Consider the following 57,671-nt stretch of genomic DNA (forward strand, 5'->3'; position numbering starts at 1 on the left):
GTGAAATTTATTTCGCGTTAAAACAAATTGCACAAAGAGAAAAGAATGAGAAGGTAATGAGGGAAAACACTGGATTACTTGCTGTTTTCCTCTAAAGCGCAGCGCCTCTTATCCTCTTTGTGAAAATAAATGTCTTTGACGTAGGCGTGAAATTTATTTCGCGTTAAAACAAATTGCACAAAGAGAAAAGAATGAGAAGGTAATGAGGGAAAACACTGGATTACTTGTTGTTTTCTCTAAAGCGCAGCGTCTTTAATCCTCTTTGTGAAAAAATGTCTTTGCCGTAGACGTGAAATTTATTTCGCGTTAAAACAAATTGCACAAAGAGAAACTAATGAGAAGAAAATGAGGAAGTAATATTAAAACTTTTTTTGTTTTTCTCTAAAGCGAAGCGTCTCTTATCCTCTTTGTGAATCATAGAAGTGTTGCGCGATATAAAATCGCGCCTACAATTTTACCCCTGACCGCTAGGTATTTTAATTTTCCTGCTCAGCTTCTTGCTGTGCTAATTTTTCGCGTTCTGCCTTTGAGATGTAGGCCGGTTTATTGCTCTTATGCAATTTTGCATTGGCGCGCTTATCTTTTTGCTTAAGTTTAGTGAAGATCTTTTTTCTGCGGTTCATGAGTCTAACAAACGAATTAATAGGGTGAGTGGTTATTGTACCTTGTTGGTATTTTTAAGCGATCTATTTTGCTTTAATTAGAGATGTTATGTCGGCGTTATAAGCGTTACAATCAAGGCGACTTTCTAAAAACCTTCTTAAACTCTGGAGCTTATCTTGAAACATTCATTACTTGCTGCATTTTTATTAAGTGCTTTCTCTAGTCAGGCAACTGTGTCTGAGCAAAGTGAAAAGCTGGCTAGCTACGCGGTAGAGCAATATCAACAAGCGCAAATTCATACCTTAGAGAATTTAGTTTCGTATCCAACGGTAAATAAAGAAGGTCTAGCGACTCCTGATAACCCAGATTTTATTGGCTTTAAGTCGTTCTTAAAAATGAAAGCGGCGCAGTTTGGTTTTGATTATCAAGATTTAGGCTACACAGTGTTAATTGGCATGGGTAACCAAGCTGACAAAGTAACCATAGTAACCCATGGTGATGTGCAACCTGCAGATGCCAGTAAATGGCAGCAAAGTCCTTTTAAAATGGATAAAACCTCTGAGCCAGGAAAGCTAATAGCTCGTGGTACAGAAGATGATAAAGGCGCAATTGCGACTGCACTGCATGCAATGAAGGCGATTAAAGACAAGGGTATTACTTTAAATAACCGTATTGAATTAATGGTTTACCTTGCAGAAGAGTCTGACTGGGCACCACTCGAAGAGTTCATGAAAACCTATCAGCAACCAAAATATGCTGTCACTATTGATGCTTCATACCCTGTGGTTGTTGCAGAAAAAGGCTGGAGCTTAATTGCGCCGACTTTCTCTGCGACCTCAGCACAAACAGGCTTATATGTCAGTGATTTAAAAGGCGGCGCCTTTGTTAGCCAAATCCCTGAAGATGCCAGCGTGTTAGTGCATAACGCTGATGCGGCGACAGTGGCTAAATTACACGACAATGTCGCTAAGCTTAAAAACGTCAAAGTGGCGATGACAGAGCAAGACAATGGCTTGTTAGTCCAAGTGAAGGGGATTTCAGCGCATTCATCTGAGCCAGAAGCGGGTGAAAATGCCATTGCGCACCTTGCAGAAATCTTTAAAGGTATTGATGTTGAGAACAATAGTGATGGTCAAGCCATTGAGTTTATCAATCAACTAATTGGCCTTGATTTATACGGCGCGCAATTCGGTGAAATTGGTTACAAGCATGACTTTATGGGCCCGATGACTGTTTCGCCTACCTTATTAAGCCGCGACGGTAACGACATTAAACTGTCGATTAATATGCGTCGTCCGGTAGGTAAACAAGAAGCGGTGCTTAAGCAGCAAATTAATGAAGCACTTAGTGCTTGGCAAACCACTAATGGTGCTACGTTAAAAGACACTAAAGTTATTATTGGTACGCCAATGCTGTTAGATGGTGCGCCTCATGCAGAAGCATTACTCGATATCTTTAAGCACTTTACCGGCGATAAGGACGCGGGCTTTGTGTCAATTGGTGGTGGCACAAATGCTAAGTTATTTGATAATGCGGTGTCATTTGGTCCATCAATGCCAGGTAAAAAGTACACAGGTCACTCAGAGCATGAGTTTATTACTGAAGAGCAGTTAGCACTGAACTTAAAAATGTATACTGCAATGATGATGAAGCTAGGTAATATGTAATTCTATAAACTGAAAACGCCGCTTTATAGCGGCGTTTTGTTTAAAACTGGTGACTCATTCCTATTTAGAATTGGGCAACAAACTTAAGGTTATAAAGTTCAGCAGAGCCGCTTTCAGTGTAATTCGCGGTTAAATAGTATTTATCATTAATAAAGTACTTACCTTGTAAAACGAGTTCAGAATCATCCAACCCTGCACCTATGGCATAGTGATCGCCGAAGTAGTAGCTGATCATGGCATTGCTTGCTGAATCATAAAGGCTGTCTTGATGGCCAACATCGACGGTAATGTAATGGCTACCACTTAAATGATTAAAGTATCTGGCAGAGACATTCCAAACGTCGAGTTCATCATCTGTTTCTGCGCTAAAACCAAGGTAATCTTTATCGTTGATTTGGAGGTTATACTGCGCTTTTAAGCGGAAATAATCATCACCATATTCACGCACATCCCTATTTACAGAGACCTTTAAGGCATCGGCAAATAAATAGCCTATTCCTAAGGTATAGTCATCAGCATCATCAACATCGTAAATTTCACCTGTAACAAACCAGTTTTTATAAAATCCTTCACCAAACAAGCCAAGATAATCAGTGTAATCGCTATTAAAGTAATTCACTCGGATGTTGGAATCTGTATCTAGGTAGCCATAATCATCAAGTACCCCAGAGCTCTGCTGCTCCTCAAAGTAGTAATGACTCACTAATTGGTAAGCATTAAAACTATATCTGTGGTTCTCTATGTGCGTGTAGTCGATACTGTTGAACCATTGTTTACTTACTTGTTGTTCTGTGGCGATTGAGCAGTTTGAATAAGCAAGTGTTGCAAGAGCGATCGGGGCTAATTTTTTAATCATACATATCCTTGTTGTATTTGGTTTTGCTTCATAAAGATAATACAACGAGGCGGTAAAAAGAATGTAATAAAGTGTTGTGGGTCTGTTAGTTTGTGAAAAGGCCAAGCACTGCTTGGCCTACAGAGATTAATTAAGCGTTGTGGTGAGTGATATTTCGGCATTCATCAGTTTAGAAATAGGGCAGCCTTGCTTGGTTTGCTCACAAAGTTGCTCAAACTTTTCGAGTGAGATTTCTTTTATCTTTGCGCTGACATCAAGTGCAATGTGGCTCACTTCGAAGCCGTCATCAACCTCATCAAGGCTCACTGTTGCTTTGGTCGTTATGTCGTCAGCGACAAAGCCTGCTTCAGTTAGAGCCAGCGATAGCGCCATGCTAAAACAGCTACTGTGTGCCGCTGCAACCAGTTCTTCAGGGTTAGTACCTGGCTTATCTTCAAAGCGAGTGTTAAAGCCAAATGGCTGTTTCTCAAGCGCGCCACTTTGACTAGAAATATAGCCTTTGCCAGATTTAATATCACCAGACCAACTCGTATGTGCAGATTTTTTAATTGTCATCGTCATCTCCTTTGTAAATTTTTTCGACGACCGTGAAAGGCTTTCAGGGTTTTGTGCCGAAAACGGTGAGTTCACGATATAAGTGCAACTTAAACGCCAATATTTCTTTTTGCCTCACGCTTGCAACGTTCTGAGCAGTATTTAACATGCTCCCAGTCACGTTGCCATTTTTTACGCCACATAAATGACCTGTCGCAAACGGGGCAGGTTTTGCTGGGTAAATTCAGCTTTTTATGAGCCATGGCGTTGTCTTTTAAGGCTTATCACATGCTTATGCAGTACGGCTTTTGTGCCACGTTTTACGTCATCACGTTCTCGAAATGACCATAACCGCTCACGTGCTTGTTTGGCTGCGTGTTCAATATCGACCATGGGCTCTGGGTAGTCTTCGCCGAGTTTAAAATTATTAAACAAGGCTTCCATTGGCGGTTGTTGCCATGGCTGGTGGAGATCTTCTTTGGGTAAGTTTTTAAGCTCAGGGCACCATGTTTTTATAAATATACCATCTGGGTCTTTGTCTTCAGATTGCTTTATTGGGTTATACAAACGAATGGTGTTAGTTCCTGTGACCGATGCTTGCATTTGGATTTGTGGGTAGTGAATACCCGGCTCAAAATCTAAAAAATAACGCGATAAAATTAAACTAACAGATTGCCAATGAATGTTCATATGATGAGTCATAAAGCTGACTAACATAGCGCGCATTCGAAAGTTAATGTAACCTGTTGCTGCGAGGCAGCGCATGCACGCATCAATAATAGGAATACCTGTTTGACCTTGTTCAAAGCGTTTTATGTGCTCAGCAACATGTTCATCATCGCGATAAGGGTAGTGCTTGTAGCCCGCATTTTGCGGTGCAAACTCCATGCTGCATTGAGTTTCGAACTTTTGCATAAAATGGCAATGCCAGTGAAGCCTTGACTCGAAAGCATGTAATGAGCGACGCCAGCTTAAAGGCTGCTTTGCTAAATAGTATTTTAGAGTTTGATAAACTTGTCTGAGGCTCAAGTTGCCAAAGGCTAAGTAAGGCGAAAGCCTAGAGCATGAATCTCTACTTTTGGAAGGACTCGAGATGCCACTTTGGTAGTTCTTTGCACGCTCTTCTACAAAGCTCTGTAGGCAAGCTCTAGCTGCATGAGGGCCACCATATTGAAACTGCGGGTCGTGCTTTAGAAAATCATCAACACAGGTCGCTGCTTGGTAATTATTGGGCAGTACAGCATTAAATACTTGCCAATTTGGCGTTACAAGACGTTGGTTCATCACGCCATGCCAATGTGCTTGCCAATCAAACTGTTTTGGCCTCGCTCGTTTTACACCTCCAAGTGGCGTTTCGTGCCATGGAATTGCTTTACTGTTTAGCCAGCGTTTGACCTGTTTATCTCGCTCAAATGTATTGTTTAGGCCTATTTCTTGATGACTATAAACCCCTGCAATATCAAAATCTTCACTGAGGGTTTCTAACAAGGTAATCATTTCTTGATTATAAATGGCGATTTCAGCGTTGTATTTTTCAAGTTGTTGGTTGATGTCTTTAAGTGACTGAGCAACAAAACGCCAGTGCCTTAAGCTGTAATGGGGGTCGTCGAGTAATAGAGGCTCAAAATTATAAATGAGTAAGCAAGGCAGATCTGATGCAATCGCACTGGCAAGTGGTTGATGATCAGACAATCTTAGGTCACGTTTGAACCAAACAAGATTTACTTTTTGTTTTTTTGAGTCTGCCATAAACGTGGAGTTGAAAAAGTGTTTTGCTCTTAATACGTAACAAGTTACAACTTCGATTAATTGCTACAACGATCCACAAAGTTTCCACATTTGTAGCATATTGCCCACACACTTTTGAATGATATTCAGATTATGCTTATGGTCAATTGAATGACATAAGAGGTTCGCTATGAAGCATTTATCTGCACTTTCTGTTTTAGCTATTTCGTTGTTAGTCACAGCGCCCGCTTGCTTTGCTCGCGACCATCAAGGCGGTCCACCCCAGCGACCTGACTTTACGACGATTGATATTGATGGCAATGGGGTGATTGATTTTACTGAGTTTAGTGAGCAGCCTATGCCAGAAGATATGCTGCAAACCATTTTTAATGACATGGATGCTGATCAAAATGGTGAAGTAACTGAAGACGAGTTCAACAACCATAAACCACCAAAACGTAAGGAAAATCAACGATGATCAACAGTGTCTCATCGGATGCGAATTTTCAGCCCATGCAACGACCGCAAGCAGAGCCGTTAACCAGTGAACAAACAGAGTTGATGAATGATACCTTAGCTCAGTTTGATCCTGAAAACTTAACTGCAGAAGATGCACAATCTATTATGCAAACATTTATGGATGCGGGTATTCAACCGGGTCAAGAAATGGAAGCAATTATGGCTGAAGCTGGCTTTGATGCCGCTGAAGTCGGTGAATTAGGTCGCCCTGAAGGTGAGCGTCCTCCTGGTCCGCCACCACCTCCGCCTAGTGGTAACTCACTTGAGCAGGTTGATACTGAAGAAGTTGTCAGTTATTTAGATGAGTTGTTAGCGCAATATTCTGATCAACTGGGAGAAGAAGATAAAGAAGCGATTCTAGCCTCTGTGCAAGAAAAGTTTGGTTTATCTGAAGGTGATTCGCTGTTATCGGTCACAGCGTAAATCACAAAGCGGTCATGATGACCGCTTTTTTATGCTCTGCTAATTACAGTGCTGCAGCAAAAGTCTTTATTTCGTTTTGTGCTGCTTCTAAGCTTTGCTCTGCACCCGGCATCGCAAGACCTTCGGCATAAATAAAATCAACGTCAGTCATACCCACAAAACCAAGTACATCTTTTAAGTATTTAGTTTGTGTATCCATGTCAGTGCCTTGATACAAACCACCACGTGCTGCAAGTACCACCACTTTCTTGTCTGCAATTAAACCTACAGGGCCTTGCTCAGTGTATTTAAACGTAATACCAGCACGGGCAATACGATCAATCCAAGCTTTGAATGTTGATGGAATTCCAAAGTTGTACATTGGCATACCAATAACAATCAGTTCGTTATCGTTAAGTTCAGCAATTAAATCGTCAGAAATTGCAGCAAGTGCTTTTTGCTCATCGCTACGCTCGTTTGCATCAGTCATCCAAGCAGCCATTTCTGTCTGCGTTAAGTGAGCAATCGCATTGTCGCTTAAATCGCGCGTTGTTACTGAAATTTGTTGGTTGTTAGCAAGTTGCTCAACAAATTGTTGGCTAAGTTTGGTTGAATTACCTTGTTCACCATTTAAAGATGAATTTAACACAAGTACTTTTTTCATCATGTCACCTAAGAAAACTGAAGTAGTGCAGCCATTATAATTATCAAAAAATAAATTAATAATGCTATTAATCGAGTGTTATGTTCGTTTTAAGCGAATGAAAGATGTGCCTAAGTTTTTTTGAGTTAGTCTTTTTTTGTAATTTAATGTTAATATTGTCGGAACAATAAAAAAATGGACTTTACTATGAAGTACTTACTGCTTACATTTTTTGCAGTGCTGAGCTTAATGCCCCGTGCTGCTGAAAACACGCAACTCCCTGTAGAATCATTCGCCTCTTTACGCGCTTTTAGCCAAGTAAAATTTTCGCCTAGTGGTGAACACATATCGTTTATTCGAAATGTGAATGGTGAGTTGGTTTTAATGGTTTATAACCGCAAAACTAAAGAAGCAGATGCTGTTATTCGTTCAGATAATCACACTATCTTCTTCGATTGGTATGAATGGGCAAATGATGAGGTACTGCTTTTAGGTGCACGCTATATTCAACGTCAATTTGGCGGCCCTAAATATACATCTACGCGTTTATATGCGTATAACATTGGTGGTGATGGAAAAGCGAAACTGGCTATAAAGCCTAACTTTAATCGTAATGAACGCCAACCGCAATTTGGTGATCAGGTCATCAGCTTTTTACCCGATCAAAAAGATAAAATTTTAGTTCAAGGTGACTTTGATGTTGCCAATACCCCTGGCGTGTATGAACTTAATTTAAGTACACTTCGTAAGAAAAAAATTCAGCGCTCACGCAGTAAAGTGATTGATTGGACAGCAGACCGCCAAGGTAATGTGCGTATTGCCCTTAAAATGGATGAAGACGAATTCGAATATATTCTTTACGATGAAGATAGAGATAACCGTAAAACGTTATTTAAATATAAAGCATTTACCCCTGATGTAGTGACTGTTTTGGGCTTCGATAAAGACCCTAATATTCTTTATTTCAAAGCTCTTAAAGATGGCTATGATGCGCTTTATAAAATGGACCTAACGACCATGAAAAAAGAGTTAGTGTTCAGCGATGATAACTATGACTTCGACGGTCATATTTTCTACTCACCACTTACAGGTGAAGTAGCAGGCTTTACACACTCTCAATTAGATGAAGGGATCCGTTACTGGAATGAAGATTTAAATAAGCTCTATACAGGTTTACGCGCTGTTTTACCAAAAGATAAATTTGACATAGATATCATTGATACCAGTAAAGATCAGCGCCAATATGTGCTTTATTTAACAAGTGATGATAGTGCTGGAACTTACATGATTGGGAATCGCGATACAAGTGAGCTAACGGTATTTGCAAGCGCATTCCCAGATGTAAATGAAACAGTTTACAGCGGTAAAAAGAAAATCAGTTTTAAAGCCCGTGATGGTTTAACTATTGAAGGGTATTTAACTTTACCTGTGGGTTACAAAGAAGGCGATAAACTACCCACTATTGTGTTCCCGCATGGTGGTCCTATGGCTCGTGATTACGCTGGTTTTGACTATTGGACTGCATTACTTGCTTATAATGGTTATGCAGTACTGCAACCAAACTTCCGTGGTTCTAGTGGCTATGGCCATGAATTTGAGATGGCTGCAGTTCAAGGTTTTGGTAAAGAAATGCAAGATGACTTGCAAGATGCGGCGAATTGGCTTGTTGAGGAAGGTATCGCTAATAAAGATAAAATCTGTATTGGCGGGGCAAGTTATGGTGGTTATGCTGCATTAATGGCGGTGGTTAAACACCCAGAAACATTCAAATGTGCAGCAAGCTTTGCAGGCGTTACTGATCTTGAGCGTATTGTTAGTAAAGCGCGTTATTTCACTAATAAAGAAATTGTGCGTAAGCAATTTGGAACTGATGGCGATAAACTTGAAAAGGTTTCACCAGTTAATTTTGCAAAGCAAATTAATCGTCCGGTGCTATTGGTTCATGGCTCTGATGATAATGTAGTGCCTGTTTATCATAGCCGTGAAATGGATGATGAACTTAAAGACGAAGGTAAAGATGTTACTTACATTGAGCTTGAAGATGGCGATCATTACTTATCGCACCAGCCATACAGAATTAAAACGTTGAAAGCGTTTTTAGAGTTCTTCGATAAGAACTTGAAAAACTAGAATTAGCAAAGAAAAGGCGACCTAGGTCGCCTTTTTTAATACCTGATTCTGCGTCAATTTTATTTATAGGCTAATTCAGCATCAATATTGCGCATTAAGTTGGTAACCCAATTGATATATTGGCGGTGGATTTTTTTGCCATTGTAATCAAGGTTGATCGAATCTTTGTAATCAATAGAGTATTCTTGCTCGTTAAACGTTATATCAACGCGTAATTGGTGTTTACGAATATCAAGTTTACCTAAGATTTGGCCTTCGGCATTTGAACGACACGTCCAGCCTAGTTTCATACATGCTTTTAAAATATTGGTTTTGATACTTTCAAGGTCATGTTGGCCAGACGCCATTTGCGGTACAGGGTTTGCGTCAAAGTTACGAATAGGCACACTGGTGCTACAAGCAGAAAGTGTAAGTAGGGTAAAAAGTGCAAGCGCTGCCTTTTTCATAGTAAGTCCTTTTTGGAAATAAAATCAGCGCGATTATGCGCTTTTTTTACCCGAGGGTCTAGGCATCGGGTAAAAACCATGCACTAATTGCACCAAGTAAGCCTAAGATACTGTAGAAAAAAATTAACTCAGCAGTCGTTAAGTAGGTATTTAGTAAGCCGACGCTACCTAGCAGTAATAATATAACTCCGATCACCGTATTACTAACAGAGACATAGTCAGTGCGCTTGTTTCCTTCAGCCATATCAACAAGGTAGGTTTTACGACCAAGGCGAACCCCTTGATGAGCTACGGTGAGTAAAAAATAACAGAGCGGTAATAGCCAAAACTCATTGAGCGTTTGTGGGCTCAGATAAGCAACTAAATAAACGGCGAAACCGTTGAGGGTGACGAGCATTGCAGCAAATACTAATACTTTGCGACTCGATAAATCACTTAATCGACCCCAAATTGGCGCAGAGACTAAGCTGGCAAGCCCAGAAAGCGCCATAAACGTAGCAAGTAGTGAAAAGTCGAAAGCCTGTTCACTAGCAAGAACGATATAAAACGGGGCGCTCAAAGCAGAACATAGCAACAACGCACGAGTGATAATAAAGTGGGCAAATTGTTTATCTTGGTAAAGCAGTTTTAATTTTGACAAAGCATGCAAAAAGCCGTTTTCAGCGCCCTCGGTTGCGCCCTTGTATTCTTGAATGCGACTATAGCTGAGCGCTGCAAACAGCCACATTAAAGCGGCCAGCATTAAAGCAACATACACCCCATTTTCATAGCCAAGACTTTGTAGATACCATAAACCAAGACCAAAGGTGAGCGTTGCAAATCCGGCAAAACTCGCAGCAAGACCGCTAATACTGCCTCGTTGTTGTTTAGGTATGACCTTGCCTAATACATCTTTTGCAGCAATGGAATTAAAGCCACGAGCAAGGCTAAAGATAATCAAAATAGCGATGATAGCAAAACCTGCTGTTGCACCTTGAAGTGTTAAAGCACAAATAAGCATGCCTACAATACACAAAGCTTGCACTATGGCGCCAATCACCCAAACCCACTTTCTAACAGGCAGCCTACGAATAGCACTGGCGATGGCCAGTTGTGGCAACATTGAGCCTGACTCACGAATAGGCACAAGCCAAGCAATAAAACTACTTGGTACATTAATGCTTTGCAGTAGCCAAGGCAGAGTCACTTTAGGGTTTAGCAGGGCATCTGCAAACTTACTAAATAGTTGGCTCACTAATAAAGTAATAAAATTGCCGGGTACCACTTTACAAGCAGCTTCATCAATCGCTTTACAGGCACGGGCATCTTCGGTATTGCTAAGACGTTGATAGATATCTTCTTTACTGAGCTTTTTCATACTGTTTATTTTTATGAAAAAGGGCCGTTAAGCCCTTAAAAATCTTCCTTAGAGTGGCGCTCTGCTAATTGCTCAGCTTCATCACCCCAAGTTCTATTGACTCTACGACCTCGTTTTACAGCAGGGCGGCGCTCAATTTGTTTTGCCCAGCGCATCACATGGCTGTATGACTCAACATCTAAGAACTCTGCCGCATCATATAAATTGCCAAGTACCAAGCTGCCATACCAAGGCCAAATAGCGATATCGGCAATTGAATATTCGCTACCAGCCATGTAGTCATGGTCGCTTAAATGACGGTTTAATACGTCTAACTGGCGTTTTACTTCCATGGTGAAGCGATCAATTGGGTACTGCATTTTAAATGGTGCATAACTATAAAAGTGACCGAAACCTCCGCCTAAGTAGGGGGCAGAGCCCATTTGCCAAAACAGCCAATTACGACATTCTGTTTTACTGGCGTGATCGCTTGGGATCAGCGCATCAAACTTTTCTGCCAAGTATTGTAAAATTGCACCTGACTCAAACACGCGAGTAACGGGTGTGGTACTGTGATCCATTAAGGCTGGGATTTTTGAATTAGGGTTAACACTTACAAACCCTGAAGAGAACTGGTCACCATCGCCAATTTTAATTAAAAATGCATCGTAGTCGGCTTCATCAATACCAAGCTCTAATAGCTCTTCGAGCATGATAGTGACTTTTTGGCCGTTTGGTGTCGCAAGCGAGTAGAGTTGTAGGTCATGTTTACCAACGGGCAAGTCTTGCTCGTGGGTTGCACCTGAGACCGGACGATTCGTCTTCGCCCATTCACCACCGTTTTCTGCATCCCATTGCCACACTTTAGGTGGCGTATAACTGTCGGTATTACTCATTGAAACTCCTAAATTGTGCTTTAATGAATGTCATTACGAGACTACCATCCTAGTTGATCAGATAGAGCAAGGGAAGTACAGTTATTAATTATGAATAACAAGGAGGATGGCATGAAAAAGCATGGTTTAGCCATTGGCCTTGAGCGAAGTGAAATACTTTGAAGACCCGATCATTGCCACTGAGTGGTTACACGAATAAGGAGTTAAGTGATAAAAAACAGTCAATTAAAGGTAGCAACGTTTAATTTATATAATTATTTAGCGCCACCTGACGCATTTTATGATTTTCAGCGCATTTATAGCGCTGAGCAGTGGGCCAAAAAGCAGCGCTGGTTGGCCGATTACCTTAAAAATCAGCAGCCAGATATTATTGGCTTTCAAGAAGTGTTCAGTATCAATGAACTAAAACAACAAGTTAACGCAGAGGGTTACCCTTATTTTGCAGTGGTTGATGAGCCAACGGTGATTGATGACTTTATTTATCGCGATCCGGTTGTGGCCATTGCCTCACGCTATAAAATTATTGCTGTCAGTCAGGTTGAGGCAGAGCAAGATGATATTTTAGCGATGGGCTTGAGCGATAATTTTAACTTTAGCCGCAGTATTATTCGCGCAACACTTGAAGTACCTCACTTAGGACATGTCGATTGCTATGTAGTGCACTTTAAATCTAAGCGCAGCATGCTCCATCACCAAGATGATGAAAGCCACAGCGAACAGCAAAACTTAGTTATGCAGTTAAAATCGCAAGCCCTTGGGCGCTGGGCATCAAGTATGCAGCGTGGCAGTGAAGCAGCGCTGTTACTCGTTGAAATTATTAAGCGCAGAGCGCACACCAATAACCCTGTGATTGTGATGGGGGACTTTAATAATGAGTTACACGATGGTGTGCTTAATCATTTAATCGCTGACCACCTTCGTTTTAGCGGTCATAGCCAAAATAGCCCATCTCGTTCAGAGTTTAAACTACAAGATAGTTGGCAACTCTATCAGCGCCATGTTGTCACCGAGAACGACAGAGAAGCGACCCACTATTTTGGCAGTAGCAGCTCAGTATTTGATTATATTTTGTTATCCCGTGAGTTTGATGCCGGGTTTCAGAGCAGCTTTTTCGAGGTAGTTGATTATCACACTTATGATCAGCACTTAATCAACCCCCAGTTTGCCTATGATGATCAAAGTACCGACCATGGCGTTGTGATGGTGACAATGAAGTTAAGAGACTAACTTATAGCTTTAAGCTGCAAGTCTTAAGTTCCAAGTTGAAAAACAGTTAATTTTTTACCCAGCCGATACTTAAAAGATATCGGCTGCCAGACGTTACCCGCGTTACCTGATGTTCGCAGATATCAGGACGGAACAATTTGATTCGTGAGCTTTCGTAGAGTGGGGCAGAGCAGATAAACTCCCCACCCGAATGCGCTTTTTTGAGTACAATATTAAGCCTGAAATGTTTACCTCTAGCGACTTTATCGGTGTGAGCCGCTATTTCACTGCCCTCAGGAAAACGCAAAATATACATATCAAATTTAATTGGCCAGCGAGCTGTGCAAATTAGCATTTTATCGTAGCCTGAAAGCTGCCGGCCTTTTTCAAAACGAAAGAGCTTTTTAAATAGCGAAGGTGTGGTCATTGTTATTTCAAAGCTTTCAGTTTAAAGCTTAGGGCTCTTTTGTTTATCACGTTTTGCCATAATATAACCGATAAATGCGCCGCTGATTGCGCCGAATAAATGGCTTTCGAATGAAATATGAACGCGCTGCGGAAAAACACCCCAAATCAGGCCGCTGTATAACACAACAACCGCAATACTGATTAAAATGGCTTTGAATGAGCGGTGCATAATGCCGTAGCTAATTAAATAGCCCCATAAACCGTAGATAACACCACTTAGTCCTACATGAATATTGCTGCGGCCAAATAGCCATACTAGTAATCCACCAATGAGCGCAGTACCGGCAAACACCAGCCAAAAGCGTTTAACGCTAAATTGGCAAACTAGCCAGCCGAGAATAGCAAATGGCACTAGGTTACTAAAAAGGTGTGCCCAGCCACCATGTAAAAATGGCGCAAAAAATACCCCTGATAAACCAGACATCTGCCTTGGTAATATACCTAAACCGTTTAAATTTATGCCGGGTAGGGAATTAACTATTTGCAGTACCAAGCACACCAGCATAATGCCGAAAATTGCGAATCGCTTACTACTGATAGGAGGAATTTTGACAGTTTTTTTTTCAGTCATGATGGGCAGCTCTTAAATCAATGTGACCGAATGAGTATAACTTATTAAAAGTGAAGGTAAACACCTTGATATGCAAGGTGTTTACTAAAGGTCTAGGGCATGTTGACCTAGTCTAACCTAATTTGGTCAGTAGTTTTTTAGCAGTCAGCTCTGAGCTTGCAGGGTTTTGCCCAGTGATTAGTAGGCCATCTTCAATTGCAAGCTCGCCCCAATCATCAGTTTTTTGATACTGACCACCTTGTTTGATTAACTCATCTTCAACAAGTAATGGCACAACATTGGTAAGCTGTACGGCATCTTCTTCTGAATTACTAAAGCCTGTTACTTTTTTATCAAATACCACAGATTTACCAGCGGCATTTTTCGCATTCAGTAATACGGCACTGGCGTGACATACTGCACCGACTGGCTTATCTGAGTTAAGAAATTGCTCAATTAAGCTAATCGAATCTTGGTTATCAACTAAGTCCCATAACGGACCATGGCCACCTGGGTAAAATACCGCATCAAAATCATCGGCTTTAACTTCAGCAAGAGGTTTAGTATTAGCCATTAAAGTTTTTGCTGCGCTGTCTTGCTCAAAACGTTTTGTGGCATCGGTTGCCGCATCAGGGGCTGCACTGTTTGGATCAACCGGAGGTTGGCCACCTTTAACAGAGGCTAAAGTTACCTCTACACCAGCATCAATAAAGGCGTAGTAGGGTGCTGCAAATTCTTCGACCCAAAAACCCGTTTTATGGCCTGTATCGCCAAGCTGATCGTGTGAAGTAAGTACCATTAAAATTTTCTTAGCTGACATAGTGAATCCCTTTTTGTGAATTAAACATCGTTGATAACACTATAGGGGTGAGAATTGAATTAAACAACGCAGATAAATTTGACTTCATTGGTTTAATAATTGATACAATGATTCAGGTTAGATTAGGAGTTTGTATGAAAGTATCGTTTGAGCAGCTAAAAAGTATGGTGGTGTTTGCCCACATTGTGCAGCAGGGCAGCTTAACTAAAGCGGCTCAACAACTTGGTTTATCAAGGGCTGTTGTTAGTTATCATTTAAAGAAATTAGAACAGCAATTAAAGCTGACGTTACTTAATCGCTCAACGCGCACCATGACCCTTACCGAAGCGGGTATGGCTTATTATGAACGTTGTCAGGCTATCACCGAGCAGGCTGAGGCTGCTAACCTACACCTTGAGAACTTAAAGAGTGAACCGGTTGGGGTTATTAAATTGAGTTGTCCGGTGAATGTTGGTTTGCAACTTGTGGTACCGGCACTGGCTCAGTTTAAGCGTTTGTATCCTAAAATTGATATTGATTTACAGCTTAGCGATGATGTGGTTGATATCATCAAAGAGGGCTTTGACTTAGCGATTAGAGGGGTGGCCCTTGAAAGCTCAAACTTACAAGCCACTAAACTTGCAAGTATGGCGACTTGCTTATGTGGCTCAGTCGATTACTTTACAAAATACCCTATACCAAAGAGCATTGCTGATTTAGCAGAGCATACATGGGTGGTGTATCAACCAAGTAGTGCTGTTGTCACGCTCGAAAAAGAGAAACGCCGCTTTGAGGTGGCAGTTAGTGGTGGCATAAGTACCAATAACGCTGCTGCACGAACTGCCTTTGTAGAAGCTGGGCATGGCTTAGCGAAAATCCCAGTTTATGATGCATTGCCAAGGATCAAAGCAGGATTGTTACGCACAATCTTAGATGATTACAAAACTGCTGATATTGAACTTTATGGCGTATTCCCGCCAGGGGCGGCGGGAAGTAAAAAGCTGCGGGTTTTACTCGATTACTTGAAGGATTATTTTACTAATCAAGTAGCCACTATGACGATTTAAACAAGTGTGCGATTAAATAAAGCGACTGCTTGTTGATACATGCTGATGGCAAGGGCTGGATCGTATCGGTCGCCTTCGTCGCGCATAAACGCATGTTGGGCGTTCACTTCTTGCCACTGGTAATTAATGCCTGTTGCCACCGCTTGTTGGTAAATTTTAATGCGGCCTTCTTTTGGTACATGAGGGTCTTGTTTACCCCAAACAAAATGAATTTCACCTTTAATATCTGCCATGCGCTCAAATGAGTTATTACCTGCTTGTGCTGGTAAAGTATCGCTGTGTATATCTGTCGCGTATAAACAAAAAGCGGCTTTGATACTTGGGTTTAATGCAGCACGGTATGCAAGGTGACCACCAATACATACGCCCATCGCACCGACATTTCCTGTGCAGTAATCTTGCTGACGTGCAAATGCAATTAAGGCGTCAGTATCTGAGTCATGGCTCTCAAGCGGTTTTGCCCATTTGTCGGCATTGCCTTTGTCTTTACCTGCATCATCATAGGCAAGTACTGTCCCAATAGGATTTAACTCATGAAAAACTTCTGGCACTAACACGACAAAGCCATGACCAGCAAGTATTGCCGCAGAGCGTGCAATTGGTGCTGTTTCTTGGAAAATCTCAGAGTAGAAGATAATACACGGGTATTTACCTTCTTCTACAGGGCGATAAATACTGGTGCGCATTTCACCTGTGTTGGTCGCTATGTCGTGGCTATGGTGCTGAATAATCATGTTTATCCTTGTAAAAAACGGTTTAGCTAATAATACCTCAGCCCCACCTTTTGGACGAGTAAAAGCCCTTGAAATTTATTGATGCTCAGTTAACTCTCTGAGGCAGGATACTGCATACAGCTTGCGTAATAGGTAAGAGTAGCAGGCCAGTCAGAGAAAATAGCCATCACACCCACTTGCTTAGCAAGGACGTCTACCACTTTCATCATTTGCCCATCTTGTTTAATTACACGGGCAATCGACTGGTAATAATAACCACCGCCATTATTTAATGGACCAGAGCGCTCTAAACTCCAAGTAATGATGTTCAGTCCGGCTTGTTTAGCTTTAATAGCATAAAGCGATGGCACGATTGCACCTGACTCATCAAGGCTTAAAAGCATCCACATTGGCGGTGCGATAATGCGTACTCCATCGTTATATAGAGCCTGCATTGATGGCTGCCAAGTTGTTTCATCCATAGCATCAAAGTCTGCTTGCTCATCTCGGCCATCAAGATAAATACTGTTGCTTGCAAATTCAGGGTGATTATTTAGCCAATACTTCACATCTTCAAGATTAAATGATTGCGGATACACATCATCGCTATCCACACCTAAAGCTCGATACTCATCAAGCATTTTTTGCGCATAATCTTGCTGACTAAAACCGTTAAATGGCATGCTGACTTCTGGACTTTTTAGCTCGGGTGTCATTTTTACACCTAGAGATTTGAATAACTCAATGCTTTGCTGGTGGGTCATTAGGGTGCCGCTGTTTGCGTATAAGTCAGTGCGCCAGCTTGGTGTGCCTTGCATATATTCTGCGACGGTTTTGGCGTTTGGGTTGGCGCCATCCATTTTAGCTTTTAAGGTTAAAAACTCAGCTTGGGTGATATCGCTGGTGCAGCATTTAGCCTGAGCTGGTTGGCCGCCTTTGGCCGGGGTAAAAGGTTGGCTGCATTTTGCAGCCAACTCAGGAATCGCTAAAATGTTGGTAGTGGTGTGTAAATCACACTGTGAATGGCGACACACGAGTTGTTTGTCTTTAGTAAAGGCGACGTCACATTCAAGTACGCCAGCGCCCATTCTTGCAGCGGCTAAATATGACTCTTTGCTGTGCTCAGGAAACTGCATGGGGGCACCGCGATGACCAATTACAAAATCAGTTTTATAGAAAGGGCCATTAGCGCATGTCGCAAGTTGCTGCTTTAAAGGTCCATCAGTCATCTTGTCGATTAAATAGTAAGGCCTAGCACCCACTTGCACTGCCTGCTCCTCAGGCAGATTCTTACAACCTTGAATAATGAAAACTAAACAACATAAAACCAGTGCGCGCATAACAGCATTCCTCTAATCTAATAGAGTTTAGCCTATCATTGCTCCATGGCAGTTTTATTAAGTTTCTGATTTATAATAAGTGCTAATAAGATAATCGCTGCACCGATGGCAAGCTTGATGATATCGGCATCACGATTCCATATCACAATGTTAACGATGATCCCTGCTGGGATCAGTAGATTATTCATGACAGCCAAGGCACCTACATTGACGATGGTCGCACCTTTATTCCAAGCGAAATACCCAAGCCCTGAAGCAATCGTGCCTAAGTAAATTAACACGCCCCACTGTGTAGTAGTGGTGGGTAGCTTACTGGTATCACCAAATAAACCGTAACAAATCAGCGCGACAATTAAAGCGCCAATAAAGAACCAAGCAAACACCCGAGAGTGGGGGAGCTGCTCATCTTGCATTAAACGTTTGTAGGTTACTTGCCCAGTGGCAAAGCAAATATTGGCTGCCTGCACCATTAACATACCAATAAGGTAGTTCTCATCGACGCCTTCATAGCGAATAGCAACGGCGCCTAAAATAGCCAGTAATGCGGCGAATAAAAACTTGGCATTAAAACGTTTTTCAAGCAAATCGTTTAACAAAGTGATGTAAAGTGGCGTCATTACCGTGAATAGCAGTACCTCGGGCACGCTAAGGTACAAAAACGAATGGTAATAGAAGCTGTACATCACACCAAGTTGTACTGCGCCAATTGCCATGAGCTTTAGGGCTAAGGCTTTAGGAGTTTTACGCCAGTGTAAAAAGGGCAAAAATACGCAAGTTGCCAAGCCAATACGCATTAATACACTAAACCATGCATCCACTTGGCCTGCTAAATAGACACCAATAAGACTAAACGAAAAGGCCCAAAGCAGGGTTACAGCAAATAAGTAGGTCATGTTATTCGAGTTATGTGCAAAAAGGGCAGTGTATATGAGATGGCTGAAAATTAAAATTGCCCATGACGGATAATACGCGGTCATGGGCAATGGGGGGTTAGGGTTGGCTGGCAACAAAGGCTTTGGCTTGTTGCTTTAAAAGCTCAAGTGCGTTGCTATCGTAAAACGTGCTGTGCGAGACAACACCCTTTAGCGTTTGTGTATTACGAATATCAATAAGCGGGTTTTTTGAAAGCAAAATGAGATCCGCTACTTTGCCTTCACTAAGGGCACCGTATTGCTGTTGTTTATTTAAAAATTTAGGCCCCGCAAGTGTCGCAGCTTGCAGCGTTTGCAGTGGTGTTAGGCCATATTCAGTAAAAATACTCAGTTCTTGGTGTAAAGAAAGCCCCGGATAAATATACGAATTTAAAAAGCCTGCATCTGTGCCTGCAATAATGCTCACACCTGCTTGTTGGGCGATAGGGAGTAACTGTGCGGTTTTAATAAAACGCTCTTTGCGCTGTTTAATTTGTGCAGGGGTGTCTTTGTTAGCTCTATCAACTCGCCATTGATAAGTCGCTTTTAAACCCTTACCTAAATAATCTAAATAGGCATCGTCCTGATGATTATCTTCATCAATGTAAGCCGTTATTTTGCCACCAATCAAGGTTGGCACCACGGCGGTGTCGTTGTTAGCAAGAACCGTAAACTTCTCAATGGCTGTTGGTTCATCAAACTGCGCGGTGATAATGGGCAGTGCAGTGCGATAACTCAGCTCTTTTGAGGCAACCTTTGCAGAAATATCCGCTTCGTTTTTAGCCGCAGCTTTAAGCATATAGGTCATATGCTCAATAGCATCAAGCCCCGCCTTGGAGACATCAGTCACAGACAATGAAAATGGAATATGACCTGAAATTTGGTAACCCCGTTTTTTAACCTCTTTTACTGCCTTTAGATAAAGCTCAGGCGTTAGAGCGCTGTCGGTAATTTTGATAAAATCAACGTCCATGCTGTCTAACAGATCCATTGCAGCATGCATTTCTTCAGTCGTTTCTACTTCTAAATCACCAGGCCAAATAGACCCTTTACCTTCTAATTTCGGGCCTGAGGTGAAAATAGTTGGCCCCACTAACTGACCTTGTTTTACTTGTTCTCGCCAGCTAAGTACAGATTCACTTAAATCAGCCGCAGCATCACGAACAGTCGTTACGCCGTAAGCTAAATACAGTGGCAAGAGCTGTTTATTCTCTTCAATAAGCTCATCACCACCGCCAAAATGAACATGCATATCCCATAGACCAGGCATGACATACTGACCTTTGGCATCAATCAATGTTGAGCTTTGATAGTGGCTACTTAAAGGTTTATCGCTACGTTTAATGATAATTCCATCGCGAATGGCAAGAGATTGCTGTGTTGCGATAGCCCCAGTTTGCATATCAATAATTTGGGCGTTTTCTATCACGATATCGGCACGCTCATCTGGGGTTGATGAACATGCAGCTAATGCTGAGCAAAGTCCTAAAAGTAAAGCGTTTTTCATGTGTGAGCTCGTGTTTTTCTTTGAGATTAGCAAAAACGAGTTAACTGACAACGACTTTGAGGTGAATAGGAATAAAAGCGGGGTGAAAATTTAATTGATACTTAAAAAGTATGAGGGTTGCCCCTCATACTCTAAACAACAGTGTGATTATTCAACTAAACCACGACGCTTTAATAGTGCGTCTGTTGTTGGTTTTTGACCACGGAACTCAATGTAGCTTTGCATTAAGTCGCGGCTGTTACCTTTTGATAAAATCTCTTTACGGAAATTATCACCGTTTTCACGTGTTAAGCCACCTTCTTCGGTCATGTGTGCAAACGCATCTGCTGCGAATACTTCAGTCCAAAGGTAAGCGTAATAACCCGCTGAGTAACCACCGGCAAAGGTGTGGCTGAAGTAGCAAGACTTATAGCGTGGTGGTACTGGGTAGTAAGCAATACCGTGCTTGTCTAATGCATCATGTTCAAACTTTTGAACGTCTGTAATGTCAGCATCAACACCAAATGAGTGCCATTCCATATCAAGCAGTGCCGCAGCTAAATACTCAGTTGTATCAAAGCCTTGGTTGAATTTTTGTGACTCAAGTACTTTATTTAAAAGCGCTTTTGGAATTGGTTCACCTGTTTTGTAGTGCTTGGCATAGTTTGCCAGTACTGTTGGTTCAATATTCCAGTCTTCGTGTGCTTGTGAAGGGAACTCAACAAAGTCACGAGCAGTGGCTGTACCCGCTAAGCTTGGGTATTTAACATCAGAGAATAAACCGTGTGCAGCGTGACCAAACTCATGGAACATAGTCGTTACTTCAGAGAAAGTCATGAGTGTAGGTTGGCCTTCAGCTGGCTTAGGAATGTTCTGTGCGTTGTAGATCACAGGCATAGTGTCTTTAAGACCGCTTTGGCTAACATAAGCACTCATCCAGGCACCACCACGTTTACCTTCACGTGCGTAAGGGTCCATGTAGAATAGGCCGATAGCGCTACCGTCTTCGTTAAATACTTCAAACACCATGACGTCTTCGTGATAAACCGGTAGGTCTTTACGCTCTTTAAAGGTAATACCGTAAAGTTTATTCATCGCAAAGAATAGACCGTCGTGGATCACTGACTGCATTTCAAAGTAAGGCTTAACTAAAGCTGGGTCTAAGTCGTACTTCTCTTGGCGAACTTTTTCAGCGTAAAACGCCCAGTCCCAAGGTTGAAGTGCAAACGTTTCACCTGACTTTTTGATTACTTGCTGGATTTGCTCTGCTTCTGCTTCTGCTTTAGCAACCGCTTTCGGTGCTAAGTCATCAAGGATGCCGTAAACATTTTCAGTTGTTTGCGCCATACGGTTAGTCATTACATACGAAGCCCAGTCTTTATAACCAAGTAATGCTGCTTTTTCTGCACGTAGCTTAGTTTCTTTAATGATGATAGGGCTGTTTGTTGCTTGTGCACGCGTTGAAGACGTTGTCCAAATCTTTTCACGAAGCTTGCGGTTTTCAAGGCTTTGTAAGATAGGTTGGCGAGTCGTGTTCACCAGTGTGATCATGTAACCTTCTTTACCTGCTTTTTTGGCAGCAGCTGCAAGGCTTGCAATTTCACCTTCAGATAAACCCGCTAGCTCGCTTTTATCTTTAACTAAAATCACATCTTCTTTGAATGACTTTAAGATGTTTTGTGAGAACTCAGTTGAAAGCTTGGCAAGCTCTGCGTTGATTTCACGCATTTTTGCTTTTTCAGCTTCAGTTAGTTTTGCACCCGCGTTAACGAACTTTTTGTAGTAGTAATCAACAAGACGTTGATCTTCAGCATTTAAAGACGCTTTGTTGTCGTAAATGCTTTGTACGCGAGCAAATAAAGCTTTGTTTAAGTAAATGTCATCAGTGTGAGCTGACATAATCGGCGCCATTTTCGCGGCGATACGTTGGTACTCACTGTCAGAGATTAAACCCGATAGATTAAAAAATGCCGCAGATGTACGGTCTAATAGCTCACCAGAGTACTCCATAGCAACAAGGGTATTTTCAAATGTTGCTGGTTCTGGGTTGTTTGCAATCTTTGCAATTTCAGCTTTTTGCTGTGCGATGCCTGCTTCAAACGCTGGCTCGTAATCTTTGGTCGAAATTTTATCAAACTCAGGGGCCATGTATTGTAAAGGGCTTGGCTTGAAAAGAACGTTTTCAACATTAGCTGTTTGTGTTTCAGCGGCAGTTTCAACTTGAGTTTGAGTGTCGGCTTGTTGTGAACTACAAGCAGATAATAAAAGCACACTAGCAATCGTAGTTGCTACTAAGGTCTTACGCATGAGAGCTCCAAAAATGTGGATAAATCTTTTCTAACTTATCAAATTTTTGGCTAGAAACAATCAAGTTTGTCGTCTGAATGGGGAATTTGAACGCAAATAATGTGATGGAGGGGATAAATGTGCGTAAAAAGCCATCAATTGTGTATTAATGGCTCACTTAAGTAAAAAGTGGCACTAGCTGCCAGTTTAAATCTTGTTGGTAATAAATCACCATAGGTTAGTTGTAACCCAACACAAACTTTCTCTCTGAGCCAAAGCTTTCTGGCATAGCGTTGCCAAACTCTTTGTTAATTAAAGTCAGTGAGTGTTCTTGCTCAGCAAGTAAGTTTAAGATGCGGTTACGGTACTCTAAACTTGATTCAAATAAGTTTAGATCGACCAAGGGTTGTAAAGTGGCAAGTTTTTGTGTGAGCGTCATTTGTGACATTGTGTTCTCCTCGTGCTATTCAAAGCCTGTGAAACCTCAAGCTCTCTCTATGTATATAGCAGCTGTAGTCTAAAATAGTTAATAATTAGCGCATATTGCGCATAAAGAACTTAGTATTTACCAAGTTTTCACCTATTATGCCGTGCTAAACTTAGTCACAACTGAATCAAACTCATTTTTTACTAGGAATGTTAATTTATGACCCTTGCTGATCTGCAATCTGCACTATCGTTTGTCTTGTTCACCTACAACGATGTGCAAATTACTGTACTAAAAGTAATTCAAGTACCTTTGGTACTGTTTTTAATGTGGTTTGTGGTCACCTGGATTGGTCGATTAATTAAAAAAGCATTGCAGGCAAAAAACCTAGGTCCTGACACAGTTCACCTGTTCACGCGTATTTATCTTGTTGTTACTATTGCTGTGCTCGTGTTTACCTCGCTTGAGGTGCTCAATATTCCTCTGACGGCGTTTGCATTTGTTTCTGGTGCCATTGCTATCGGTGTTGGTTTTGGTGCGCAAAACATTATTAATAACTTTATTAGTGGTTGGATATTAATGTGGGAGCGGCCAATTCGTATTGGTGACTTTTTAGAAGTAGGTACAGCAAAAGGGGTTGTCGAGACTATTAATACCCGTTCAACCCGTATCCGTCGTAACGATGGTGTGCATATGCTGGTACCTAATAGCCATTTATTAGAAAACACGGTAACTAACTGGACCTTAATTGACCGTAATGCTCGTTCGTTTGTAAATGTTGGCGTTGCTTATGGTTCAGATGTGGTATTGGTTGAAAAGCTGATGAAGCAAATTCTTAATGAGCACCCAGCCATTTTAAAAACACCTGCATCGTCAGTATTGTTTGATGACTTTGCTGATAGCTCTTTAACTTTTAGCGCTATTTTCTGGGTATGTGCTGAATCAGAAGCACCGCTTCGCCAAGTGCGCAGTGAGCTGCGTTTTAGCATCTATAAAGTATTTGCTGAAAACAACATTACTATCGCATTCCCGCAGCGCGATATTCATATTGATGGTGAAATTGCTTTAACAAGGCGTAACAGCCAAAAATAAAAAAAGCGGCTAAGCCGCTTTTTTATGCTTGTTCATTGAGTTTTTTCAGCTTCAAAGCAAGTAACACCATCATTATGCCAAACACGATTGCATAGCTTGCTACTAGCCACAGGAGGGTGATTATGCCTGCGCCTGGGTTAAATATCAGGTAGCCACCAAAGATTATTGAAATAATACCGCTACCAATTAGCAGCCACTCATTACTGATCTCTTTACGTAGTTTACTCGCAATCAATATTTCAATTACACCGATAGCAATGGCCCATGCGGCAATAAAGTAGAGCATTAAGATAGCCGTTACGTTGGGAGCAAACAGGGTTACAAGTGCAGCAGCAATTGAAATTAAACCACCTACTAATAGCATCCACCAAAGCGGGTTTTCATTTTTTGAAGCAATAGCTAACCAAGTCCTAATGGCACCATCGACAAAAAAGTAAGCGGCGAAAATAAACATCAGAATCGCTAGTGAAGCTTCTGGGGCAAACCAACCACACAAGCCAAAAACGATGGCAATGGCGCCATGGATCATCAATGACGACCAATGAGGAATGAGTGAACTTGAAATCTGCATTATCGTTTTCCTTTGCTTTAGTCTCTATATAACTAACATCTCAGCGCTTACTTGCAAAGATTTTTAATTATTTTTTGTACAGTTACACAAACCATGCTCTAATTTAATTAGCTGAATATTTCAGCGATTTAATGTTTATCTAACAAGGAATAAAGCGTGAGCCGTTGTAATACCCAGTTTTCATTACAATTTAGTAAGTTATTAGTGTGTTTTTTACTGTTGTTTAACGCGCCATTATGGGCAACAACCACACCAGAAGTGACCGTTAAATCCTTAATTGATAAAGACAGCAAGGAAGAACAAGTCGAACAAAAGCCCGTCAAACAAGAATCAGAAACCAATACACCTGCAACAGCTGAAAAAGCGCAGGAATCTCTCGAAGATGACTTGCCCTATGATGCCTTTGACCGGATAACGCCACGTAGTTCAATGCAGGGTTACTTAAAAGCGGCTCGCGCTCGCGATTTTGAACTGGCCAGCCATTATCTTGATTATCGTAATCTACCTAAAGACGTTGAAGCATTAGGAAAAATTCAACTTGCTGAAAATTTATCAGTGGTACTGGATCGTACCTTATGGGTTGATGTTGATAACTTGAGTAATAAGCCTGAAGGTAAACAAAAAGAAAGTGTGCCTAGCTATCGTGATTTGGTGGGGGAAATCAGTACATCACAAGGTAAGGTACAAATTTTATTACAACTAGTACCTGATGATAAAACAGATAATCGGATCTGGAAAATATCAAATGCAACGGTAAGTCAAATACCGTTACTCACCAAAGAGTATGGTTATAACAAAGTAGGTGAATGGCTATATGATAACCTGCCAGACATCGAGTTTTTGGGGGTGATGCTTTGGCAATGGATTTATTTTGCCTTCTCATTTGTGTTGTTTTTGCTAGTCGCGATTATCATTACTCGCTTAATCACATTTATCCTCGCACATTTGAAAGTACCTGTAGAAAATGACGTTATTGGTTTTATTAATGGGCCAATTAGCCTGTTACTTGCTGTGTTTATGGCTCGTTCACTTAACGACCAATCAAATGTCACTATTGCTGTAATGGCGCTATTCCATGGCGCAACTGTGTTATTGATTGCGTGGGGTTGGATTTGTTTACGGGCAGTTGATCTTGCCAAACACAGATTAAGCCAGCGTTTTATTAAACAAGATAAGCCACAAGCGATTTTCTTATTACGACCTATAAGCAATGTAGCAAAAACTCTGATTGTCATTTCATTGCTATTTATGTGGTTTGAAAATTTAGGCTTTAATGCTACTACTTTGTTAGCTGGCTTAGGCATTGGTGGGCTTGCTATTGCCCTTGCAGCGCAAAAAACTGTTGAGAATATCATTGCTGCAATCACCCTTTATATTTCTGCGCCGGTAAAAATAGGTAATCTATGTAAATTTGGCAGTCAGTTGGGGACTGTGGAAGAAATAGGCTTAAGAGCCACGCGTATCCGAACCCTTGACCGCTCTGTCATTTATGTAGCAAATGCTAAGTTTGTTGATATGCAGCTTGAGAACGTCTCTGAACGAGAGCGAATTTCTTATCGACCTAAACTGATGCTCAGTGCCAACACCAAGCAACAAAATCTTATGTCGTTTATGCAGGCCCTAAGAGAGTTATTAGAACAACATAAGCATATCGCCTTTGAACCGTGTCGGGTTCGCTTTAAAGGCTTTACGCCTTGGGCTTTACAAGTGGATGTACTAAGCTACGTAGAGACCGTCGACTTTGCATTTTATATGGAAGTAATCGAAGAATTAAATTTAGCAGTGTTAGGCTTATTAAATGAGCATGAATGCGAATTAGCTAACCCAGAATTCGCACGAGTTACCGATTAGTTACTGAAAAAGGAGCAAATGAAAGTGGCTCTCATTTGTACATAATGTCTACACATTGTTGTAATTAGATGCACAGGACATATGTCCGCTTTATTGAAAAATAATTGCATAAAATCTTCTAAATGCGCCGATGTTGCCGCTAATTGTTGTAAAAAATTTGTATATTTCTAACTTTTAATGCAGTAAAAGTGTCATAAAGTGTTATAATCGTCAGCGTTCGTTCAGCCTCTTCACTTCGTTTTGCACTCTCGATTTAGAGGTCCGCGCAGCTTATTACAAGGCGCGAAAAATTGGCCGAGCCCGTCAAATGAATTGACGCAACATCATCACCGTTGAATAAGAGTGCATAAAAAAGGTTAAAACCCGACATGAAAGCAATGAAAAGATCTACGTTAGCAACACTTATCAATGCAACGTTGTTCTCTGCCGTAGCAGGTACTTCATTTTCAACTCTTGCTGCAGACGAAGCGCCAGCAGCAAAAAACAACCAACTAGAAGTTATTCAAATCACCGCACGTAAACGTGTAGAAAATGCTCAGGAAGTACCTGTTGCTGTATCTGCATTACAAGGTGACAACTTAGACGCTTACAGCTCAGCTGGTATGGATATTCGTTTTATGAACGCGAAGATCCCAAGCTTATCAATCGAATCTTCGTTTGGTCGTTCTTTCCCACGCTTTTATGTTCGTGGTCTAGGTAACACTGACTTTGACCTAAATGCTTCTCAACCAGTTTCGTTAGTTGTAGACGAAGTTGTTCAAGAGAATGCAATCTTAAAAGGTTTCCCTGTATTTGACGTAGCACGTGTAGAAGTTCTACGTGGCCCACAAGGTACTTTATTCGGTCGTAATACACCGGCTGGCCTTGTTAAATTTGATACAGTTAAACCATCACAAGAATTTGAAGGCTATGGTTCAGTATCTTACGGTAGCCGTGGCGCAGTTGACTTTGAAGGTGCTGTTGGCGGTGGCTTAACTGACCGTTTATCAACGCGTGTTTCTGTACTTTGGCAAGAAAAAGACGATTATATTGATAATCGTGCACCAGGTTTTGAACAAGATGACGTTTTAGGTGGTTACACTGAAAAAGCGGCACGTATTCAGTTTTTATACGAAGGTGACGATTTCACAGGTCTTTTCAACTACCACGTTCGTGATATGGACGGTAAGCCAATCGCATTCCGTGGTAACGCTATTAAAGCGGGTTCAAACGACTTAGTAGATAATTTTGAGCACGATGTGGTTTACCACGATGCGGCTTCTCGTGCGACACAGCAAGTTGAATCTCAAGGCGCAAGCTTAAAGCTTGAGTGGGATATCAATGATTTAACTCTTACGTCAATCTCTGCATGGGAAAGTGCTGAAATCTATTCTCGCGCTGACATCGACGGTGGTTACGGTGCAAGCTATTTACCAGATATGGGCCCTGGTTTTATCCCATTCTACTCTGAAAGTGCTGACGGCATTCCAGATCAAGACCAATATACGCAAGAACTTCGTTTATCTAGCAACTATGCTGGTGACGTAAACTTCCAAGTAGGTGTATTCTACTTTGACGAAGCGTTAACAATCGAAAACTTCAGCTACGATACATACGGTTCAACACCGGGTGAGTTAAACGGCTATGTTATCCAGCAGCAAGATACTAAAGCATGGGCGGTATTCGGTTCATTAGATTACACAATCACAGATGATTTAAAAATCACTGCAGGACTACGTTACTCAGATGACGAAAAAGAATTCTCTGCAAACCGTACTTTAAGCCCAGCAGGTGGCGGTGCGTTATTCCTAACAGAAAACCCAAGTGACGACCACGTTAGCTGGGATTTATCTGCTAACTACAAGATCAACGATGACGTAAACTGGTACGCGCGTGTTGCTAACAGCTTCCGTGCACCAAGTATCCAAGGTCGTATCTTATTCGGTGATGAAGTTACTGTTGCTGAGTCTGAAACTGTGACGTCATTCGAAACAGGTATCAAATCAGACGTACTTGACGGCCAAGGTCGTGTAAATGCAACTGTGTTCTATTACACAATGGATGACCAACAATTAACAGCTGTAGGTGGTGGTGCAAACTTCAACCGTTTAGTTAATGCTGATAAGACAACTGGTTACGGTTTTGAGTTAGACACTGAGTGGGTATTAACTGACAACCTAAACGCTACATTTAACTTAAGCTACAACAACACTGAGCTTGACGATAAAGACCTAGCCGTTGACGTATGTGCGCAGTGTACTGTAACAAACTCATTAAACAGCGCAGGCCAAGCTATCCTTGATGGTAACAGCTTACCTCACGCACCTGAGTGGATCTCTAACCTTACATTACGCTATAGCCGCGAAGTAGCTGACGGTGAATTCTTCACTTACGCTGACGTGTCTTACCGCAGCGAAATCAACTACTTCTTATACGAGTCAGTTGAGTTTGAAGGCAAGCCATTAACTGAAGTAGGTTTACGTGCAGGTTATGCTTGGGCACAAGGCGACAACGAATATGAAGTATCAGCATTCGTTCGTAACATGTTCGACGAGCAACAATCAATCGGTGCTATCGACTTCAATAACAACACAGCAATGGTGAACGAAGAGCGTTACATCGGTGCTGAGTTCAAAGTAAGCTTCTTCTAAGCTGAAATAATAAGTCCTATTAAAACCCGCTGTATAGCGGGTTTTTTCGTTTATAATCGCGTTGGTAACTGCTAAAGTGGCAGGATTAATTGAAGAGAAAGAGAATAACTATGGCTGGATTTTGGAACTACCGTGTCATTTTTTGTGAAGCAACAAAAGATGAAGCGGCACAATATCAAATTCATGAAGTTGAATATAACTTAAATGGTAAAGTGACTAATTGGTCAGAAACCGGTGCAGCACCATTTGGTAATACAGTCGAAGAACTTGAAGCAGATGCAGAACGTTTAAAAACAGCGTTTTCTAAGCCGATTTTAAAAGTGGTAAGAAAGCAACGTGGCTACGAGCTGGTTGATGTAGAAACAGGCGAAGAAGCGTTTGCTGAGCCACCTGCGGGCTTAACAGAATAATCATATTTAAAGGTGCCTATGGCACCTTTTTACTTTGAAGGAATGAGGATGACTTTAAAAGCAGTATTGTTTGATATGGATGGCACCTTGGTTGACTCTGAAAGTGTGCATTTTAATATTTGGAATGATTTATTAGCCCCTTTTGGCGTGCAGTATGATGAAGCTACTTTTTGTAAGCGCTTTTCTGGCAGACCAACATTTGAAGCCGCAAAGGAGGTTGTTGAAAGTTATGGGCTTAGTATCAATCCAGAGCAGTTAACGGATGATAAGTACGCGGCATTTGGCCATTTTGTTAGTACTCATTTACCCGCCTATATGCCTTGCGCTAGAGAAGTGCTAGAGCAAGTAAAAGCCAGTGGTTTAAAAATGGCTTTAGTAACTGGCAGTGCAAAAAATGAAGCCTATCCTATTTTAAAAGGCTATGGCATTTTTGATTGGTTTGATTGTGTGGTTACCAAAGATGATGTTAACAATCCTAAACCTGCTGGTGACCCTTATCAACTAGCTCTTGATACGTTAAATATTACAGCTAATGAAGCCGTAGCAGTTGAAGATACTTATACCGGTGTTACCGCTGCGAGCAATGCTGGTGTTGCTGTGTATGCGATACCAAATCATTTCACGTTAGAGCATGATTTTAGTAAAGCCGCGGGTGTGTTTGCTGATTTGAACGAATTTTTCAAATGGCTACAAACTAAACTATAATTAGCTGGCAATCACAAAACAGCTATTGTTAAGTGGTTATGATTAAGCAGGAATAGCCACTTTAAAACTCACAAATTTGCAAGGAAGCAATGATGGTTAAATTCACTCGTGCGCTTTTATGCGCAATCACTTTATTTATAGGCTTTTCAGCCGAGGCGCAACAAGCTCCTTCAGTCCTTTTAGCAAACGTCTATCAAGCCGAAAAGGTAAATGTATCTGACTATTTAGTTAGTGAAAAATATGATGGCGTTCGAGCTATTTGGACTGGGAGTCAATTAGTAACCCGAAATGGTAACCCAATTTATGCGCCAAAGTGGTTTACCGCGCCGCTGCCAGATGTTTGGCTTGATGGAGAGCTTTGGACTAAGCGCCAAGACTTTGCCAATGTGAGCGGGATTGTTCGAAAAGTCACACCTGTAGAGTCTGAATGGCAAACCGTCAGTTACATGATATTTGATATGCCTGATGCCGCAAAGTCGTTTAGTCAGCGCTATGAAAACTATTCAAGGTTAGTAAACCAGCTGAAAATTGAGCATATTAAAGCTGTTGAGCAAAAACATTTTAACGATAACAAGCAACTTAGTTTGTTTATGGATGAGCTAGTCGCACAAGGTGCTGAGGGCGTCATGCTGCATTTAGCCTCAGCTAAGCACAGTACAGGGCGTAGTGATGCATTGTTAAAGTTAAAGCCTTATTTTGACGCTGAAGCGGTTGTAATCGGTTATATCGCAGGAAAGGGTAAGTTTAAAAATATGCTTGGTGCACTTAAAGTGCGCAGCAGTGATGGGACCGAATTTAAAATTGGCTCGGGGTTTACCGATCAACAAAGATCATCGCCTCCAGCGATAGGTAGTACTATTACCTACAAATATCATGGCTTTACTAAAAATGGCCTACCACGTTTTGCAAGCTTTTTGCATGAAACGCCATAGCGTCATTCAAAAATGGCTGCGACTATGGTAAATTTCGCGGCCTTTTTATTGATGTATAGGTGTTAGAATGTTTGCTGGCTTTGATTACGGTAGCTCAAATTGTGCAATCGGTGTAATGGATAATGAGCAACAAGTCTCTTTAGTACCCCTTGAGCAAGGCAAACAGTATTTACCCTCAACACTTTATACTCATCACAGTGCATTAGTTGTCGATTTTGTCACAAAACATCTGACAGGTAGCCCGTTTGAGCACGACTTTAAAACTGAGCGACAAGCGCTTTTAAATACCATTCCTCGGATTAAATCTGACCTCGATATTCAAGCTGGTGATGAGACCTTATTTATAGGTCGCGAAGCAATTAGCGAGTATGTGCAATTTCCTGAAGAAGGTTACTTTGTAAAATCACCTAAGTCATTCTTTGGTGCAGTAGGCTTAAAGCAAGGGCAAATAAACTTCTTTGAAGACATTGCCACGGCGATGATTTTAAAAATTAAACAACGCGCCGAGCAATCTTTGCAAGACATATTAACAGAAACGGTAATTGGACGACCGGTAAACTTTCAATCAGTCGGTGGTGAAGAGTCTAATCAACAAGCGCTCGGCATATTAGAGCGAGCAGCAAAACGCGCAGGCTTTAAAGAGGTCTCATTTTTATATGAGCCGTTAGCGGCGGGGATTGATTATGAAACCTCATTGCAGCAAGACCAAAAAGTGTTGGTTGTCGATATTGGCGGGGGGACTAGCGATTGCTCATTTGTACAAATGGGGCCGAGCTTTCGTGACAAGCAGTGCCGTGACAATGACTTTTTAGCTCACAGTGGTAAGCGTGTGGGTGGAAATGATTTAGATATTGCGCTGAGCTTTCATGGCTTAATGCCATTACTAGGTTTAGGCACTGAGTTTAAATCGGGACTTCCACTGCCGAATCAACCGTTTTGGCAAGCTTGTAAAATTAATGATGTAAATCTGCAAAGTCAGTTTTATAGCGATGCCCATCATCGTGAGTTACTGACTCAACTTCGTGAAGTCAAAGAGCCTGCGCTTTTTAAACGCTTAATTCAATTGCAGCAAAATAAGCAAGGTCATCAATTAGTGCAGCAAGGCGAAGCGGCAAAAATTGCGCTCTCATCAGCGAATGAATTTACTACAGATTTGCGCTTCTTAGATTCAGACTTAACGCAGTGCTTAACGCTAAAAGATCTCGCTTTAGCCGTTGATGATTCGATAAGCCAGATAGTGAGCCTAGCTAAACAAGCGATTCAAGAAGCAGGTACAACGCCTGATGTTATTTACCTAACGGGCGGTAGTGCACAATCACCGCTTATCAAGGCTGCGTTAAAAGCCCATTTAGGTGATATTGCAATGCTGAACGGCGATCACTTTGGTAGTGTGACTGCAGGTTTAACTAAGTGGGCGCATAAGCTTTATAGCTAATCGCCCCACTTTGATATATCGACTTATAGAACTAAAGAGTCACTTGGCGCGTTGCGAGGTATTTTTCGTAATCTGGCAACGTGCGGCACAACTCAGTTTCCATCATAGGTGAGCTTAATAGCATATCGGCACTGACTTCATTACAGGCAACAGGAATATTCCAAACCGCAGCTAAACGCAGTAATGCTTTTACATCTGGGTCGTGTGGCTGCGATGCAAGTGGATCCCAGAAAAACACCAGCATGTGCACTTCATGTTCAGCAATTTTAGCACCAAGTTGTTGATCGCCACCCATAGGGCCGCTTAGCAGCTTAATCACTTCAAGCCCTGTTGTACGCTCGATTAAATGACCGGTTGTACCCGTACCGTATAGCGTGTGCTTACTTAAAATGTCTTGGTGTTTTTCACACCACGCCTGAAGGGCAGCTTTTTTACCATCATGGGCTACGAGGGCAATATTCTTTTTGGCTGGTAAGGCTTGTTGTTTTTGTTCCATAAGTGCTCTTATATCAATAGGTTAATTGCTAGTGCAATAAACACCAGCCCCGTGATCCGATCAATCCAAATTTGGGTTTGTGGGTGCTCACGAAAATAACTGGCTATCTTATCGCCGAAATAAATATACGTGCAGTCGATCGGAAAAGCAAAAAGTGGGTAGAGTAAGCCAAAAAAAGCGAGCTGAAAGGTCGTTGAAGATAAGCTCGGATCGACGAACTGCGGAATAAACGCAATAAAGAATAGAGCGACTTTAGGATTGAGTACCTCGGTCATCATTGCTTGAAACATCACATTTTGCTTTTTACTGGTACTTACATGGGGTTTTTCGTCGCAGTCTGGCTCAGGCTGTGTGAAGGTGTCCTTTAACGTCATTACGCCCAAATAGCACAGGTACGCCGCACCTAAATACTGGACTGTGGTATAGGCAACAGTCGATGCTTTTAAGATTGCTGTTAAACCCACCACCGCAAAAAAAGTATGCACCACACCACCTAAGGCAAAACCAAAGGCACTTTGCATTCCGGCTTTACGGCCATTGGCAAAGGTTTGTGCCATTAAAAATGCATTAGAAGGGCCGGGAGCTACGGCAATTAAAAAGCTGGCGCCTAAAAACGACAGTAGAAATTCTGGATTGATCATCGGCACAAAGATAAAAAGCTAGGTAGTTGATTTTAACAAGCTTCTAGAAAAAGAAAAAGCGGGCAATCAATGCCCGCTAATTTGGGTTGGGGAAGTATTAGAACGTCACAGTGCTGTTGTTTGAACAAACAGTTGTGCTTTGTGCTTCACATACTTGGTAAGTGTAAGTGCCACCACCTTTTGTTGTGATAGTGTCAGTATAACTGTTAGTGTTTGCCACTGAGCCTACTTTGCTACCATTACGGTAAACATCTACAGTGCTTGTAGCAGCGCCACTCCAGCTTAAATCAATGTATTTAGTGCCTTTTGACTTATAACCTGAAGTAGAAAGACTAATATCATCACCACCTGGTGTTGTGCCACCGCCATTATCGCCACCACCTGCACAGCCATTGGCTGTTAGGTATGCATCTGCGTCAGCTGCTTTAACAATACCGTGACCGAAGTAAACATCGTGACCAGAAGCACCTTGATCTTCTGCCGTTGCTTTTAGTGCATCACGGATTTCTGTACCCGTACACTCAGGGTGATTTGACCACACTAGCGCTGCGATACCTGAAACAGCAGGCGTTGCCATTGATGTACCGCTCATGAAACCATAATCACTAGTACCAATTGCGATATCAATAGTTGTGCTTGAAAGAAGAGCTGAACGGTCTTCAAGTGCAGCGCCAACAGCAGGAATAGTTGTATCGTTAGTTTCGCCTAGTGTAGCGTATAACATGCCTGCTTCGTTATTGATGATAACAGCCCCGATACCGCCTGAGTTCTCGCAGTTATTTACCTTGTCATAGAACGAAATATTGCCGCGGTCAATCATACAAATTTTGCCCGCTGCGCCAGCATCTACGCTTTCAGCAGTACCCATGTAATACGCCGTGCCTGATGCATTACCCGCGTTTTCCATTGATGAAGTCGCAAAGCCTGTGCCATCAGCTGCTAAGCTAGCTGACGTTGCCATACCTGCAGGGTAAGTAGAAAGAGTATCAACACCACCTGCTGTTACTTCAACACAGATAGTTTCATCTGTAGTAGCGCGTTTACCGCGACCAGTTGTACAGCTAGGGAACTGCGAGAAATCTGCAATTTGGTTGTCCGCATCATTTGCACCAACCATCATTACAGATGGATAACCTGCAGGGTATGAACGTACGCTGTTACCATCGTTACCCGCTGCAGCAACGACTAAACCGCCAGCGCTTGTGAAATTAGCAAATGCGTTAGACTCGGTGCTATTTGAACCACCGCCACCAAGGCTCATGCTGATGATATTTGCACCTGCTTGAGAACATAAATCTGCTGCGTGTGCTAAGTCTGAAGAGTAACCCCAGCCTTCAGCGTTGAATACTTTGATGATGTGCATTGCCACACCGGGTGCCATACCAACCACACCAACATTGTTGTCTGCTGCACCAATTGTGCCAGCTACGTGAGTACCATGTGGGCCACCATTGTCGTACCAGTTACCTGTGCCACTGTCATTATCACCTGTGATGTTACCCCATACAAAATCAGGGTTTGTAGCATCTAAACCAGAGTCAATTACACATACTTTCATGCCAGCATTTGCATCGAAGGTAACTTGATCAGCTTGTGATTGGTAAACTGCGTAAGGCGTTAATTGCTGCTGCATTGCATTACCAGCGTCATCGTTATAAAGCGCCATTGGTACACGCTTTTGGTCTTCTTCAACCAGTTTGATGTGAGGGTTGTTTAATAAGCCTTTTACACTTGCAAGGTCATGACCTGTAAATTGCGCTGCAATAAAGCCATTACCATCAACTTTAATATCACCACCAAGCTTTTTAGCGAGGGCTTTAACTACGCCTTTTTTATTGTTGTCGACTTGGATGATGTAACGATCATTTGCTGCGTTTGCAGTTCCTGCTGCACATAGTCCACTGATGATCAGTGCTAATGCTAATTTATTCTTTTTCATAATTCGTGTCCCAAACCTGTTTTTAGTTAACCAAATGTTAACGTGAGTAAACAATAGTTTAATGGGGCAGTAGGTACAAGAAAAATAATCCACAAAAATGGAACAAATTATTCTAGAAAGATGCTTTTTATAACGGTAGGAAATAACAGGATGTCTAAACGGGTAAATAGAATATAACGATTCTCATTTACCCGATATAACTAAAAGTATGATAAAACTTTTTATGACAAATGCTTATGTTTGAACAATAAATAGGTAAATGGGATGAGCATTAAAAAGTGCACGCCAATTAATACTGGTGTAGTCAAATTTAACAATTGCGTTATAAACACTAATAAACTTGCGCCACTCATTTGCATTAAGCCTATAAGTGCTGAAGCCGTACCTGCTTGTTTAGGGAACAAACTTAATGCACGGCCTGCTGATGAGCCAAGTGTCAGTGCAAAACCAAACGCAGCAATAAACATCGGAAACATCAACGCAAGCGCAGTACGTTGTTGGCTAAAGGCCAACATTAAGGCTCCTGCGATTACAAGCAGCAGGAGTCCTGCTTTTAACGCGCGCTTTGGTTGACGTTTGATGTACAGTGGCATTATAAAGCTTGCAACAATGCTCAATACCGCATTACAGGTAAACCAGAAAGTAAAGTCGGTAACACTGCCACCTAATTCAGTAATAAGCCAGCCAGGTGCTAGCGTAACGAAGACTAAAATAGCCGACATAGTTACCAAGCAAATTAAGCTATGAAATAGAAACAATGGCGTGCTGATAATTGGCATAAAACGGCGCAGGTCAAGAATATGACCACTATATACACTATCTGCAGGGCGGGTTTCTTTATACATTAACAAGGTTATGCATAAACCAATGAGTGCAAATACAGCCATGAATAAAAAGTTCATGCGCCAGCCAAACTGTACTGTGAGCCAAGCGCCTAAAATTGGCGCGAGGGCAGGGATAAAGCAAACGATACCATTAAGATAAGTAATAATTTGGCCGCTGCGTTCACTACCAAATCGATCTCTTACAATGGCAAACGCTACTACAAATGTGGCACAGGCCCCCAAACCTTGCAGTGCTCTTGCAATCATCAGGCTTGCAAAATCAGGTGCCAGATACGCGCCAAACGCCGCTAAACCATAAATTGTCACACCGGTGATTGCCACAGGCTTACGACCAAACTTATCTGCTAATGGCCCTGCAATGAGCTGTCCAAGCCCGACGGTAAGCATAAAAATAGCGACGGTTTGCTGAATTTGCTTTTCTGAAGCACTGAATTGTTCTGCAATAGTCGGAAATGCGGGTAAGTAAATATCTATTGCTAACGGGCTAAAGATAACCAGAAGGCCAAGAATAAATAGTAAGCTGAGGTTTTTGTGCTGGCGTGACTGCATTCGCTCTCCTTTAAAACGGTATTTTATGTGCCCCTAAAGGAAAAGAAAAGCGTTCACTTGGCTAAAAGTGTAATACATACGTAATCATTAAAACTGCTTACAAAAAATTTCCATTTCGCTATCTGGTCTGATGTGTTAGTTTTTTATCTTACATCATAAAAATAATGGATAAACGTCGTGAGCTCACCATCATCATTATTAAAAATTTGGACTAAGTGTCAGTCACTGCCGAAAGGTAACTGGTTGTTTAGTAAAGCCGTGTGCTTTAAAGCACCTTACTTTGGGTCTATAAAGCCATTGATCACAAATTTGACTGCTGGGCATTGCAGTGCAATTGTTAAAAATCGCCGCGCAATCCATAATCACATTGGTACCATCCATGCAATTGCACAGTGCAATGTGGCAGAGCTTTGTGCTGGCTTAATGGTTGATGCAACTGTGCCGGCAAAAACGCATCGCTGGATCCCAAAAGGCATGACAGTGAACTACCTAGCAAAAATTGATACAGACATGCGTGCAGTTGCACAGATAGACGTGCCGAGTGAGTGGCTAGAAAAGCAGGATTTGCTTGTGCCCGTTAAGGTTTACAATAGCCGCGATGAACTTGTCTTCACCGCGGATATTACTATGTATGTAACCGCCAAAAAACGTTAAGACTTATCAGCGGCTTGTTTGTTTACAAACGACAAGTCGTTGTCATCATCAGCCAATATTGAAGTACTCGTTTGTTCTTCAGGCTTAATAGGCGCCACATTATCTTCTTCATGACGATGTTTTAAGCTGCCTTCAATGATAGCTCCGGCTTCAATACTTAAAGTGTCGTGAAATACATCACCATGGACTTCAGCAGTACTTTCAATTGTCACTTTGTTGGCAATGAGTGAACCAATGATTTTACCTTTAACGACCACACTGTCTGCTTCGATAACACCTTCAATCATACCTGTGTGACCAATCACTAAGTGTTTAACATGTAAGTCGCCTTCGATACGACCATCAAGTTGAACCTCACCTTGGCTGGTAAGGCTACCTGTTAAGCGTACGTCTTCAGAAATAATAGAAGGAGTATGGTTGGTTCTTTTTAATGATGAGCCAGACGAACTAGCTGTTGATTGTTTTTTTTTACCGAACACGAGAAAGCGCCTTTGTTATTTTAACTGGATTGACATGTTTGCCATTCACTAAAACTTCGTAATGTAGGTGGGTACTGGTACTACGGCCAGTACTACCCATTAAACCGATGACATCATCTTTAGTTACTGTTTGGCCTTTTTTAACCTTAATTTTATTAAGGTGGCCGAAGCGAGTAACGAAGCCATTTTTGTGTTGTAGTTCGATAAAGTTGCCATAGCCGCCATTACGACCTGCACGAAGTACGGTGCCATCGGCTGGAGCAAAAATTTCGGTTTTATGCCAACCGGCTAAATCAACACCTTTATGAAAAGCACGGCGGCCATTCATTGGGTCTTTGCGTAAGCCAAAACTGCTAGAAATATAGTAGTCAGCAGCAGGGAGTGTTTGTGGTAACTCACTCAGCAAGTTTTCTAGGTTGTTTAACGCTAGTAAGTTGTCGGCAATTGCTAGAAATTCAGCAGGAATTCTTGATTCGTCAAACAAGTCTAACGGGCCACCCTGGGCTGTGTCTGAGCTTTCAAGTATTGAGGTATTGGCTAGACTGCTATCAAGACCAGCCCCTTCGAGCATGGCAACAATTTCTTGATGGCGTAATTTGATTTGTTCATCTAGCACTACGAAACTACGATTATAAGCCGCATCAAGACGTGCCAAACGCTCAGTCATACTTTCTAAGTGTTTTACTTGTTTTGGTTGCTGCTCATCTTCTAAAGGAGCATGAAAATCTTCAGCATTTTCTTTAATCGGTAAAAGTAGAGGTTCAGCATCGTTTGGCAAGGTGGGTTTGTTCATCGATTCTGGTAGTGATTCAATCATGCTTTGCAATAGCGCTTGTTTTTGCTCAAGAATGGCTAGTTGCTCTAATTGTTTTTCATAGGCAGCTTGCTGTTGAAAGTGCTGCTTTTTCCACTCTTGCTGCTTGGTAACCTGTTTTTGCTCAATGCTGGTTATCTTGTCTGCTTGTGAAATGATTTGAAGTGTTGAGATACTAAGCCAAGCAATGGCTATTAAAATAACCATTAAGGTCGTCAATTGTAGCCAAGGAGCTAATACCAAGTGTTTTACTTCGCCATTTTGACGGATCAACAGCTGTCGAGCTGGAAAAAACGTGCTATAAAAAGACTTAAGTTTAACTAACATGGCGTACAAAATTTAACTAATAACCGAGTTAAGATAGCAACCTCAGTTAAAAAAGCCAGCAAAAAATTGTAACTCAGCTGAAAAAGCACAAAAAAAAGGGCAAAAAATGCCCTTAATACTTGTTCTGGAAATAAAAATAGTGAGTTACTTTTATTTAGCAGGTAGCACGGTTCCTTCAACTGAACCAAAACCAATTCGTGCAAAACCGTCTTTTTCGCACCAACCACGCATGATTACGTTGTCGCCGTCTTCTAAGAAAGCACGTTGCTCACCATTAGTAAGGGTGATCTTTTCTTTACCACCGCGAGAAAGCTCTAATAATGAACCTGCTTCTTCGTGCTCAGGGCCTGATTGCGTACCCGAACCTAACATATCGCCTGGTTGAAAGTTACAGCCATTTACAGTGTGGTGAGTCACCATTTGCGCAACTGTCCAGTAAGAGTGCTTGAAGCTTGATTTAGATACTTGTGTTGGTGCTTCGCCGGCTGCACGCATCTTTTCAGTTTCGATTTGTACATCCATCTTGATATCAAATGCACCAAACTCACGGTTATGAGCTGACTCTAAATAATCCATTGGTTGTGGATCGTTTTCGTCACGTGTCCAGTTTGTTCTAAATGGTGCCAGTGCTTCTGTCGTAACAATCCAAGGTGATACTGTCGAAGCGAAGTTTTTCGCAAGGAATGGACCAAGCGGCTGGTATTCCCACGCTTGTAAATCACGTGCAGACCAGTCATTAAATACACAGAATCCAAATACGTGGTTTTCAGCATTTTCGATGGCAATCGCATCGCCTAATTCATTACCTTTACCAAGGTAAATACCTAACTCAAGTTCGTAGTCTAGGCGTTTACACGGGCCGAATGATGGTACTTCTGCATCTGGCGCTTTAGTTTGACCGTTAGGGCGGTGGAACGTTTGACCAGATACATCAATTGACGATGAACGGCCGTGATAACCAATTGGTACCCATTTGTAGTTAGGTAGAAGTGGGTTATCAGGGCGGAATAGACTACCTACTGCTGTTGCGTGGTAAATAGAGGTATAAAAGTCAGTGTAATCACCAATACGGCACGGTAGTGAAAATTCGATGTCAGCTTGAGCGATAAGCGCTTCGCTTAATTGCGCTTGCTCAGTGGCACCTTCACGAAGTGCTTTTGATAACGCTAGACGCAGTGCAGACCAATACTGCTGACCAAGACCCATAAATTCATTGAGTGTAGCTTGGCTTGCAGCTTTAACGGCAATCTGTGCATCACCAGAGAATAAACCAAGTTCATTTACTTTTGCTAAGTCGATAACTTGATCACCAATAGCTACAGCGCCACGGAACGCTTCATCTGAATTTTTACGACGTACTTCTGCAAAAGGAAGGTTTTGAATTGGGAAGTCACAGTTCGCTTCGTTAGCAGATGCAACCCAGCTTTTTAGATTAATATCGTGGGTTTCGTTAATTAGGCTCATACTCTTTCCTTATTGGTTCGCGCTGATTTATTAGTTATCTATATGGAGGCAATCAACGCAATTTAAACAGTTAGTTTAAAACAGAATTTAAAACGACAAAAAGCAGCGTGTTAAACGCTGCTTTTTAAGCGCAATATGGCGGTTTAGATTACACCACGACGCTCTTGATCACGTTCGATTGACTCAAAAAGGGCTTGGAAGTTACCTTCACCAAAACCGCCGTCATCTACACGTTGGATCATCTCGATGAAGATAGGACCAAATAGGTTCTTCGAGAAAATTTGCAGTAGATAACAGTTTTCGCTTTGGCTATCTACAAGGATTTGATGCTTACGGATCTTCTCTTTGTCTTCTTTAACCCAAGGCACACGGTCAAAAATGGTGTCGTAGTACTCTGGGATGATATCTAGTGTCGCAATCGTTGATTGGTCAAGCTTATCAAGTGAACTTACTAGGTCATTCGTTAGGAATGCTAAATGCTGTACACCCGGACCATTGTACTCATTTAAGTACTCATCGATTTGGTTGTTGTTGTTATCTTTACCTTCATTGATTGGAATCGAGAAAGTGCCACACGGCGATTTTAGTGCGTAAGATAATAACGCTGTTTTTTGACCTTTAATGTCAAAGTAACGAACTTCAGTAAAACCAAATACGTCTTTATAGAAGTTAGCCCATGTTTCCATCGTGCCTTTATAAACGTTATTGGTTAAATGGTCGATACGGATGAAGCCTTTGTCTTCAACAATGTTTTGCTCGCTTAAATCTTCAAAATCTGACTCATAGATAGAACCTTTGTCGCCAAATTGCTCGATGAAATAAATTAAGCTGTCGCCGATACCGTAAATAGCAGGGTATGGTAAGTTTTTGTGAGTTGAGTCTGTCGCAGGTTTTGCACCGCGCTCAACAGCAACTTCGAATGCTTTTTGTGCATTCTCTACACGCCAACCCATAGAACAGATTGCTGGGCCGTGGCTTTTAGCAAATTCAGCAGAGAAACCTTCACGCTCATTGTTCAGTAAGAAATGAATGTCATGTTGGTTGTAGTAAACGATGTCTTTACCTTTGAATTTTTTTAGCTTTGAGAAGCCAAAATCAGTAAACACTTTGTCCATGTAATCTGCATCAGGTGTTGCGTATTCAGTGAATTCAATGCCCATTAGGCCTAACGGATTATTTACTTCGCTCATTGTCATTACTCCCGCAATTATAAGCACTGCGCTAAAAAGAATTATTGTTATGTAATGAGCGGATGATTAACCAGAAATTCAATTTGGGGAAGAGCACAGCGTTATTTAGCCAAAGTCCCTTTTGTAAATTTAATGAGACAATGGTTTTAATTTCATCATGTGAAGTGAAAATAGTAAAAATAAAGATCAAAAAGAGTAAATAAAGCGCCGTTAATAAATATTTAATGAACTGATATTTATAAGCTTTTTTGTATTTTATTCGTTTTGTTTTCGCCAAATAAAGTTAGAGTGAATGTATCGAATTGTTTACAAAGTTAGTGGTTGTCAATTTCAGTGAATATTTAAATAGGGAAGTCGAAAGTACGAAATGATATCGAGTGTAGTTTACTAGTAAAGATCTAACGGCGGGAAGTACGTAGCCCCACAGCATAAACTGTGGGGCTTAAGGTTACTGTTTGTCAGCAGTAATCTCTAATTCTTCTTCGAGAATTTCTAACTCATCCTGAGAGGTATCAGCATCATGCATCCAATCAACAAGTTTGTCTGCCAACAGCCATAAACAAATACCTGCGATGAAAGCCATAATTGCTACACCACCAAAGGTGTTTAGAGGGCCACTTTCACCTACAAGCTGACCAATTGATGCTGCTGCGTAGTTGCCTAAACCAGAGAATAGGAACCACATACCCATCAATAGTGAGGTAAACTTCAGCGGAGCGAGCTTAGATACCATTGATAATCCAATTGGTGATAGACATAGCTCACCCATTGTGTGGAATACGTATGCCATAACTAACCAGATTACATGCGCTTTTGTATTTGCATCATCACCAATTTGTAAGGCTGCACCTACCATAGACACGAAGCCTAGGCCTAGGAATAACATACCAAGAGCAAATTTACGCGGAGAGTCAGGCTCCTTATCTCCCATGCGGATCCATACACTTGCGAAAATTGGGGCTAAAATAATAATGAAGATTGGGTTAACAGCTTGCAACCAACTTGCTGGCATTTCCCAACCAAAGAAAACAAGGTCAGTTTTATACTTTGCAAATAAATTCATTGAACCTGCAGCTTGCTCAAAGCCAGCCCAGAATACAATAGTGAAAAAGCTCATGATTAATATAACTTTAACGCGATCACGCTCTTCAGAAGTTAAAGGTTTGTTTGCAGCCTGTGCGTCATCACCTTGTTTAGCTGATGGAACTTTACCGATATCGGCAAGATATTTATTAGATAATGCTAACTGTAAAATTACACCAATTAACATACCAACACCTGCGGTTAAGAAGCCGTATTGATAGTCAAACTTTTCACCAATTGAGCCTACAACGAAATAACCTAAAATCGAACCAAGGTTAATACCCATATAGAAAATTGTGAATGCACCGTCACGACGCTTATCAGTTTCAGTATAGAGGTCACCAACCATTGTTGAGATGTTTGGCTTAAAGAAACCATTACCAACAATTAGTAATGCTAAACCAAGGTATAAAAACTCTTTTTCTAGACCTTCGATCATACCGTGAGGTGTACCAAGTGCAAATTGGCCTAAAGCCATCACAACACCACCAAATATAATAGCTTTACGTTGGCCAGATACATTATCAGCAAACCAGCCACCGATAACTGGTGTTACGTAAACTAACATTGCATAGAGGCCTAAAATACTCAATGCATTAGAGTTTAATGCTTTTTGGTAAGCTTCATCAGCACCTGCAGATAATGGGTCAATACCAAAGTAGGCCATATCCCAGCCCATAGCAGCTGCAGTTGCGATTGTTGATAAATAAAGCACGAAAATACCGCGCATACCGTAGTAGCTCATACGTTCCCACATTTCTGTAACGAACAGTAAGAAGAGCCCTTTCGGGTGACCCATAAAGTCACCAGCTTTTGGTAGAGAACTCATGAATTATACTTCCTAATTTTAATTGTCGTTGGCCTTATATTATTGCTTTGCTCATTGGTTAATTAATATTGATGAATGAGTGGCCATGTTTTTTTGATGCAGCTAAGATAATGGTTTGTTGCTCAAGTTATGAACTTAAGGGTATAGGACACACCCTTATCCTAGCTACAAGTGCGCTACAGTATACATAGACCTCTTGGTCAGGGGAAGATCTTGCGGTAGGTACACCATTTGTTGCGTTAACTTAACCTTACCAAATACAACCAATTTAAGATTACTTGATACTTGTCAGTAATACTTAGCAATTCATTTTAAGTTTATGTGATGAGTTATTTTTGTTTGGGTAGGTGTAATTCATTGCAATGAAAGCGGATCTTTTGGCATCTGGATAGCTGAGCAAGTACTTTAAATTGTCCAAAATTGTTTACAATAGACTATTCAGCCGCTAGTAGTTAGCGTATTATTCTCATACTATAGGTTCCCGTTTTTTGAGGATGTAATGCGTTTAGATATCCACTGTGCTGACCGAATCGGTATCGCACAAGAGATTCTCAATATCTTAGTAAGTTATCAGGTTGACTTAAAAGGTATTGAAGTAGATTCGGTTAATTGTCGTATGTATGTCAGTTTTCCTCCTATTGAATTTGAGCAATTCCAAAAGATCATGCCTTCTATTCGCTTAATTGACGGCGTGATGGATGTTCGCACAACTGCATTTCTACCTTCTGAGCGAGAGCATAATGAGTTAAATACATTACTGCGAGCATTGCCTGATGGTGTGATATCTATTGATGCTAAAGGCTGGGTGCGATTATGCAATGATGCAGCTTGTCGCGATTTACAGCTATCTGAAAGTGAAGTTATAGGCGCTAATATTAATAACTTGCTGAAAGGCTTTAACTTTACTCGCTGGTTAGAGGGTAAAGAAGTACTTGGTCAAACAACGCGTGTAGAAGTTGCTGGCGAAGATTTTATTGCTGATATTCTTCCTATTTCAGTTCCACAAGGTGCTGAAGGGGATGTGTTAGCAGGCGCCGTTATTAACATTAAATCGCAAAGTCGACTTGGTCAGCAAGTGAGTGCCTTTCGTCGATATGGCCAAGAAAGTTTTGCGACAATCCATAATTTTAGCACTGCAATGCGTCGTGTTGTTCGTGAAGCTCGCAAAATGGCACAGCTTGAAGCGCCAATTTTGATAACTGGTGAAACGGGGACAGGTAAAGAACTACTTGCACGGGCTTGTCATTATGCATCTAACCGTTCAGTAAAACCCTTTATTGCTTTATCGTGTGCATCGTTACCTGATGACGTGGCTGAGTCAGAGTTATTTGGTTATGCGGGCTATGAAGAAAACGCGGCACCAAAACGTGGCGTTTTGGAGCAAGCCGATGGTGGTACGGTGTTTTTAGATGAAGTTGGTGAAATGTCGACTCAATTGCAAACTAAGTTGCTGCGATTTTTACAAGATGGCACATTTCGCAAAGTCGGTGATGAAAACGAAGTAAAAGTGAATGTACGTATTGTTGCTGCAACGCAAAAAGACTTACCGGCCATGGTGCAAGAGGGGACATTTAGAGAAGATCTTTATTACCGGATTAATGTTTTGACCTTAGAAATTGCGCCATTACGTGACAGAAAAGCTGATATAGGCCCGTTAGCAGAACATTTTATTCAAAAGTATGCCCAACAAAATGGTCATTCTGTGCCTGTGATGTCTGAAGATTGTTTACGCTTTTTACAAGATTATCCGTGGCCGGGTAACGTACGCCAATTAGAAAATGCGATTTACCGTGCGGTGTCGTTGTTAGATGATAACGAACTGCGTATTGAACATTTGCAGTTACCAACCTTTACTCATGATTTAGGTTATCTTGAGTCTGACTTTGAAGGAACTTTAGATCAAGCGGTAAAACGCTTTGAAGCGACCTTACTTCGTAAGCTCTATCCGGCTTATCCTAGCTCTCGACAGCTTGCTAAGCGATTAGGTTTGAGCCACACCGCAGTGGCAAACAAACTTCGAGATTATGGCATTAACCGTAAGACAGTGAAGGTTTAAAAGTAACCCCCCACAATAATCGTGAATTAAGCAAAAAGCTTGGGTGAAAAGCCAAGCTTTTTGCTACTGTTTGGTACCCATATCCTTGGTGACACCATCAATGGCAATATTTTTGATACCGTCATTGTCAAATTTGATAACAATACTTATGTTATTGCGGGCAAAAAAGTAATCTCGGTTATCTAGGCTTATAACATAATCGCCTTTGACTGAGTCGCTAAATTTGCGCTTTTCAAGTTTTAAGGAGTGATCTGCTATTTGCCAATTGAAGCCTTCAATAAAGCCATTATTAAACTCTTGTACCCAAACTTGTTGTTCGTCTTTACTCAGTGTAATCGCAACGGAGTATGACTCAGGCAAAGACATGTCATAGCTTTTATCACCAATAGTGAATTTTTCGGCAGTTTGTTGCCAAGCAAAACCAAATTTAAAATCTTTTTCCACACCCGTTGGGTATTTTAAAGTACCGTTACCTGGAAAGTTGAAGTCAGCATATGCTGAGCCGGTAAATAAACTTGCAGAAAATAGAGTTACCAAACTGAATAGTTTCATTAGGCTTATCTGTTTTTATAATAATATATGCACAGATTAGAGCAGAATATTCGCCTTAGCAATATGCTGTGATACACTTTGTGAATTATCAACTGGTTAGACCTTTTATTGTGAATCTATATTTTCGACTAATATTATTGTTTTTTAAAATCAAACGTAATCGTGACTATCAAGGTTTACTCGACACGATTGATATTGAATTCAAAGCACTGCCGACTGATTGCGATATTAACTTGCACCTGACTAATTCTCGTTATTTAGCAATGATGGATTTGGCGCGTACTTGGATGACAGAAAGAGTAGGGTTGCTTCAACATATTATGAAACGTCGTTGGTTCCCGATCGTTAATGCGACTGCAATTACCTATATTCGCGATATTAAACCAATGCAAAAATACACTGTTAGTACGCGTTTAGTTGGCTGGGACCATAAATACTTTTACATTGAACAAAAGTTTCACTCTGAGCGTGGATTGCATGCGATTGCCTATGTACGAGGGGTATTTAAACGTAAGAAAGGTGTTGTGAGCGTTGAAGAAATGCTTGAAGTTGCTGGGTTTGAAGGTGTAGCTCCTATCTTGCCAACAGAAGTAATGCACTGGAAAGAAATGTTAGAGCAAAAGAAACTCACAAATAAGTGATACCCAAGATAAATAAAAAAATGCCAGCTAAGCTGGCATTTTTATGGTTTTAAACACAGTTTACTCTGCAGCGCAAACTGCTTCACTAACAAATGTTAAGTCATTAACATGCGAAGGACCATCCATTACAAACGTTGCTTCTGCAGTGTTTTGGTCAAGTGAGTAGATTTTAGCATTTTCACCACTTTCGCGGCCTGAAACATAAATTGTACCATCATCTGCAATCGCAATACCTGATGCCCAATTTACACCATGCTCACCAACAAGTGTCAATTCTAAGCTACCTTCATCTAGCGTATAAAGTGCTTTACCTGTTAACACGTAAAGTACGTTAAAGTCATTTGAGTAAGCAATATCACCATCTGAGAAAGTATCACCAGGGTAAGATAGTTTACCAAGAACTGTCTTATCACCTGTTTCTAAATCAAAGTCGTACATATATGTCTTACTTGTTGCACGAAGAGCAAGACCATCAGCGGTGACTGTTGAGCGGTAAATAGGGAATGAAGTCGCATCAACTACTTCCGCTTGTTGGTTAGTTGCTAAATCTAAGCTGTAAATTTTAGATGCTTTGCTGCTCTTATCTAGTTGCTCCATGAAATAAAGCACACCGTCTTTACTTGCAATATTTGAAGCTGTGTTATTTAGGCCTGCAACAATAGTGACAGAGCTTGAAACTGGGTTGAAATGATAAACATAGCCCTCAGTTTCTGAACCGAAGTTATTAATACCATATAGACCTGTTTCAACTGCACAAGGTTCTGGAATTTCTGTTAATGAAACATTATCAAGAAATGCGCCTAAAGAGTCTGATTTACCAGCACCAGCAAAGCTCAATACTGAACTAGTATCGTTTGCTTCTACAGTAAAGCTATATTTAGTCCAGCCTTTTGTGCTGCTATTAATGGTCGCTAATTCATTACCATTCCATAAAACTTTGGCAGCGTTTGTTGTCGCATTACCTTCAACACGCGCAGAGTAATAAAAAGTAAGTTCGTACTTTTTACCTGCTGAAGTAGCTACGCTCTGTGAAATTGAATAGTTAGCAGTTGAGTCTAGTTCCAGAAGTTGATTACCATCTTGAGCTGGAACAATACCTAATTTGTTAGTTTGTAACTCAAATTTAGCATTGTTACTACGGCTCCAGTTATCGATATTACTGAATAACTGCCATTGTCCACCATGGCCAGTTACTGTGTTATTTTCAAATGACCCGTTTTCAACTAGGTTTGTGCTTGCCATTGCCATACCAGATGCGATAGCTAAAGGTAACACTGCTAATTTAGAAACTAAGCTTTTCATGACAGTCTCCGAAGTTGTTAACATAAAATTAATATTTAATAGTATCATTTTACTGCTTTTTGCTGGTGTTTATCAAATAGGGAATAGATCTAAATTTATACTTTTTTAATTTTTTATATTAATCATTTGATTTTTAATAAGAATTTAGTTTGTAGGAAAATTCTGATTTTTCGATGGGAAAATAATAAAAAACGCAAAGCAATCCTTTTGGATTACCTTACGTTTTTATGCTAGGTTAAAAGTTAATTGGGTTTAGATTTGTTAGCAAACCAACCTGATTTTTGATTGCGGCTTAATTTGCCTAATATTTTTATCGCCTTTTCTAAGGTAATTCGCTGATCAGCTATATCTTTATAAATTTGATTTGCTCTTTTCTTACGTTTAACAGCTGCTCCTGCATCAAGAAATGACTCAACCACTTGATTTAAATATTGAATAGGCAATGCTTGCTGTTTCTCAATGTTATCTTCAGAACTATATGCCTCAAGTTTTTCAAGTAGATTAGTGATTTCTGCTTGGCAGAACTCATTCTGCGCCAAGTGCATTTTTTTCAATGTGCTCAAATGTTGTTTCAATGTGGCCACTTCTAACCTATTAAAGGAAACAATCATGTTGAGGTTTGTTAGTGCTGTTCTGAACTCCTTAGCTGTACATTGTTGGTCAAATAGATGTTCAAGAGTATGGTTTATTCGCTGCCACTGCTGCCAAGCGTAAACATAGTTCAAGCCAGCGCCTTTAATGTTTTGCATACCAACAATAACTTGATGGTTATTTACTAAACCTAATTGGGCAATTGACCGCGTTAGTTCATCAGCAGATAAACTACTGTTTTCATGTAACACAACGTTAGATTTTATTGTATTTACAATAACCTCTTTTAGCTTTTCGCTATTGTTAACGATATCTTGCTTAAGCAACTCTAATGTTTGACGTTGTTGATAAACAAATAGATTTTGTAAAATAGCCGATGCTTCGGCCTCATTTGAGTTACCGGTAGCATCTTTCAAAAGAGCGTTAATATTAGATTTCTTAAGCGAGTCGCCGTTTAATTTTATGAGCTTATTAGCAAGAGTTAGATCGTATGCGTCGCTCAAACGAGCAATTAATTGTTCTTCAGTTAAAAAGTTGAACTGAGATAAAAGTTTATTAAATTCTTCTAGATCATTATTTGCAATAATTTTATCTAATCGCTCAATGAGTGCGTTAATAAAGTAGCTATAAAACCCATCAACGTTTGTACCAATTACAACTATTTTATCGAAACGCAAATCGTGACTTAAAATATCTGCAAACACTTTTGAGCGAGCCACACGGTCATTTCGGTTATTGATTAAAGCAATAACCTGTTTTTTGGGGTTGTCATTTAAATCATAGATCCCTAACCGTTGCCAATTCTCTAACGTTGCTAAACGTTCATTTGCTGACATGCTATTAATAAATGATTGTTCTACTTTACCCACTTTAGCTTTTTCAAAATGTTGTAAAACACCAATATCAGGAATGATTCTGGCCGATGTTTCTTTGTAAACATAGTCTTTACTTAAGCCAATATGCTGTGCCATTTTACAAACTAGCGCAATATTAGCTGGATGTTCTTGGTATGGGTATAAAGAACGTATATCGTCTGTAATTTGCAAGCCATCGGCCCAATGCACCTGGATCAAACTTGAGTTCTTCTGCTTGGCATTGACGTCTAAAATAGGTGCCATATTTTGCTCGCTAGTAAATACTAAGCTATTCTTGCCAATAAAGTGACTGGTTTCGTTTGCAACATCGATACCTGTTGGACCGAGTATATCTTCATGGTCTGGGTAGGCATTTGTTATGGTTGAGAAATTGTCTTTCATCCAGTTGCGAAGAATACGCACATAACGTGGTGTGAGCCCCATACATTCCCACAAAAATACGTCTGCTTTTACATTCTTAGCAAAGTGCAAAACATCTCCTTGCTCCCAAATACTGGCTTTATCGAATGGACGAAATAAGGGGATTTCAAACTGCTCACCACTTGCCCTTGCATAAATCATCGTAGCTTCACAGCCCGTTGTTTTACTTACTACTTTTAGACTTAAGCTGCTAAAAAGGGCCGCTTTAAGGCGTTCTGTTCCGGATTTCCCACGTGTTCCCCAGCCGCCAATTGATACAGGAATAAGTGCTCTGTCAGATTGAATCTGACGGCTGATTTTTATATGTCTCGCCCAAAAGTAAGCGATAAAGCTAATGACAAAAAATATTAGCTGACCAATGCTGTTTTGGTAAATTGAATACGCATACTCTTTAAAGCTTGACCCAATGTTAAAAATAAAGGGTGTAATTGCGAGCTTTTTATAAAGGTTAGCAATACCTGATTCGACAGGAAACGCTACATCAAACAACACTCCATATGGTTGGAAATCTAGCGTAAAGCCCTTACTGCGAATGTTTTCTAGGTAGTGTTGTTGTTCTACTTCAGTACCATTTCGTAACTCATTCAATTTTTCGTAGTTCAATGAAATCCAACAGTATGCATATAAACGCTTAAATAAACTTGTTGGTGGTGAAATTATCAAAATGCCATCAGGGGTATAGGATTTAGCAGGCGCTTTTAAATTATCTTGAGACAAGGTACTTAATAAGAAATCAAGTAATGGCAAGTGTGGTCGTGAGCTAAATTGATGCTCATCAAAACGAGGCTCACCGGGTACTTCTGTCTGGCTTATCTCTGCAACAGTACAACTTGGTACATGCATAAATGCACTAGGCTTTCTGGCCTGTAAATGGTTATAGCTTTGTCTTTTTCCGGTACTAGGGTTCTTAAATTCATGCCATAAGCGCCAGATTCTAAAGCCACGCTTATAACCCAATTGCACCTGCCATGACTTTTTCTTTAGGTTAACATTGAACGCTTCATAATGCTGAGCTTGTTTACTTAGTAGTCGACCAAGCAAATCTTCATCTACTTCTTTACAGTCAATGGATGTGTCTGAACTTAAGCTCACCTCTAATTGTGCAACTTGTTGCTGATGCATAAAACTGACTAACTGCTCTCGAACACGGCTAATAATACGTTTTACTGCAAGGTTAGTTTTTTCTTCAAGTTGTCGGTTTAATACATTTATAAACGCTTTAAAAATATCTTGAGTGTAGTCATGATTATCATTATCAACTTGAAGGTTAAACATGATCCTCGGAGTGAGTTCAAGTAATAGACGTTGTTCTGCAAAGTTATCAGTTTCCTCAAGGAGTTGTTGCCATAACTTAAAGCCTAATTGCTGTTCACTAAAGCGCGGGTCTGATAACTGTTTAATTAATGTTAGTCTTACAGCTGGGCTGTTTTCAAGTTGCATTCGCTCATTGAGTAAATCGGTTACACATGACCAAGGCAAAACGGAACATTGCTCTATAACACTTTGACGAACACGAGGGTAAGCATGTTTAGCAAGTAAAAAAATCAGTTTACGGTTTGCCTCATTTAAGGAAAACTGTTTGCTGATGATTTTGGCAAATGAAGTAATTAAAAATAACTGCTGGCGATCTACTTTGCCGTTTTTATCAACGTCCAGATCAATATGAGAGCGCATAAAGTAGCGAGTAAAAGTGGGTCTAAGATTAATTAGTATTTCTAAAATATCGACTTTTGCTGCGTGTGGTGTTGTTGGCTTCTCTAATGACTGTAGTAAGTTTTCAACTAAATCTGCATTAAACTCAGGATCTTCGACATATTCATTAAGCAAATTTACCTGATTAGCTAACGCTCTAAATAATGAGTTTCGTGTTGCTTCATTGTCTGTTTTTTCTAGTAGGTTTAAAAAGAAGCCTTCTAAATCGAGCCTTAACCATGACTGAGCCATGTCATTTTGGTGATTACGTAAATAACGGTTTGTTAAATCACCGAGCTTTCCTATCAAAAACTTTAATGATTGCTCAAGTTCAGAGGTTTTATCTTGGTAACGATTAATCATTGCCCCTTCATCAAACCAACGCTGAAAAGCATCTTGATCCTTTTGCAGTTGCAACTCACTTGCCCCTAATGTTTTTGCATAATCAAGGATATGAAATTGCCTCTCGGCTTTTAATTCCGCATGACTCAAACGCTCAACAAAGCGACGATGATCGCCATCAAGTTTGGTTAATTGGTTTTGCAGCTTATCAATTTTGTGAGTTAAAAAAGCAATAGCTTGAAGTAACAACCAATCATCTTCGTCATTATCATCTGGCTGGTTCTTTATAAGCTCCCACTCACTTAATTCGTTAACGAGTTGCTTATACTTTTGGCGATAAAGGTCTAACCAAAAATTGGCTATATCGGCAAATAGTAGAGACTCAAGGCGCTCTTTTAAAACTTTACTGCTCATAGTCACTCAGCTCTAACAAATGGTTAAGTTGAAGTGTTGGAAAAATAATTTCATCGTGTGCATAGGGAGCAAAGCCCGTATGCAAGTTATTGCCAGATGAAAACTCAACACTAATATTGTGGTTACTCCAAACCCAATCTTGTTGCCAGCTTACTTTAAGCCAGCCTTGTGAGAAGCCCCCTAAGTCAATCTGCTTTTGCCATGCAAAGCGAGAGATATATTGCCATGTGGCAGTAGCACGATGTTCATCAGCGAGGCGGTAATAACTATCTAGCCCCACCTGGAAAATATGGCCTTCATAATATTGATTCCAACTAGAGTTAAAACGTAAATAATCCAAGCTGCTCCAATCATCATTAGAACCGGAAGAAACACCAAAATTAAGGTAGTTATCGACCCAGGGTTGATATCTATATTGGTAGAGCCCTAACCAACCAGATGAATGATTTTCTCTGTAAAAATTAAAAATACCTGAGTTAAGCTTATCATCAGCGAGGTAGTCAGCTAAATCAGCGCTGCTGTAGCGAACATAAGGAGTTATTTGCCATTGATGGCGATGCACTGAGTCTTGTCGCCATATTTGGCCAATACTAATGCTGGCATCAATCGCGTATTGACTATCAAATTGCTCTCGGCTCATTTGCCAGCGACTATTAATTTGGCTATCAATATACCAAGGCGTTGTTTCATCCTCCCAAGAGTAATATCCATTTAAATTAATAATATCAGTTTGCGTATCACTGAATGAGTAATATCCCTCTAACTGATACCATTGATTATCATCATTTATCCGAATTCTAGCGCCAATATCAGTTTCTTCGCGGGTGGGAATATCTTCAGCGCTTTGAAAAATTTGCTGTTGATCATAACGAGCAAAAACTTGCCAGTTGAGTTCATCTGCGTGTAGTTCTGTTTGCTCCTTAACGATTTCTACTTTTTCAGGCGCTTGATAGGTGATCAACTCTGGCAGGGCAGCTTTAGTCTGCGAGTAAGCAGAAATTTTATTGTTATGTTCGCTTAACTGCCAACTGTATAGGCGGACATATTCCAACTTTTCAGCTTTAACTTCGATTTTTCCTGCAGGATGAAAAAAGCGACGTTCTGTTCGTCTTTGTTCGTCGATTTCTTCCAACTTGATTAGCCTGTCGGCCGATAAAGTTGCTATTAGCGGTGTGTCCGGTATTACCGTGTAGAATAATAACTTGGTTGGTAGCTCTAAGTGCTGCCATTTTCCGGCTAGATATTGTTCTGCTTCTATTGTTAAGTATTGTGATAGGTAAGGGTTGAGCCATCTAATACTGATTATGTTGTTATCGAGCTCTTGCTTAGTAAAAGTAAATGGCACACTTTGTTGTTGTGAAACTGACCAGGTTTTCAGTTCATTAGCTAGGCGAAGTGAAACATTTGCGACATTGTCTCGTGCTAACTCTGCAGTAGAGAAGTGAAATTTAAAACGGATTTGTTGTCCAGCAGTTTGAGCTAGATCAATATGCAAAGTATGGAATGGTCGTAACTGTAACCCTTGCTCTGACGCAGACTGGGTGTTAAGCAAGGTAAAACGATCAGCAAAGCTACTTTGTGCAGGAGCTTGCATTTTAAATAGTCGAGTTCCAGCATAATCTAGCATGCTTTCAATAGGTTGCCACTGACCAAAACTTTCAATTCTATTCTGAATGAAGGTCGATCTAGCTGTTGCTGGTAAGGTCTCTAGACGTTGCAGTAGCTGAGTGTATTGATTGTCGTTTAAACGCCTTTTGCTTAATTGGTATAAGCCATTAATTAATAAGTCATACTGTGATGCGGTAGGTGAATAAACTAATGACATAAAGTCTATTGCAGTCAGGTTATTGGCAGCATCAGACTGGTAGTCAAATTGAGAAACTAAATCATTAGGGAGCAGGCTTACATCAAGATATGTCAGATGATCAGCGCTCAAAGTCAGAGTTTCTCCGACTTGCAAGTTTATAATTAAGGTTGCCGATATAGATGCTAGTTGCTGATTATCTATAAACTGAATATTTGCTGGAATATCACTAAAAATTGGCATCAATTTATGCTGATATTGGCTATCGGCTTTTAGCCAAGCCGTTTGATATTCACCATTTTGTTTCGCAGCTACCCGAGCTTTGATCGCTAAATGAATAGGGTGCGTAGCAGTAAATTTCCACGGTTTCTTATCACTTAGCACGGTATTTTGTATTTTGCCTTGTCCATCAATAAGTCCTGCTTGCTCAGCTGTTACTAAGTGGTATAAAGGGTCATTTTGTTTAGTATTTGAAACCAAACTTTGAAAATTTAGTGCTGCGAAACTTGGTTCTGCGATGTTTTGCTGATCAGACTGATGAGCTAGCCACGTCGCTAAACGATTTTTCTGCTGTTTAACAGCAAGCCTGATCAAGATTTTTCTACAATTGGAAATTGACGATAAATTACCAGCGCACAAGGCAAATAGTTTGTAGTCTTGATGCTGCTCTTGGTAAATTTTAATCAACTCTAAACTTGCAAAATGCTGCAATTGAGCCTGTTTTGCACTTTTGTATAAACCTTCTAGATAGCTATTTGCTAAATGGAATTGTTTTTGCTGCCTCAAAATATCAATTCTTGCTTGCCATGCTTTTTCCGCAACTTGATGGTTACTATGCTGGCTTAGCTTTTTCAAAAAGCGAAGGGCATCCAATGGCGCAGATTCTGCTAAATCATTAGCAGTCATTAGCAACTGTTCCCAATCTGTTATGTTTAATTGCTGCTGTGCGGGTGTATAAGGTTCAATTGAAGCTAAATAGTCCGCATGCTGCTTGTGCAAGTAGTTTTTAATAATCAGCTCTGTGGTAGGGCTCTTTGCACTTAACTTGTTCGGCTGATGGTAGAGTACTTCATCCATGGGGATATCAGCTAGAGTTCTTGCGTATAGTGCAAAATCAATATGTTCCGTTGTGTTTTTAAGTGCTTGTATAGAAAGTGATTTTTCTTTTAAAGGCACAGAGAGTGTTAATGTTTGAAAGTGTTCTGTCGCTTTCAGGTTAACTAGCCAGCTTTGCTCACCTGCGGTGAATTTTAATTGTGTGTCATTGTTACTTTTTGCAATTAGGGTAAGCCAAGGCGTAGCTCGTTCTTTTACCGTTAAATCAAACACTTGTGCAGATTGAGACAGAGCTGTTAAAAGTCTAGTCTGATGATTGATACGAGGGTAAAAATGATGATCGACTAAACGCAGCTCAGCAAGCTCAGTGATGGTTTCACTTTTACTTTCTACAGGCAATTGGTTTCGATAGCTGCCAACAAGTTGTGAATCGATGCTCATCATCGAAAGCAAGTTATAGTATCGCTTTACGTTAAGCGGGTCATTTTCAGAAAAAACAGTGTTACTTAACGGCCCCAACGAGTGCTCTTGGTAAATTGATTTTAAATGATCATTGGCAGTATTTAGCCAATATGGCATTAGTTGCTTTTCTTGTTCTTTTGCGGCTGCACCATCATCATAAATTGCGCGGTGGCTTTGCTCTATTTTAACCAGTGAATTTGTTGCGCTTTTAATGGTTAGGTATTGGCCTGCGTCGATAGCCAAATAATCTGAGTTAACTAAACCAACATTCTTATCTGAATATTCAACAGCGAGACTATTAATCGTATTCACTTTTGCTGTTAAAACGTTATCAACATAGGCGTACACAACACCGTTTCGATCAGGAAGTTGCATATTCTGCCTAACAGATAGCTTTAATTTTTTTGCTGCAGGAAAAAACAGCGTAACTTCTTCATCTTTATGCAGTTGATAATAACGCTCATTGCCTTGCTGTGTGGTCAATAAAACAGATGGTTTTGCTAGTTTGAGTGCACGTCGAAAACTATCTCTTTTTGCTTGATAGTGACCGACAAGAGCCCTAAAGCTAGCGCTTTCGTCAAGGTGATTCTGAATGGCAATTATACGATTATGGCCTGTTGCCGGAAGCTGGCATCGTTTCGAATTACAAAGTAGATCCCGATGAACTTGTAAACGCTGCTGAATGTATTGTGTGTTTCCGGCGCTGATAATAAATTGATTTAATAAATCGGGATTTATCTCAAGCCAATGGCCTTCTGGTAGCCATAAATACTGATGCTGCTTGGCATCAAATTGCAACTCTTGAGTAGACGTTAAAGGGGCCAGTTTTGGCGTTGTTTGTAACCAAATAGGGGGCTCAAGAACCGCATGCTCAGGCTTAGCAGCATACACCATGTTGATGCTGAATAATGTAAAAGTGACTAAGGCTATTATGATATAAGGCATTGGCTAAACTGCTTTAAAAGTTGGCTATTAGTTATTAAACGCTCACGCATTTGACGGCTTAACTCGATATGAAAAAACTGGCTATTAACAGGCGCCATGTCGGTAAGTATATTTTTTGTCCCTCCAAGCTCAAAAACATCACGACCAAATAGCATAACATTAGAGCCTACTTGATTATTTAAACATTCAGATATTTTTACAGTTGCTTTTGACGGTTTTTTAGAGCCATTGCTAACAATGATATCTGCATTACGCCCTTGTAAAGTTTTTCGCTTTTCCTTTGCAAACCCATGTACCTGATAAATAGAAAAAGACTCTACAGTCTTAGCATAGGCAAGAATAAATGCATTCGCACTACTAACTTTGTATTTGCCAAAATCGAGTTTATTATTACTTTGATCAAGGGTATTTCTATGTTTTGAATTTGTGAGTAACACCTGACATTCAGCAAACACTGCCTTGGCTATTTTTAGCGTGTGTTTATCAAAATAGCGATGAGGTGCATAAGCAATACAGTTATTACCAGTCTTCTTATAATGAATCTCGCCACCGGAGGTAATTGTTTTTTTT

49 protein-coding genes (1 of these 49 only partly in view) are annotated in these 57,671 nt (G+C 40.8%); 16 read left to right on the forward strand and 33 right to left on the reverse strand.

Annotated elements, in window-relative coordinates; translation table 11 throughout:
* Positions 1 to 476 precede the first annotated feature (476 nt).
* Positions 477 to 623 carry a DUF2986 domain-containing protein gene (locus tag NO991_RS11035; RefSeq protein ID WP_082389188.1) on the reverse strand — a complete coding sequence of 49 codons (147 nt, stop codon included), beginning with the start codon at positions 621 to 623 and terminating at the stop codon, positions 477 to 479.
* A 156-nt stretch (positions 624 to 779) separates the two neighbouring features.
* On the opposite strand from NO991_RS11035, the gene NO991_RS11040 reads away from it, so the two are divergent.
* A complete protein-coding gene (locus tag NO991_RS11040) occupies positions 780 to 2,270 on the forward strand; it encodes a dipeptidase (protein WP_194441718.1) in 1,491 nt (496 codons plus the stop codon).
* Between the two features lie 64 nt (positions 2,271 to 2,334).
* Here NO991_RS11040 and NO991_RS11045 read toward each other — a convergent pair whose 3' ends face one another.
* The 4 genes from NO991_RS11045 to NO991_RS11060 form a co-directional block, all read right to left on the reverse strand.
* Positions 2,335 to 3,126, reverse strand: coding sequence for a putative porin (locus tag NO991_RS11045; RefSeq protein ID WP_194441717.1), 792 nt, complete (start codon positions 3,124 to 3,126; stop codon positions 2,335 to 2,337).
* A 126-nt stretch (positions 3,127 to 3,252) separates the two neighbouring features.
* Positions 3,253 to 3,681, reverse strand: coding sequence for an OsmC family protein (locus NO991_RS11050; protein ID WP_054551814.1), 429 nt, complete (start codon positions 3,679 to 3,681; stop codon positions 3,253 to 3,255).
* A gap of 89 nt (positions 3,682 to 3,770) precedes the next feature.
* Positions 3,771 to 3,923: a DUF2256 domain-containing protein gene (locus NO991_RS11055; protein WP_138601387.1), complete on the reverse strand. Its 153-nt coding sequence runs from the start codon at positions 3,921 to 3,923 to the stop codon at positions 3,771 to 3,773.
* Complete coding sequence (locus NO991_RS11060) at positions 3,913 to 5,409, reverse strand: cryptochrome/deoxyribodipyrimidine photo-lyase family protein (protein WP_194441716.1); 1,497 nt, start codon at positions 5,407 to 5,409, stop codon at positions 3,913 to 3,915. Before NO991_RS11060 ends, NO991_RS11055 begins: the two co-directional genes overlap by 11 nt.
* Positions 5,410 to 5,578: 169 nt before the next feature.
* Between NO991_RS11060 and NO991_RS11065 the strand changes: the two genes are divergently transcribed.
* The gene (locus NO991_RS11065; RefSeq protein WP_194441715.1) at positions 5,579 to 5,866 is read left to right on the forward strand and encodes an EF-hand domain-containing protein; all 288 of its coding nucleotides are present in this window, start codon (positions 5,579 to 5,581) and stop codon (positions 5,864 to 5,866) included.
* A complete protein-coding gene (locus tag NO991_RS11070; RefSeq protein ID WP_194441714.1) occupies positions 5,863 to 6,330 on the forward strand; it encodes a hypothetical protein in 468 nt (155 codons plus the stop codon). Before NO991_RS11065 ends, NO991_RS11070 begins: the two co-directional genes overlap by 4 nt.
* 43 nt (positions 6,331 to 6,373) lie before the next feature.
* Here NO991_RS11070 and NO991_RS11075 read toward each other — a convergent pair whose 3' ends face one another.
* Positions 6,374 to 6,973 carry an FMN-dependent NADH-azoreductase gene (locus NO991_RS11075; RefSeq protein ID WP_138601395.1) on the reverse strand — a complete coding sequence of 200 codons (600 nt, stop codon included), beginning with the start codon at positions 6,971 to 6,973 and terminating at the stop codon, positions 6,374 to 6,376.
* Between the two features lie 186 nt (positions 6,974 to 7,159).
* On the opposite strand from NO991_RS11075, the gene NO991_RS11080 reads away from it, so the two are divergent.
* On the forward strand, positions 7,160 to 9,082 hold the full coding sequence (locus NO991_RS11080; RefSeq protein WP_194441713.1) for a S9 family peptidase: 1,923 nt from the start codon (positions 7,160 to 7,162) through the stop codon (positions 9,080 to 9,082).
* A gap of 59 nt (positions 9,083 to 9,141) precedes the next feature.
* On the opposite strand, the gene NO991_RS11085 is transcribed toward NO991_RS11080, so the two are convergent.
* The 3 genes from NO991_RS11085 to yghU are packed head-to-tail and all read right to left on the reverse strand — an operon-like array spanning position 9,142 to position 11,760.
* Complete coding sequence (locus tag NO991_RS11085) at positions 9,142 to 9,528, reverse strand: hypothetical protein (RefSeq protein WP_054551808.1); 387 nt, start codon at positions 9,526 to 9,528, stop codon at positions 9,142 to 9,144.
* Positions 9,529 to 9,586: 58 nt separating this feature from the next.
* Complete coding sequence (locus NO991_RS11090) at positions 9,587 to 10,885, reverse strand: MFS transporter (RefSeq protein ID WP_054551807.1); 1,299 nt, start codon at positions 10,883 to 10,885, stop codon at positions 9,587 to 9,589.
* Between the two features lie 35 nt (positions 10,886 to 10,920).
* Positions 10,921 to 11,760 carry a glutathione-dependent disulfide-bond oxidoreductase gene (gene yghU / locus NO991_RS11095; protein WP_054551806.1) on the reverse strand — a complete coding sequence of 280 codons (840 nt, stop codon included), beginning with the start codon at positions 11,758 to 11,760 and terminating at the stop codon, positions 10,921 to 10,923.
* Positions 11,761 to 11,967: 207 nt separating this feature from the next.
* Here yghU and NO991_RS11100 point away from each other — a divergent pair, with 207 nt between their 5' ends.
* Positions 11,968 to 12,987, forward strand: coding sequence for an endonuclease/exonuclease/phosphatase family protein (locus NO991_RS11100; RefSeq protein ID WP_194441712.1), 1,020 nt, complete (start codon positions 11,968 to 11,970; stop codon positions 12,985 to 12,987).
* Positions 12,988 to 13,033: 46 nt separating this feature from the next.
* On the opposite strand, the gene NO991_RS11105 is transcribed toward NO991_RS11100, so the two are convergent.
* The 3 genes from NO991_RS11105 to NO991_RS11115 all read right to left on the reverse strand — a co-directional run bounded on the left by NO991_RS11105 (position 13,034) and on the right by NO991_RS11115 (position 14,804).
* Entirely contained in the window at positions 13,034 to 13,393 is a 360-nt protein-coding gene (locus NO991_RS11105; protein ID WP_300357996.1) for a 2OG-Fe(II) oxygenase, read from the reverse strand.
* A 21-nt stretch (positions 13,394 to 13,414) separates the two neighbouring features.
* On the reverse strand, positions 13,415 to 14,005 hold the full coding sequence (locus NO991_RS11110) for a rhomboid family intramembrane serine protease (protein ID WP_187490558.1): 591 nt from the start codon (positions 14,003 to 14,005) through the stop codon (positions 13,415 to 13,417).
* 112 nt (positions 14,006 to 14,117) lie between these two features.
* Positions 14,118 to 14,804 (reverse strand): type 1 glutamine amidotransferase domain-containing protein, encoded by a 687-nt coding sequence (locus NO991_RS11115; protein ID WP_166339077.1) that lies wholly within the window; start codon positions 14,802 to 14,804, stop codon positions 14,118 to 14,120.
* 134 nt (positions 14,805 to 14,938) lie between these two features.
* Here NO991_RS11115 and NO991_RS11120 point away from each other — a divergent pair, with 134 nt between their 5' ends.
* On the forward strand, positions 14,939 to 15,850 hold the full coding sequence (locus tag NO991_RS11120; protein WP_194441711.1) for a LysR family transcriptional regulator: 912 nt from the start codon (positions 14,939 to 14,941) through the stop codon (positions 15,848 to 15,850).
* Here NO991_RS11120 and NO991_RS11125 read toward each other — a convergent pair.
* The 6 genes from NO991_RS11125 to NO991_RS11150 form a co-directional block, all read right to left on the reverse strand.
* The gene (locus tag NO991_RS11125) at positions 15,847 to 16,584 is read right to left on the reverse strand and encodes a dienelactone hydrolase family protein (protein WP_194441710.1); all 738 of its coding nucleotides are present in this window, start codon (positions 16,582 to 16,584) and stop codon (positions 15,847 to 15,849) included. The genes NO991_RS11120 and NO991_RS11125 overlap by 4 nt on opposite strands.
* Positions 16,585 to 16,673: 89 nt before the next feature.
* Positions 16,674 to 17,903, reverse strand: a complete 1,230-nt coding sequence (locus NO991_RS11130; protein ID WP_194441709.1) for a glycerophosphodiester phosphodiesterase family protein — start codon at positions 17,901 to 17,903, stop codon at positions 16,674 to 16,676.
* Positions 17,904 to 17,938: 35 nt separating this feature from the next.
* Complete coding sequence (locus NO991_RS11135) at positions 17,939 to 18,796, reverse strand: carboxylate/amino acid/amine transporter (protein WP_063700288.1); 858 nt, start codon at positions 18,794 to 18,796, stop codon at positions 17,939 to 17,941.
* 97 nt (positions 18,797 to 18,893) lie between these two features.
* On the reverse strand, positions 18,894 to 20,321 hold the full coding sequence (locus NO991_RS11140) for an amidohydrolase family protein (RefSeq protein ID WP_138616913.1): 1,428 nt from the start codon (positions 20,319 to 20,321) through the stop codon (positions 18,894 to 18,896).
* Between the two features lie 147 nt (positions 20,322 to 20,468).
* Complete coding sequence (locus NO991_RS11145; protein ID WP_194441708.1) at positions 20,469 to 22,607, reverse strand: M3 family metallopeptidase; 2,139 nt, start codon at positions 22,605 to 22,607, stop codon at positions 20,469 to 20,471.
* Positions 22,608 to 22,824: 217 nt separating this feature from the next.
* Positions 22,825 to 23,034, reverse strand: coding sequence for a hypothetical protein (locus tag NO991_RS11150; protein ID WP_054551796.1), 210 nt, complete (start codon positions 23,032 to 23,034; stop codon positions 22,825 to 22,827).
* A 198-nt stretch (positions 23,035 to 23,232) separates the two neighbouring features.
* Here NO991_RS11150 and NO991_RS11155 point away from each other — a divergent pair, with 198 nt between their 5' ends.
* Positions 23,233 to 24,105, forward strand: coding sequence for a mechanosensitive ion channel family protein (locus NO991_RS11155; protein WP_054551795.1), 873 nt, complete (start codon positions 23,233 to 23,235; stop codon positions 24,103 to 24,105).
* A 22-nt stretch (positions 24,106 to 24,127) separates the two neighbouring features.
* On the opposite strand, the gene NO991_RS11160 is transcribed toward NO991_RS11155, so the two are convergent.
* Complete coding sequence (locus NO991_RS11160; RefSeq protein ID WP_054551794.1) at positions 24,128 to 24,676, reverse strand: HdeD family acid-resistance protein; 549 nt, start codon at positions 24,674 to 24,676, stop codon at positions 24,128 to 24,130.
* Positions 24,677 to 24,832: 156 nt separating this feature from the next.
* Between NO991_RS11160 and NO991_RS11165 the strand changes: the two genes are divergently transcribed.
* The 6 genes from NO991_RS11165 (at position 24,833) to yegD (ending at position 32,639) form a co-directional block, all read left to right on the forward strand.
* The gene (locus NO991_RS11165; protein ID WP_249362531.1) at positions 24,833 to 26,527 is read left to right on the forward strand and encodes a mechanosensitive ion channel family protein; all 1,695 of its coding nucleotides are present in this window, start codon (positions 24,833 to 24,835) and stop codon (positions 26,525 to 26,527) included.
* A 368-nt stretch (positions 26,528 to 26,895) separates the two neighbouring features.
* Entirely contained in the window at positions 26,896 to 29,157 is a 2,262-nt protein-coding gene (locus tag NO991_RS11170) for a TonB-dependent receptor (RefSeq protein WP_194441707.1), read from the forward strand.
* Positions 29,158 to 29,267: 110 nt separating this feature from the next.
* Positions 29,268 to 29,567 carry a hypothetical protein gene (locus NO991_RS11175; protein ID WP_119853425.1) on the forward strand — a complete coding sequence of 100 codons (300 nt, stop codon included), beginning with the start codon at positions 29,268 to 29,270 and terminating at the stop codon, positions 29,565 to 29,567.
* 48 nt (positions 29,568 to 29,615) lie between these two features.
* Complete coding sequence (locus tag NO991_RS11180) at positions 29,616 to 30,272, forward strand: HAD family phosphatase (RefSeq protein ID WP_300358022.1); 657 nt, start codon at positions 29,616 to 29,618, stop codon at positions 30,270 to 30,272.
* Positions 30,273 to 30,364: 92 nt separating this feature from the next.
* Positions 30,365 to 31,204 carry a DNA ligase gene (locus tag NO991_RS11185; protein WP_194441737.1) on the forward strand — a complete coding sequence of 280 codons (840 nt, stop codon included), beginning with the start codon at positions 30,365 to 30,367 and terminating at the stop codon, positions 31,202 to 31,204.
* Between the two features lie 67 nt (positions 31,205 to 31,271).
* On the forward strand, positions 31,272 to 32,639 hold the full coding sequence (gene yegD, locus NO991_RS11190) for a molecular chaperone (protein ID WP_194441705.1): 1,368 nt from the start codon (positions 31,272 to 31,274) through the stop codon (positions 32,637 to 32,639).
* Positions 32,640 to 32,670: 31 nt separating this feature from the next.
* Here yegD and NO991_RS11195 read toward each other — a convergent pair whose 3' ends face one another.
* The 4 genes from NO991_RS11195 to NO991_RS11210 all read right to left on the reverse strand — a co-directional run bounded on the left by NO991_RS11195 (position 32,671) and on the right by NO991_RS11210 (position 37,109).
* Positions 32,671 to 33,135: a methylglyoxal synthase gene (locus NO991_RS11195; RefSeq protein WP_054551787.1), complete on the reverse strand. Its 465-nt coding sequence runs from the start codon at positions 33,133 to 33,135 to the stop codon at positions 32,671 to 32,673.
* A gap of 8 nt (positions 33,136 to 33,143) precedes the next feature.
* The gene (locus NO991_RS11200) at positions 33,144 to 33,776 is read right to left on the reverse strand and encodes a LysE family translocator (protein ID WP_138601443.1); all 633 of its coding nucleotides are present in this window, start codon (positions 33,774 to 33,776) and stop codon (positions 33,144 to 33,146) included.
* 97 nt (positions 33,777 to 33,873) lie between these two features.
* Positions 33,874 to 35,715 carry a S8 family serine peptidase gene (locus NO991_RS11205; RefSeq protein WP_300545742.1) on the reverse strand — a complete coding sequence of 614 codons (1,842 nt, stop codon included), beginning with the start codon at positions 35,713 to 35,715 and terminating at the stop codon, positions 33,874 to 33,876.
* Between the two features lie 221 nt (positions 35,716 to 35,936).
* Complete coding sequence (locus NO991_RS11210; protein WP_371352015.1) at positions 35,937 to 37,109, reverse strand: multidrug effflux MFS transporter; 1,173 nt, start codon at positions 37,107 to 37,109, stop codon at positions 35,937 to 35,939.
* A gap of 177 nt (positions 37,110 to 37,286) precedes the next feature.
* On the opposite strand from NO991_RS11210, the gene NO991_RS11215 reads away from it, so the two are divergent.
* The gene (locus NO991_RS11215) at positions 37,287 to 37,763 is read left to right on the forward strand and encodes a hotdog fold domain-containing protein (RefSeq protein ID WP_054551784.1); all 477 of its coding nucleotides are present in this window, start codon (positions 37,287 to 37,289) and stop codon (positions 37,761 to 37,763) included.
* Here the strand turns inward: NO991_RS11215 and NO991_RS11220 are convergent.
* The 5 genes from NO991_RS11220 to NO991_RS11240 all read right to left on the reverse strand — a co-directional run bounded on the left by NO991_RS11220 (position 37,760) and on the right by NO991_RS11240 (position 43,949).
* A complete protein-coding gene (locus tag NO991_RS11220) occupies positions 37,760 to 38,242 on the reverse strand; it encodes a polymer-forming cytoskeletal protein (RefSeq protein WP_054551783.1) in 483 nt (160 codons plus the stop codon). The two genes, NO991_RS11215 and NO991_RS11220, sit on opposite strands and share 4 nt — an antisense overlap.
* Positions 38,232 to 39,383 (reverse strand): M23 family metallopeptidase, encoded by a 1,152-nt coding sequence (locus tag NO991_RS11225; protein WP_300545734.1) that lies wholly within the window; start codon positions 39,381 to 39,383, stop codon positions 38,232 to 38,234. The genes NO991_RS11220 and NO991_RS11225 overlap by 11 nt, the downstream gene beginning before the upstream one ends.
* 150 nt (positions 39,384 to 39,533) lie before the next feature.
* Positions 39,534 to 40,847 (reverse strand): fumarylacetoacetase, encoded by a 1,314-nt coding sequence (gene fahA / locus NO991_RS11230; protein ID WP_300545731.1) that lies wholly within the window; start codon positions 40,845 to 40,847, stop codon positions 39,534 to 39,536.
* 143 nt (positions 40,848 to 40,990) lie between these two features.
* On the reverse strand, positions 40,991 to 42,037 hold the full coding sequence (hppD, locus tag NO991_RS11235) for a 4-hydroxyphenylpyruvate dioxygenase (RefSeq protein WP_055021474.1): 1,047 nt from the start codon (positions 42,035 to 42,037) through the stop codon (positions 40,991 to 40,993).
* Positions 42,038 to 42,485: 448 nt separating this feature from the next.
* Positions 42,486 to 43,949: a peptide MFS transporter gene (locus NO991_RS11240; protein WP_054551779.1), complete on the reverse strand. Its 1,464-nt coding sequence runs from the start codon at positions 43,947 to 43,949 to the stop codon at positions 42,486 to 42,488.
* 499 nt (positions 43,950 to 44,448) lie between these two features.
* Here NO991_RS11240 and tyrR point away from each other — a divergent pair, with 499 nt between their 5' ends.
* A complete protein-coding gene (gene tyrR / locus NO991_RS11245; RefSeq protein ID WP_054551778.1) occupies positions 44,449 to 46,005 on the forward strand; it encodes a transcriptional regulator TyrR in 1,557 nt (518 codons plus the stop codon).
* Between the two features lie 63 nt (positions 46,006 to 46,068).
* Here tyrR and NO991_RS11250 read toward each other — a convergent pair whose 3' ends face one another.
* Positions 46,069 to 46,557 carry a hypothetical protein gene (locus NO991_RS11250; RefSeq protein ID WP_054551777.1) on the reverse strand — a complete coding sequence of 163 codons (489 nt, stop codon included), beginning with the start codon at positions 46,555 to 46,557 and terminating at the stop codon, positions 46,069 to 46,071.
* A gap of 110 nt (positions 46,558 to 46,667) precedes the next feature.
* Between NO991_RS11250 and NO991_RS11255 the strand changes: the two genes are divergently transcribed.
* Positions 46,668 to 47,198 (forward strand): thioesterase family protein, encoded by a 531-nt coding sequence (locus NO991_RS11255; RefSeq protein ID WP_194441699.1) that lies wholly within the window; start codon positions 46,668 to 46,670, stop codon positions 47,196 to 47,198.
* A 60-nt stretch (positions 47,199 to 47,258) separates the two neighbouring features.
* Here NO991_RS11255 and NO991_RS11260 read toward each other — a convergent pair whose 3' ends face one another.
* The 4 genes from NO991_RS11260 to NO991_RS11275 form a co-directional block, all read right to left on the reverse strand.
* The gene (locus tag NO991_RS11260; RefSeq protein WP_054551960.1) at positions 47,259 to 48,500 is read right to left on the reverse strand and encodes a DUF642 domain-containing protein; all 1,242 of its coding nucleotides are present in this window, start codon (positions 48,498 to 48,500) and stop codon (positions 47,259 to 47,261) included.
* Between the two features lie 242 nt (positions 48,501 to 48,742).
* Positions 48,743 to 52,834, reverse strand: a complete 4,092-nt coding sequence (locus NO991_RS11265; protein ID WP_300357204.1) for a poly-gamma-glutamate synthase PgsB — start codon at positions 52,832 to 52,834, stop codon at positions 48,743 to 48,745.
* A complete protein-coding gene (locus NO991_RS11270) occupies positions 52,824 to 57,101 on the reverse strand; it encodes a hypothetical protein (protein ID WP_300357207.1) in 4,278 nt (1,425 codons plus the stop codon). Before NO991_RS11270 ends, NO991_RS11265 begins: the two co-directional genes overlap by 11 nt.
* Positions 57,086 to 57,671, reverse strand: the 3' portion of a protein-coding gene (locus NO991_RS11275) for a hypothetical protein (RefSeq protein WP_300357210.1). Its footprint extends 161 nt past the window's final position; only the last 586 of its 747 coding nucleotides appear in the window; its start codon lies beyond the right edge, outside the window; its stop codon occupies positions 57,086 to 57,088. The genes NO991_RS11270 and NO991_RS11275 overlap by 16 nt, the downstream gene beginning before the upstream one ends.

The organism is Pseudoalteromonas sp. DY56-GL22, assembly GCF_041414715.1.
Classification (GTDB): domain Bacteria; phylum Pseudomonadota; class Gammaproteobacteria; order Enterobacterales; family Alteromonadaceae; genus Pseudoalteromonas; species Pseudoalteromonas simplex.

What these genes read in the sequence shown, in the direction of transcription:
- NO991_RS11035 (WP_082389188.1), bottom strand. Translation starts at nt 623, where the DNA reads ATGAACCGCAGAAAAAAGATCTTCACTAAACTTAAGCAAAAAGATAAG.
- NO991_RS11045 (WP_194441717.1), bottom strand. Translation starts at nt 3,126, where the DNA reads ATGATTAAAAAATTAGCCCCGATCGCTCTTGCAACACTTGCTTATTCA.
- NO991_RS11050 (WP_054551814.1), bottom strand. Translation starts at nt 3,681, where the DNA reads ATGACAATTAAAAAATCTGCACATACGAGTTGGTCTGGTGATATTAAA.
- NO991_RS11055 (WP_138601387.1), bottom strand. Translation starts at nt 3,923, where the DNA reads ATGGCTCATAAAAAGCTGAATTTACCCAGCAAAACCTGCCCCGTTTGC.
- NO991_RS11060 (WP_194441716.1), bottom strand. Translation starts at nt 5,409, where the DNA reads ATGGCAGACTCAAAAAAACAAAAAGTAAATCTTGTTTGGTTCAAACGT.
- NO991_RS11065 (WP_194441715.1), top strand. Translation starts at nt 5,579, where the DNA reads ATGAAGCATTTATCTGCACTTTCTGTTTTAGCTATTTCGTTGTTAGTC.
- NO991_RS11070 (WP_194441714.1), top strand. Translation starts at nt 5,863, where the DNA reads ATGATCAACAGTGTCTCATCGGATGCGAATTTTCAGCCCATGCAACGA.
- NO991_RS11075 (WP_138601395.1), bottom strand. Translation starts at nt 6,973, where the DNA reads ATGAAAAAAGTACTTGTGTTAAATTCATCTTTAAATGGTGAACAAGGT.
- NO991_RS11080 (WP_194441713.1), top strand. Translation starts at nt 7,160, where the DNA reads ATGAAGTACTTACTGCTTACATTTTTTGCAGTGCTGAGCTTAATGCCC.
- NO991_RS11085 (WP_054551808.1), bottom strand. Translation starts at nt 9,528, where the DNA reads ATGAAAAAGGCAGCGCTTGCACTTTTTACCCTACTTACACTTTCTGCT.
- NO991_RS11090 (WP_054551807.1), bottom strand. Translation starts at nt 10,885, where the DNA reads ATGAAAAAGCTCAGTAAAGAAGATATCTATCAACGTCTTAGCAATACC.
- yghU (WP_054551806.1), bottom strand. Translation starts at nt 11,760, where the DNA reads ATGAGTAATACCGACAGTTATACGCCACCTAAAGTGTGGCAATGGGAT.
- NO991_RS11105 (WP_300357996.1), bottom strand. Translation starts at nt 13,393, where the DNA reads ATGACCACACCTTCGCTATTTAAAAAGCTCTTTCGTTTTGAAAAAGGC.
- NO991_RS11110 (WP_187490558.1), bottom strand. Translation starts at nt 14,005, where the DNA reads ATGACTGAAAAAAAAACTGTCAAAATTCCTCCTATCAGTAGTAAGCGA.
- NO991_RS11115 (WP_166339077.1), bottom strand. Translation starts at nt 14,804, where the DNA reads ATGTCAGCTAAGAAAATTTTAATGGTACTTACTTCACACGATCAGCTT.
- NO991_RS11120 (WP_194441711.1), top strand. Translation starts at nt 14,939, where the DNA reads ATGAAAGTATCGTTTGAGCAGCTAAAAAGTATGGTGGTGTTTGCCCAC.
- NO991_RS11125 (WP_194441710.1), bottom strand. Translation starts at nt 16,584, where the DNA reads ATGATTATTCAGCACCATAGCCACGACATAGCGACCAACACAGGTGAA.
- NO991_RS11130 (WP_194441709.1), bottom strand. Translation starts at nt 17,903, where the DNA reads ATGCGCGCACTGGTTTTATGTTGTTTAGTTTTCATTATTCAAGGTTGT.
- NO991_RS11135 (WP_063700288.1), bottom strand. Translation starts at nt 18,796, where the DNA reads ATGACCTACTTATTTGCTGTAACCCTGCTTTGGGCCTTTTCGTTTAGT.
- NO991_RS11140 (WP_138616913.1), bottom strand. Translation starts at nt 20,321, where the DNA reads ATGAAAAACGCTTTACTTTTAGGACTTTGCTCAGCATTAGCTGCATGT.
- NO991_RS11145 (WP_194441708.1), bottom strand. Translation starts at nt 22,607, where the DNA reads ATGCGTAAGACCTTAGTAGCAACTACGATTGCTAGTGTGCTTTTATTA.
- NO991_RS11150 (WP_054551796.1), bottom strand. Translation starts at nt 23,034, where the DNA reads ATGTCACAAATGACGCTCACACAAAAACTTGCCACTTTACAACCCTTG.
- NO991_RS11155 (WP_054551795.1), top strand. Translation starts at nt 23,233, where the DNA reads ATGACCCTTGCTGATCTGCAATCTGCACTATCGTTTGTCTTGTTCACC.
- NO991_RS11160 (WP_054551794.1), bottom strand. Translation starts at nt 24,676, where the DNA reads ATGCAGATTTCAAGTTCACTCATTCCTCATTGGTCGTCATTGATGATC.
- NO991_RS11170 (WP_194441707.1), top strand. Translation starts at nt 26,896, where the DNA reads ATGAAAGCAATGAAAAGATCTACGTTAGCAACACTTATCAATGCAACG.
- NO991_RS11175 (WP_119853425.1), top strand. Translation starts at nt 29,268, where the DNA reads ATGGCTGGATTTTGGAACTACCGTGTCATTTTTTGTGAAGCAACAAAA.
- NO991_RS11180 (WP_300358022.1), top strand. Translation starts at nt 29,616, where the DNA reads ATGACTTTAAAAGCAGTATTGTTTGATATGGATGGCACCTTGGTTGAC.
- NO991_RS11185 (WP_194441737.1), top strand. Translation starts at nt 30,365, where the DNA reads ATGGTTAAATTCACTCGTGCGCTTTTATGCGCAATCACTTTATTTATA.
- yegD (WP_194441705.1), top strand. Translation starts at nt 31,272, where the DNA reads ATGTTTGCTGGCTTTGATTACGGTAGCTCAAATTGTGCAATCGGTGTA.
- NO991_RS11195 (WP_054551787.1), bottom strand. Translation starts at nt 33,135, where the DNA reads ATGGAACAAAAACAACAAGCCTTACCAGCCAAAAAGAATATTGCCCTC.
- NO991_RS11200 (WP_138601443.1), bottom strand. Translation starts at nt 33,776, where the DNA reads ATGATCAATCCAGAATTTCTACTGTCGTTTTTAGGCGCCAGCTTTTTA.
- NO991_RS11205 (WP_300545742.1), bottom strand. Translation starts at nt 35,715, where the DNA reads ATGAAAAAGAATAAATTAGCATTAGCACTGATCATCAGTGGACTATGT.
- NO991_RS11210 (WP_371352015.1), bottom strand. Translation starts at nt 37,109, where the DNA reads ATGCAGTCACGCCAGCACAAAAACCTCAGCTTACTATTTATTCTTGGC.
- NO991_RS11225 (WP_300545734.1), bottom strand. Translation starts at nt 39,383, where the DNA reads ATGTTAGTTAAACTTAAGTCTTTTTATAGCACGTTTTTTCCAGCTCGA.
- fahA (WP_300545731.1), bottom strand. Translation starts at nt 40,847, where the DNA reads ATGAGCCTAATTAACGAAACCCACGATATTAATCTAAAAAGCTGGGTT.
- hppD (WP_055021474.1), bottom strand. Translation starts at nt 42,037, where the DNA reads ATGAGCGAAGTAAATAATCCGTTAGGCCTAATGGGCATTGAATTCACT.
- NO991_RS11240 (WP_054551779.1), bottom strand. Translation starts at nt 43,949, where the DNA reads ATGAGTTCTCTACCAAAAGCTGGTGACTTTATGGGTCACCCGAAAGGG.
- tyrR (WP_054551778.1), top strand. Translation starts at nt 44,449, where the DNA reads ATGCGTTTAGATATCCACTGTGCTGACCGAATCGGTATCGCACAAGAG.
- NO991_RS11250 (WP_054551777.1), bottom strand. Translation starts at nt 46,557, where the DNA reads ATGAAACTATTCAGTTTGGTAACTCTATTTTCTGCAAGTTTATTTACC.
- NO991_RS11260 (WP_054551960.1), bottom strand. Translation starts at nt 48,500, where the DNA reads ATGAAAAGCTTAGTTTCTAAATTAGCAGTGTTACCTTTAGCTATCGCA.
- NO991_RS11265 (WP_300357204.1), bottom strand. Translation starts at nt 52,834, where the DNA reads ATGAGCAGTAAAGTTTTAAAAGAGCGCCTTGAGTCTCTACTATTTGCC.
- NO991_RS11270 (WP_300357207.1), bottom strand. Translation starts at nt 57,101, where the DNA reads ATGCCTTATATCATAATAGCCTTAGTCACTTTTACATTATTCAGCATC.